The sequence below is a fragment of the Streptomyces sp. NPDC092045 genome, from assembly GCF_044756005.1.
GTDB lineage: Bacteria > Actinomycetota > Actinomycetes > Streptomycetales > Streptomycetaceae > Streptomyces.
On record NZ_JBIVSC010000003.1, the window covers coordinates 71742 to 127299 of the forward strand.

Consider the following 55558-nt stretch of genomic DNA (forward strand, 5'->3'; position numbering starts at 1 on the left):
GATCCGCGACGGCGGCCGGCTGGTGGCCATGGCGGGCGAGCGGCTCCGGCCGCCGGGCTGGACCGAGATCAGCGCCGTCTGCACGGATCCCGAGGCGCGCGGACGGGGGCACGCCGCCCGTCTCGTGGGCGCGCTCGCCGACCGGGCCCTGGCCCGGGGCGAGCGCCCCTTCCTGCACGTCGCCGAGAAGAACACGGCGGCGATCGCGCTCTACGAGCGGCTCGGCTTCACCACCCGGAAGCACGTGACCTTCCGGGGCTTCCGCACACCGTGACCGCCCGCCCGGCGTGCGCGGTGTCCGCGGTCAGTTCGCGTCCACCAGGTCGTGCGCCGGGACCGTCACGGTCCGCTTCCCGGGCTTGCCGCCGAGGACGACCTTGCGCAAGGCGCTGTTGTTGTCGAGGTTGGTCTCCTTCAGCCGCTTGGCGGGGTTGGCCAGGACCTGGATGTAGTAGGTGCCGTTGGGCACGTCCGTGATGTCGAAGGACTGCCCCGGCAGGTCCTGGGTGTAGGTGTCGCCGGAGCCGACGTCGAGGACCTCGCGGACGGAGATCGAGTTCTCCTGGCCGCAGGCGGTGGCCAGGTCGGTGTTGAACGGGTGCCAGTTGGCGTTCTTCACCGTGTAGTCGACGGCGTCGGTGTTGGCCAGGCAGAAGGCCTCCTTGCCGCTGCGGACCGCCTCCTTCTTGTCGGCCTTCAGGAGCCGGTAGCTGGCGAAGTCGGTGAAGTGCCAGTGGACGTGGCCGGGGCGCGGGTCCCACTCCATGGTGCCGGTCGGGGTGTAGCCGACCTGCTTGCCCTTGGCGTCGTAGAAGTACTGGTAGGCGTCCATCTTCGCCTTGCCGGGCGAGCGGAAGCCGTCCACGACGAGCTGGGCCGGTCCGGCGTTCCACACGTTGGCGCTGAAGGCGAGGTAGTCCTTGCCGGGGATGTTCTCCGTGCCGTCGCTGATGGTGATGCCGTACGCCGGCAGGGACCGCAGGTCGGGCTTGGGGACGTCCGGGACGGAGGCCTTGCCGGTGGGCCGCCCGGCGGCCGGGGTGAGGGCGGGCGCCTTGCGCGAGCCGTCGGTCCGCCCGGCCGCGTCGCCGGTCCGCGCCCCGGCCGCGTCGGCGCCCTGCGCCCCGGCGAGGGCGGCCTGCTGCTTCTTCAGGGCCCAGGGCAGGGCCGGGGGCGCGGCCTTCAGCGGTCCGTGGCCCACGTTGTACGAGGGGGTGGCGCCGCTGGTCTCCGGCGCGCCGGCCTGGACGGGCTTCACCGGTCCGTGCGCGTGCCCGGCGGGAGCCCGGTGCGCGGCGCCGTGCCCGGCGTGCTCCCCGGCCGCGCCGTGTCCGGCGTGCTCGCCGGCGGCGGCCGAGCGGGCGGCGGCGAGTCCGTCGCCCTCCTCCCAGCTGCGCTCCTGGACGGTGACCTTCACCGTCGCGGGCTTGTCGGCGATGCCGAAGAGGTCCCGGTACTTCTTGGCGACCCCGACCCTGGCGGTGTACGTGCCGGCGGCGAGCTTCACCGGCTGGGTGTAGGAACCGGCGTAGGTGTTGGAGGCCCATCCCTTCTCGACGCCCCACACGGAGCCGAGGGTGAAGGGGTTGGTGGGGCAGCTCTCCGGATACTTCGAGGTGGAGGGCGCGTCGGGCCGGATCCGCCCGCTGGCGTTGTTCGGGCAGAAGCCCTCGGTGCGGCTGACGACCTTCTTGCCCGTCTTGTCGGTGAGGGTGATCTCGGCGAAGCCGGGCAGCCCGGAGAAGTCCTTCACGGTGCCCTGGGGCAGCACCTTGGCCTTGGTCTTGCCGCCCTCGTACACGGTCTGGGTGACGACGACCGGGTCCTTGTAGGACTTCCGGGTCACCTTGAGCTCCAGCGGCGTCCCCTCCGCGGTCAGGTAGGTGCCCAGGTCCAGGTAGACGCCCGGGTCCTCCTTCCAGGAGGTGAGCGTGACCGAGCCGGTCGCCGCGACGAGGCTCAGCTTCGGCCCGGTGGCGGCCGTCGCCCGCTCCGGCGAGGCGGCCATGAAGCCGGCCGTCACGGCCATGGCGGCGACGGCCGTGGTCCCGGCGAGCAGCGGCCGCCGCAGCCGGGTGGTGCGCGTAGTGGTCATCGGTCCCTCGTTCTCGACGCTGTGGGAAGGGCGGACGGCGGGCCCCGGTCCGGCGGGACGGAACGTCCGCCCGGCGCGGTGGAAGGCACTCGCCGCGTCCGTGCGGTGAGAGGAGGGGATCCGGCACCCGGTTGTCCGGGGCACCGAAATCGTCAGGATGTTGGCCGAATAGTGCCGTCGCGGGGGAAACGGAGGGATCAGCGGCGCGGGGCGGCCGGGCCGTGGGGAAGGGCCCGGCCACACGTGACGGTCCGGCCGCACGGGAAGGTGCGGTCCGGCCGTACGGAAGGGCCCGGCCGTACGTGACGGTCCGGCCGTACGGGAAGGTGCGGTCCGGCCGTACGTCTCAGCGGCGCGGGGCGGCCCCGTCGCGGGGCGCGGTCTCGTCGTGCGGGGCGGTCACGTCCCGCGCCGCGGCCCGGCGGCCCGCCACCACGTCGGCGACGGCGACGGCGAGCGCGGCCCCGACGAAGGCGATCGAGACGAGGAGGCCGTGGTCGTAGGCGGTGGCCCAGCCGTCCTGGGCGACCTGGCCGAAGAAGACGGAGCCGACCGCGGCGATGCCGACCGCCGAGCCGACCCGCTGGCCGGTCTGGAGGGTGCCGCCTGCGCTGCCCGCGCGGCGCACCGGCACCTCGGAGAGGGTGAGGGTCTGGTTCGGGGCGATCACCAGGCCGCTGCCGAGTCCGGCGAGGAGCAGCGGGGCGAGCATGGCCCAGCCCGCGCCCCTGCCGGGCACCTGGTGGACGGCGAACGCCGTTCCAGCGAGGCCGATCGCCACCATCGCCAGGCCCACCACCACCAGTGGCCGGCCGAAGCGGTCCACGAGCCGGCCGCCGATGCCGGCCGCGATCCCCGACCCCAGGGCGAAGGGGGTGATGGTGAGCCCGGCCTGGAGCGCGGTGTAGTGCAGCCCGCTCTGGAGGTAGAGCGTGCTGACGAAGAAGATCGAGGTGAAGCCCGCGAAGTAGAGCAGGATGAGGAGCGAGCCGAGCCAGTAGGAGCGGACCCGGAAGAGTTCCAGTTCGACGAGGGGCTCGTTGCCCGAGCGGGCGCAGCGGCGCTCCCACCCCACGAAGACCGCGAGGAGCGCGGCGGAGACGGGGACGAGGAGGTACTTGCCGTTCCCGGGCCACTGCTGGGACTGGACGAAGGGCAGCAGCAGGGCGAGCACGGCCGCGCCGAGGAGCAGCACGCCAACCGGGTCGAGGCGGCGGAGCCGCACCGGCTTGGCGTTCGGGGTGTCGGGCAGCAGGCGCCGGGCGAGCAGCAGGCACACGATCCCGATCGGGAGGTTGACGTAGAAGACCCAGCGCCAGCCCTCCTCGGGGCCCGCCGTCTGGATCAGGAGGCCGCCGAGGAGGGGGCCGACGGCGGTGGAGATGCCGACGACGGTGCCGAACATGCCGAAGGCCCGGCCGCGCTCGGAGCCCCGGAACATCTGCTGGATGAGCGCGGAGATCTGGGGCGAGACGAGGCCGCCGGCCACTCCCTGGGCCAGCCGCGAGACCACCAGCCAGGTGCTCGTCTGGGCGGCTCCGCAGGAGGCCGAGGCGAGCGTGAAGAGCGCGAGGCCGACGATGAAGACGCTGCGCCGGCCGCGCGCGTCGCCGAGGCGTCCGGCCGGGATGAGGAAGAGCCCGAAGGCGAGCGCGTACCCGGAGAGCACCCACTGGAGGTCGGACTCCGGGGTGTCGAGGCCGGAGCGGATCGAGGGGAGCGCGACGTTCACGATCGACACGTCGAGCAGGGTCATGAACCCCGCCACGAGGCAGACGCCGAGCGCCTTCCACCGGTTGGGGTCCGGTTCGTCCTGCTGCCCGTGCGGGGTCTGCGCCGCCTCTTGCCGGGTCACGTGTCCTCCTGGTTCCCTCGGGTGCGGCCCGGTGGACGGCGCGCGACACGGGTCGTGCGCGCCTCCCGGCCTGCGAAGACCCGGGTACCCGGAGCACGGCCTCCCGATTCCCCCTTTTCCCCTCGATCATCCGTTGATGTGGGCAAATGCCCGGGTGCCCGTGCGGGGCACCCGGGCCGGGGAGGCGGGCCGGGGCCGTCAGGCCGCCGTGTCGAAGGTGTAGTGGGGCGTGTGGTCCAGCATGTCCGCCGGGGTCACGTCGTTCCACGGGCGCATGGTGTCGTGGAGGTCCACGACGTTCCGGGTGCCCGCGGCCGGCAGGTACGGCGAGCCGGGGTGGCGGGCCTGCCAGTCGGCCCACAGCTTGTCGACGAAGGCGTGGTGCAGCCAGAAGACGGGGTCGTTGGGCGAGACGCCGGTGGCCATCTGTCCGCCGACCCAGACGTGGACGCGGTTGTGGAGGTTGACCCCGCGCCAGCCCTCCAGGTGGTTGCGGAAGCCGTCGGAGGCGCTGTTCCAGGGGGCGGTGTCGTAGGTCGGCACGGCGAGGACGGAGTCCGCCTCGGCGCGGGTGGGGAGCTGTCGGCCGCCGGCGCCGAGGTCGCGCCGGAGGAAGTCGCGCCCGTCGACGCGGACGGTGATCGGCCAGCGGCCGCCGGCCCGGGCGAAGGGGCCGTCGGTGACCTGGCCGTCGCGGGCGCGGCCGGTGCCGCCGAGGAAGTCGGGCGCCCACAGCGAGGAGCGGGGGGTGCGGTCGGCGGTCCAGTCCCAGTAGGGCAGGGTGACGGTCGCGTCGACGGACTTCAGGGCTGCCTCGAACTCCAGGAGGAAGCGGCGGTGCCAGGGCAGGAAGGACGGCGAGCGGTGGCCGACACGGTCGCCGTCGTCGGTGTCGCCCATGATGAAGGCGTTGTGCGTGGTGACGAAGGCGTCGTACCGCCCGGAGCGCTTGAGCTCCAGGAGGGCGTCGACGAGGCGCCGCTTCTCGTCGGCGGTGAGTGCGGCCTGGTTCTTGCGTACGGTCATGGTGGTGCCTGCTCCTGGATCGGTCAGCCGAGGGCGAGGGGGACGAGCGGGGCGCCGCGGAGTTCGCGGACGGCCGCGCGGGCCAGTTCCCTGGGCGTGGCGACGGGCTCGTAGTGGTGGATCACGCTGATCCAGGTGCCGTCGGCGTTGCGCATGACGTGCAGTTCCCGGCCGTCGACGGTGACGGTGTAGCCGCCGCCGTGGTGTCCCCCGTGGTGGCCGCCGTCGTGCGCGGGGCCGCCCCGTATGCGGCGGCCCTGGTAGACCTCGTCGAAGGAGGCCGGGTCGGTGGCGGCGGCGCGGGGCGCGGCGGCCCCGGCCGGGCCCGCCTGGGCGAGGACGGCGACGGCGCCCGCGGCGCCTGCCGCGACGCCGAGGGCGCGGCGGCGGGTGATGCTGGACATGGAACCCCCAAGTGGTCCGTGCGGACCGGAGTGGTCCGCTGCGACCGGGGGTCGGTCATATGCCCCTGGCAGGGGACATCAGTACCCGGGGGTGTCGGCACGGCGGAAATCGCCGCGGGCCGGTTGGCCGCGAAGTGGTCGACTCGCCACGCGAAGTACAGGCTTGAACGGAGTTGATCTTGCTGTTCGCGCCCACGGAAGCACCCCGGGGCGAAGATCTTGCGGAGAAAACACTCTTTCTCTGAATGATCTTTCGCCCCGGGGTGCGATGTGTGACGGAGCCCACGCGCTCGGATTGTCCGGATCCGGCCTCGGTCGCGGCCCGCCTCAGCCGCGGCCCGCCTTGCGCCGGGCCCGCAGCCACTCCCGGTTCATCGCCGAGATCGACGGCAGCGGGATCCCCTTCGGGCAGGCCGTCGCGCACTCGCCCGTCAGGGTGCAGCCGCCGAAGCCCTCCGCGTCCATCTGGGCCACCATGTCGAGGACCCGGGTCTCGCGCTCCGGGGAGCCCTGCGGCAGCACGTTGAGGTGGTTGACCTTGGCCGAGGTGAAGAGCATGGCCGAGCCGTTGGGGCAGGCCGCCACGCACGCGCCGCAGCCGATGCACTCGGCGTGCTCGAAGGCGGAGTCCGCGTCGGCCTTGGGGACCGGCGTGGCGTGGGCCTCGGGCGCCGAGCCCGTGGGGACGGTGATGTAGCCGCCGGCCTGGATGACGCGGTCGAAGGCGGAGCGGTCGACCACCAGGTCCTTGACGACGGGGAAGGCGGAGGCGCGCCAGGGCTCGACGTCGATGGTGTCGCCGTCGCGGAAGGAGCGCATGTGGAGCTGGCAGGTCGTGGTGCGCTCGGGACCGTGGGCGTCGCCGTTGATGACGAGGCTGCACGCGCCGCAGATGCCCTCGCGGCAGTCGTGGTCGAAGGCCACGGGGTCCTCGCCGCGCAGGGTGAGTTCCTCGTTGAGGGTGTCGAGCATCTCCAGGAACGACATGTCGGGGGAGACGCCGTCCACCTCGTAGGTGGCCATGGCGCCGTCGGCGTCGGCGTTCCGCTGGCGCCAGACGCGCAGGTTGAGCTTCATGCGTAGCTCCGCTGGGTGGGGTGGACGTACTCGAAGGCCAGTTCCTCCTTGTGGAGGACGGGGGCGCGGTCCGGGGCGGTGAACTCCCAGGCCGCCGCGTAGGCGAACTCCTCGTCGCGGCGGGCGGCCTCGCCGTCGGGGGTCTGGGACTCCGCGCGGAAGTGGCCGCCGCAGGACTCGGCGCGGTGGAGCGCGTCGAGGCACATCAGCTCGGCGAGCTCCAGGTAGTCGACGATCCGGTTGGCCCGCTCCAGGGACTGGTTGAACTCCTCGCCGGTGCCGGGGACCTTGATCCGGCGCCAGAACTCCTCGCGGATCTCGGGGATGCGGGCGAGGGCCTTGCGCAGCCCCTCGTCGGTGCGGGCCATGCCGCAGTGCTCCCACATGAGTTCGCCGAGTTCGCGGTGGAAGGAGTCGGGGGTGCGGTCGCCGTCGACGGAGAGCAGCAGGTTCAGCCGGTCGCCGGTCTCGGCGAGTACCTCGCGGACGGCCGGGTGGTCGTCGGTGACCTGCTCGGCGTGCGGGTGGCGGGCGAGGTAGTCGTTGATGGTGGCGGGCAGGACGAAGTAGCCGTCGGCCAGGCCCTGCATGAGGGCGGAGGCGCCGAGCCGGTTGGCCCCGTGGTCGGAGAAGTTGGCCTCGCCGATCGCGAAGAGGCCGGGGACGGTGGTCTGGAGGTCGTAGTCGACCCAGAGCCCGCCCATCGTGTAGTGCACGGCGGGGTAGATCCGCATGGGGACCTCGTACGGGTTCTCCGCGGTGATCCGCTCGTACATGTCGAAGAGGTTGCCGTACTTCTCCTCGACGGCCTTGCGGCCCATGCGGCTGACGGCGTCGGCGAAGTCCAGGTAGACGCCCTGGCCGCCGGGGCCGACGCCGCGTCCCTCGTCGCAGACGTTCTTGGCGGCGCGGGAGGCGATGTCGCGGGGGACGAGGTTGCCGAAGGAGGGGTAGAGGCGCTCCAGGTAGTAGTCGCGTTCGTCCTCGGGGATCTCGGCGGCCGGGCGGGTGTCGCCCTGGGCCTTGGGCACCCAGATGCGTCCGTCGTTGCGCAGCGACTCGCTCATCAGGGTCAGCTTCGACTGGTGGTCGCCGGTGCGCGGGATGCAGGTGGGGTGGATCTGGGTGAAGCAGGGGTTGGCGAAGTACGCGCCGCGCCGGTGGGCCCGCCAGACGGCGGTGGCGTTGGAGTTCATCGCGTTCGTCGACAGGTAGAAGACGTTCCCGTAGCCGCCGGAGGCCAGGACGACGGCGTCGGCGTAGTGGGTGGAGATCTCGCCGGTGATCAGGTCGCGGGCGACGATGCCCCGGGCCCGCCCGTCGACGACGATCAGGTCGAGCATCTCCGTACGGGCGTGCATCTCGACGTGCCCGGCGGCGATCTGCCGGGAGAGCGCCTGGTAGGCGCCGAGCAGGAGTTGCTGTCCGGTCTGGCCGCGGGCGTAGAAGGTGCGGGAGACCTGGACGCCGCCGAAGGAGCGGGTGTCGAGGAGGCCGCCGTACTCGCGGGCGAAGGGGACGCCCTGGGCGACGCACTGGTCGATGATCTCGACGGAGATCTGGGCGAGGCGGTGGACGTTGGACTCGCGGGCCCGGAAGTCGCCGCCCTTGACGGTGTCGTAGAAGAGGCGGTGCACCGAGTCGCCGTCGTTGCGGTAGTTCTTGGCGGCGTTGATGCCGCCCTGGGCGGCGATGGAGTGGGCGCGGCGCGGGGAGTCCTGGTAGCAGAACTGGACGACGTGGTAGCCCTGCTCGGCCAGGGTGGCGCCGGCGGAGCCGCCGGCCAGGCCGGTGCCGACGACGATGATCCGGTGCTTGCGGCGGTTGGCGGGGTTGACCAGCTTCGCCTCGAAGCGCCGGGTGTCCCAGCGTTCGGCGACGGGTCCGGCGGGGGCCTTGGTGTCGGCGATCGGCTCGCCGACGGCGTAATCGACAAAGCTCATGGTCAGCTCACGACTCCGGTCATGACGGCGACGGGGATGGAGACGAAGGCCGCGGTCAGGACGAGCGCGAGGCCGTTGGCCAGGGTCCTGAGGAGGCGTTCGCGGCGGGCGTTGCCGACGCCCAGGGTCTGGGCGGCGCTCCAGAAGCCGTGGCGGACGTGGAGTCCGACGGCGAGCATGGCGACGATGTAGATGACGTTGCCGTACCAGGTGGAGAAGGTGTCGACGACGTTCTGGTAGGGCTTGCCCTCCTCGAAGCCGCCGGTGTGGACGGTGCCGGTGGTCAGGTCGAGGACGTGCCAGACGATGAAGAGGGCGAGGATGATCCCGCCCCAGCGCATGGTGCGGGTGGCGTACGAGGTCCGCCTGCGGCGGTGGACGTAGCCGACGGGGCGCGCCCCGATGTCGCGGCGGCTGAGCTGGTACGCGGAGACGGCGTGGGCGACGACGGCGGCGACGAGGACGATCCGGACGGCCCAGAGGGCCCACTCGTGGTGCAGGAGGGGGGCGCCCATGACGCGCAGCCAGTGGGCGTACTCGTTGAACTCCTCGGGGCCGAAGAAGACCTTGAGGTTTCCGGCGACGTGGGCGACGAGGTAGCCGAGCATGATCAGCCCGCTGACGGCCATGACCGTCTTCTTGCCGAGGGTCGAGGAGAGGAATCCGCGGGACGGTGTGGGGGACGGCGGGCGGTCCTTCGTCCGGTTCCCCGTGGGTGCCAGAGCCATGTTCATGACGCTAGGGCCGAAGGACCCGAGAGGTCCAAGACATGGTCCGGCTGATCTCGATAGGCTTTCCCTATTCGTATCGCCTACGCTGGGCCCATGCAGTTCCAGCAGCTCCTCTACTTCGTCGCCGTGGCCGAGACCCGGCACTTCACCCGGGCCGCCGAGCGGGTCCACGTCTCGCAGCCCTCGCTCTCCCAGCAGATCAAGGCCCTGGAGCAGGAGCTGGGCGCGGAGCTGTTCAGCCGGGCCCGGGGGAACATCACGCTCACCGACGCCGGGGAGGCCCTGCTGCCGCTGGCCCGCCGGATCCTCGCCGACACGGAGACGGCCCGTCTGGAGGTGCAGGAGCTGGCCCGGCTCAAGCGGGGCCGGGTGCGGCTCGGCGCGACCCCGAGCCTGTGCACGGGGCTCCTGCCGGACGTGCTGAGGACCTTCCACGACCTGCACCCGGGGATCGAGCTCCTGATCGAGGAGGGCGGCTCGCACGACCTCGTGCGGGAGCTGGCGCGCGGGGCGCTCGACCTGGCCCTCGTGGTGCTGCCGCTGCCGACCCCGTCACCCGCCCTGACCACGGTCGAGCTGCTCCGGGAGGACCTGGTGGTGGTCTCGGCCGCCTCGGAGCCGGCGCCCCGGCGACCGGTGCGGATCACGGACCTGCGCGACCAGCCGCTCGTGATGTTCCGGCACGGCTACGACCTGCGGGAGCTGACGGTGGCGGCCTGCCGGGCGGAGGGCTTCGAGCCCTCGTTCACCGTCGAGGGCGGGGAGCTGGACGCGGTGCTCGGTTTCGTACGGGCCGGACTGGGGCTCGCGGTGGTCCCGGCGATGGTCGCCGCGCGGGCCGGCCGCGACCTGCGGGTGACGGCCCTCGCCCGGCCGGGCCTGCGCCGCACCATCGCGCTGGCCCACCGCAGCGACGTGGCGCCGCCGAGGGCCGCGCGGGAGCTCCAGCGGATCCTGCTGACCTCCCGGAAGGTGCGGCCGGGAGCCGGGCCGGGGCGCGCGCCCGCCTGACCCCACGCCCCCGTCACACCGCGTCCGCCAGGAGCAGGGAATGGATGCGGTCCGGGGCGCCGGGGCGGGCGTAGTACCAGCCCTGCGCCGTGTCGCAGCCGAGCTCCCGGAGCTGGCGCGCCTGCGCGCCCGTCTCCACGCCCTCGACGGTGACCGCCAGCTCCAGGCTGTGGGCGAGCGAGACGATCCCCTCGACGATCTTCAGGTCGACCGGGTCCACCGGGTGCTGCTGCATGCCCCGGGTGAAGGAGCGGTCCAGCTTGAGGACGCTCACCGGGAGCCGCCGCAGGTTGGCCAGGTTCGAATAGCCGGTGCCGAAGTCGTCGAGCGCTATGTCGACGCCCATCTCGGCGAGCTGCCGCAGCGGCTTCAGGAGGCCCTCGTCGGCGCCGATCAGGGCCGACTCGGTCACCTCCAGGCAGAGCGCGCCCGGTTCGAGCCCGGACCGCTCCAGGACGTCGACGGTGTCGGCGACCAGGCGCGGGTGGTGGAGCTGCGTCGGGGAGAGGTTGACGTTGATGCGCAGCGGGCCGCCGTCGGCGTGCCGGATCTGCCAGAAGCGGGCCTGGCGCACGGCCTCCTGGAGCACCCAGCGGCCGAGCGGCACGATGAGGCCGGTGTCCTCGGCGAGCGGGATGAAGCGGTCGGGGCCGAGCACCCCGTGCTGCGGGTGGCACCAGCGGACGAGCGCCTCCGCGCCGTGCACGCTGCCGTCGCCGAGGTGGACGAGCGGCTGGTACTCGATGAAGAACTCGCCGCGCTCCAGGGCCGCCGGCAGGGCCGTGGTGAGCCCGTGGCGGGTGATGGCGCGGGCGTCGGCCTCGGGGTCGGCGAGCTCGAAGCGGTTGCCGCCCGCCGACTTGGCCCGGTACATGGTGATGTCGGCGCTGCGCAGCACCTCGGCCGGGGTCCGCTCCCCCGACGGCCCCTCGACGACGCCGAGGCTGCCGCGCACGGTCAGCTCGCGGCCGTCGATGCGGAGCGGGGTGGCGAGCGCGGCGAGGATGCGGTCGGCGAGGTCGGTGACGTCCCGCTCGCCGCCGGAGCCGGTGGTGAGGGCGACGAACTCGTCCCCGCCGAGCCGGGCCACCATCTCGTTGGCCCCGGTGACGCAGCTCTGGAGCCGGTCCGCGACCTCGACGAGGAGCCGGTCGCCGGTGGAGTGGCCGAGGCTGTCGTTGATGACCTTGAAGCCGTCGAGGTCGAGGTAGCAGAGGCCGAAGCGGGCGTTGTCGCCGGGGGCGAGCGCCTTCTCCAGGCGCTCGAAGAACAGGGTCCGGTTGGGCAGTCCGGTGAGGGCGTCGTGGGTGGCCTCGTACCGCAGGCGCAGATGGAGCAGGCGCCGTTCGGTGGTGTCCTCCAGGAGGGCCAGCTGGTACTGGGGGCGGCCGTCGGCGTCCCGGAGGAGCGAGACGGTGAGGTTGGTCCACAGAACCGTTCCGTCGCCCCGGTAGTACGGCTTCTCGACCCGGTAGTGCTCCCGCTCGCCGCGGACCAGCTCCTCGTACAGCCTCCAGACGTGCGGCCCGTCCTCCGGGTGGACCCACTCGCTGACCTTGCGGCTGCGCAGCCTGCCCTCCATCCCGCCGAACATGCGGGTGAGGGTCTCGTTGACCTCCAGGAGGTTGCCGTCGAGGTCGGCGATGCCGATGCCGATGGCCGCGCCGTCGAAGACCGCGCGGAAGCGGCTCTCGGTGGCGTGCAGGGCGATCTCGGCGGCGGTGCGGGCGGCGAGCGCGGAGCGGGCGATCGCCTCCTGCTCGGCGAGGGTCCGCTCGCGCAGGGCCTGGGCGTAGCCGGCGGCCATGGCGTGCTGGAGCCGGGCGCAGCGGGCCCGGAGCTCCTCGGTCGGCAGGTCCGACTCCGTGCCGCAGTAGAGCACCAGGTACGAGTCGACGACGCCGAGGCTGCGGCCGAGCGCGTCCGGGTCGGTGCAGTGGGCGGCGACCAGGGCCGCGCCGGCGCGCTGGGCCGGTGCCGTGTCGAAGGGCCGGGCGTGCAGGGCGTCGCACAGGGTGCGGGCCAGCGGCAGCAGGTGCCCCTCGAACTCGGTCCGGGTGAGCGACGTGGCGGTCACCGGGAAGATCGTCCGGCTCCATATGGTGACGAACCGCCTGAGTCTGTCCTCCGGGCCGTCGGCCTCGGCGCCGGAACCGGCCGGCTGGGACGGGACCTTCACGCCTTGCGCCCCACCCCTGCGAGGCCGGAGAAGGTGTGGGGATCCTCCTCCTCGACCGGACTCTCCGGTCGCCAGACGGGCAGCGGCACGAGGCCGGGCTCGATCAGCTCGGTGCCCTCGAAGAAGCGGGCGACCTCCGCGCCCGACCGCATCACCAGGGGGTTGCGGATGTTCCGGTAGACCCCGACGGTTCCGCCGGCCTGCTCCTCCAGGAACGGGATGCCCTCGTACGAGGCGTGGGTGAGGATCATCAGGCTGCCGGGCGCGAGCGCGTCGACCAGCTCGGCGACGGCCTCGTACGGGCGGTCGTGGTCCTCCAGGAAGTGGAGGACGGCGACGAGGAGGAGGGCCACCGGCCGCTCCAGGTCGAGGAGCCGGGCCACCTCGGGGCTGCGCAGGATGTCGGCCGGCTTGCGCAGGTCGGCGGAGACGACGGCGGTGTTCTCGACGCCCTCCAGGACGGCGCGGCTGTGGGCGACGGCGACCGGGTCGTGGTCGACGTAGACGATCCGCGCGGCCGGGTCGGCGGCGCGGGCGACCTCGTGGACGTTGCCGAAGGTGGGTATGCCGGAGCCTATGTCCAGGAACTGGGTGACGTCGTTGTCAACGGCGTGGCGGACGGCGCGCCGCATGAACGCCCGGTTCGCCTGCATGATCTTGGGCAGGCCGGGCATGAAGTCCATCGCCTTGCGGGCCGCTTCCCGGTCGACCTCGAAATTGTGCGAGCCGCCCAGGTAGAAGTCGTACATTCGGGACACGCTCGGCACCGAAATGTCGATACCCGGCGGAGCCCAGGCGGGACGCTCCATCAATGTCTCCAACAAGTCGCCGTGGGATGCGGCCATGTGTTCGCGGCCGGTGTTCGAGGTGAGGCTACTGATCGCCCGCCAAGAGGGCGAGTGGAAACGGAAATTCGCGGTCCGTTCTTGGTCACACCCCATTGGCACGTGCGTGCGGAACGCCGACTTCACGCCTTCGGCCCGTGCACATTCACGTGCAGATGATCGTGCGCCGACTCCGGCCGCGGTCACCGTTTCGCCCGGTGCGGGACCCAGGGCCCTTTTCTGGCTGGGGTGTTGTCGCGATCGGGGTCCTGTGGCCGGTGCAGGATGCCCCGTCGAACGCGCCGTCCGACAGGGCGACAACCGGACAGTTCTTCTTCCGTCGGCCGGAACGGTTCCCTTCGTGAATCGCGGTGGGCGGAGATACCCGGGCATCGCGCCGAATCCGCCTACTGTCCGATAGAACGTCAAGTCCGCGCCTCCGGAGATCCCCTCCATCCGGCGAATCCGCCGGGATTCCGCCCCGGCGCGCGCCGCCCCCGATCAAGCTCGACGGCGTGTCTCTGTACGGATCACTCCTCGCGCGGCCATTGGCGGCCCTGGCGCTGGTGTGGCTGCTCGCCGCCCCCGCGCCCGCCTCCGCCGACGCCTGCGCCCACGCCGTGACCGGTCCGGGCGGTGCGCACACCGCGGTCACGTCCGCCGGGTCGGGCACGTGCCCGCACCCGCACCCGCACCCGCACGAACCGACGCCGCCACCGCCCGCACCCACGCCGACGCACTCGCACACACCGCCGCCCGCGTGCCCGTCCCCCACACCCACCCCTACACCCACACCCACACCCACACCCACCCCGAGTCCGACGCCGACCCCCACGCCGCCGCCCACCACGAAGCCTCCGAAGCCCGTCCCGACGGTGCCGCCGCCCGTGACGACACCGCCTCCCGCACGGCCCGCCCCGCCGCCACCTCCTCCCGCACGGACGCCGGCGCCGCGCACCACCCCGCCGGCGCCGCGTCCCGCTCCGCCCGCGACGGAGACGCCGGAGCCCGAACCGGCGCCCGAGCCGACGTCCGCCGCCGCTCCCCCGCCCTCCGTACGGCCGGAACCCCCGTCCGCCGCCCCCGTCGCGCTCCCCCACTACCGGCCCGCCACGCGGCCCCGGCCGAAGAGCGGCACGTCCGTCCTCACCACGACGCTGGTGATCATCGCCCCGGCGGTCCTGGCGACCGCGATCCTGCGCTCCCGCTCCCGCTGAACCCGCCCCGCGTCCCGCCCGGCGAACCGCCGATCCCACTGATCCCACTGATCCCACCGGAGGAATCCGTGTCCGAATGGCTTGTCCTGTCCCTCGCGATGGCGGCGGCCTGCGCCGTCGTGCTCACCATCGTCGTCATCAACCACCGCCGGATCCCCGACGACGACGACCCCAGCGAGACCCCGGACGTCATCGAGTACATGACGATGATGATCGGCGTGATCTACGCGATCGTCCTCGGCCTGGCCATCGCCGGCGTCTGGGAGGCGCGGGGCGCCGCCCAGGAGACCGTGCGGCAGGAGGCCCAGGCGCTGCACGAGATCTCGGCCCGCGCCGAGGTGTATCCGCAGGAGGTCCGCGACCGCATCCGCGCCGACGTCGACGCGTACGTCTCCCACGTGGTCGACGACGAGTGGAAGCACATGTCCGAGACCGGGGAGCTGAGCGACGAGGGGACCGCGCTCCTGGAGAAGGTGCGGCGGAGCGTCACCGACTACCGGCCGGCGAACGACTTCGAGGGGCAGGCGTACCAGCCGCTGGCGGACCAGGTGGCCGCCGCCGACGACGCCCGGAACGCGCGCGGGCAGAACGCGGGCGAGACCATGCCCGGGGTCGTGTGGTTCGGTCTGATCGTCGGCGCCCTGGTGACCGTCGGTCTGATCTTCACCCTCCAGATCCGCAGGACCGGCCGGGAGCTGCTGCTGGCCGGGCTCTTCAGCGTCCTCATCGCCTTCCTGCTGTTCCTCATCTGGGACTTCGACGCGCCGTACGGCCGGGGCATGTCGGCCACCGCCACGCCGTTCACCGACCTGTTCCCGGGGCTCGGCGGATGAGGAGCGCCACCCGGGTGGGCCGCACGGGGGACACCCGTGACCCGTTCGCACCTCTGGGATCGCGGGCCCGGTGACGCGCTCCTAGCGTTTCGGGCATCGAGGTGCACGCAGGCCCTTCGCGGGAACCCCCTCCCGCGGCTGCCCCTCGGGACCCGGAGGATTCACCATGCGCGCGATACGTGCCGCATCCACTGCCCTGCTGGGGGTGGCCGCCCTCGCCCTGGCCGCCCCCTTCGCCGTCGCGACGGAGGGTGCCCCGGCACCCCACCCGCGGGCGCGGGGCGCCAAGGCCCCGGGCGACTTCGTCGTTTCGCCCTCGGTCGTCTCCCCCGGCGGCCGGGTGACCCTGAGCGCCCCCGGCTGCGCCAGCACGGCGACGGCCGCGGCCGGCGTCTTCGACACCGCCGTCATCGCCCCCGGGGCGACGGCGACCGCCACCGTGGACCTGGACGTGCGGCCCGGCAGCGTCTACACGGTCGCGTTCAACTGCACGGGCGGCGTCCAGGACAGCGTCGACCTGACGATCGCCGGCGGTGCCACGGCCACCGCCACCCCCACGATCCGCTCCACGATCCTCACCACCCCGCGGGGTGTCCAGGGCGGTCTGGGCGGTTCGGTGGACGACGGGGTCGGCCCCGTCGAACTGGCCGCGGGCGGGGCCCTCGTCCTGGCCGCCGCGGGCGGTGTCCTCTACGTGGTGCGCCGCCGCACCGCCGGGTCCCGGCGCCACTGAGGCGGCGGCGTGGCGCGGCACGCGGCGGCACGCGGACGTCGCCTTCTCCGCCTTCCCGGACGCCCGTCGCCCCCGGGTCCTGACGAGGACCCGGGGGCGACGGGCACGGTGGGCCGACCGGGAGGTTCGACCGGTCAGATCCCCGCGCCGGTCACACGGCGACGGCGGGCGACGAAGAGGCCGCCGCCGAGTGCGGCCGCGGCGACGAGGCTGCCGCCGATGGCCATCTCGGTGGAGCTGGGGGCCAGCGAGCCGCCGAGGCCGCCCTGCGCGCCGCGGCCCGGGAGGACCCGGAACGACTGCGTGACGACGGAGGAGTTGCCGTTGCAGCGGACGGCCAGGTTGTAGTTGCCCGGGGTGGCGTGGTTGTAGACGCGGGCGACGGCGGTGGAGACGCCGTTGTTGTTGCCCGAGAGGTTGGTCTCCGGGAAGGCGTTGGACGTGACGGTGCCGCCGCGGTTGCAGCCCCGGGCGGTGATCGTGAGCGTCGAACCGGGGTGGACGTCGTAGGGGTTGACGGTGACGTCGGTCGGACCGCCGTTCCCACCGCCGTTCCCACCACCGTTCCCACCGCTGTTGCCACCGCTGAGGACGGTGGCCGGCCCGTTGGTGGCGGCGGCGAGGGGGGCCGCGAGCCCGACCGCCGCGATCGCGGTGGCGGTCACCGCCAGAGTGCGTGCAGCACGCATGGTTGAACCTCCAGTGGAAGACGCCCCAAAGCGGTGCTCCGGGAGTTTCGACGAGTACGCCTTCCATGACGAACCATCACCATTCGTGACGGAGCACGCATGTCGGCACTGGTCCACTTCGGTGAGGCGACACGCCGGGGCGGAGGGGGTCGAACCCCTCGTACGCACAGGTCAGAGGCTTCCGGGTCGCTTATCTGACGATTACTCGGATGGGTCAGCCCGGCGTCACCCGCCGGGTGGCCGTCCCTCACCCGCCCGGCGGCCCCGCCCTCCGTCCGCCCGGCGGCCCTGCGCCCTGCGTCGCCGCGGGGCCGCGGACCTCGGAAAGCCCGCCGCACCGCACCCCGGGAGGGGGGTCGGCGGAGCCCTGGAAGGGTCCGTCCCCGCCCCCGGAAGAGGTCCGCCCCGGGCCCCGGCACCCGTCCGGAGGCGCGCCCCACCCGTTCGGACCGTCCGGCGCGACGGACCGCGGGAGCACCCTTACCGTTCTGACGACGCCACGAAGGGAGAACCATGCCCCCGAAGGACTTCCGCGTCTCCGAGCGCAGGAGACTCCAACCCTGGGGTGTCCTGGCCCTCGCCATGCTGTCCGGGCTCGCGATGATGCGCAACGGCGTGGACGTCGCCGCCGGGCCGCCGCAACCCGCCGCGGCGGCCCGGCCGGCGGCGCTCCCGACCGCCCCGGCGGCCCCCTCGTCGGCCACCGGTCCGGAGCCGCTGCCCTTCGCCCCGGCCTCCCGGATCAAGATCCCGGCGATCCGGGTCGCGGCCCCGATCATGGACGTGGGCCTGGACGCGGACGGCTGGGTGGCGGCGCCCCCGCCGCAGGACGCCAATCTCGCCGGCTGGTACCAGAACGGCATCTCCCCCGGCCAGCGGGGCACCGCCGTCGTCGTCGGCCACGTCGACAACACCCAGGGCCCGGCGGTCTTCTACGGCCTCGGCTCCCTGGAGAAGGGCCAGCACGTCGAGGTCGAGCGGTACGACGGCCGGGTGGCGGTCTTCGAGATCTACGGCGTCGAGGTGTACGCGAAGGACGACTTCCCCGGCGTGCAGGTCTACGCCGACACGGGCGCGCCGGAGCTGCGGGTCATCACCTGCGGCGGCGGGTACACGCGCGCGCGGGGGTACGACGGGAACGTCGTCGTCTACGCCCGGATGGTCGGCTCCCGCTGACCCGGCGTCACCGGAGGAGGGCCCGGCACCCCGGGTGCCGGGCCCTCCTCCTCGCGCGGGCGGTCAGCGCCGGGGGACGGTGATGCGGTAGCCGGCGTCGAGGAGTTCGGGCAGGTAGCGGCGGAGCGCGGCGACGCTCTGGGAGCGGTCGCCGCCCGCGTCGTGGTTGAGGACGACGACACCGGGGGCCGCGCCGTCGAGGACGCGGCGGACGATGGAGTCGGTGCCGGGCTCCTTCCAGTCCAGGGTGTCGACGGTCCAGGCGAGCGGCTCCATGCCGAGTTCGGCGCCGATCTCGAAGGAGTGCCGGTTCCAGGCCCCGTAGGGGGCGCGGTACCAGAGCGGGGCCGTGCCGAGGGCCCGTTCGACGACCTCGCTGGTGGAGCCCAGCTCGTCGCGGATGAGGGAGGGCCGCAGCTCGGGGATCAGGGGGTGGGACCAGGAGTGGTTGCCGACGACGTGTCCCTCCGCCGCCATCCGCCGCAGCAGGTCCTGGTTCTCGACGGCCATCTCGCCGCAGACGAAGAACATCGCGCGGCAGTCGTGGCGGCGCAGGGTGTCGAGGATGGCGGGGGTGTGACGGGGGTCGGGGCCGTCGTCGAAGGTCAGCACCATCGAGCGGCCGGCGCCGGCCACGCTGAGGAAGGGCCGCTGCCGCACGGGCGGCAGCGCGCGCCGGTACGTCGGGGGCGCGTAGGCGGTCATCGGCCGGAGGCGGTACGCGTTCGGGTTCAGCCGGGCGGTCTCCGCCCCCGGCCCGGCGGCCGGGCCCGCGGCCCCCGGGGCGGTCCCGGGCCCCGGGGCGTGCCGGGGCGCGGCGCCGGTGGCCCGGTCGGGCGCGGCGAGCCGGTCCGCGGCGAAGGCTCCGACGGTGGCGGTGGCGCCGAGCGCGGCGGCGAGGCGCAGCACTGTTCGGCGCCCGCTGGGCATCTGATCCTTTTTCATGACCAATGGTTCGTACGGATGAGGGTCCGCACGGCCCACCGACACCGGCCGCCCGCCCGAAAACACCCGTTGGGCGGATGGCTCCGAAGGGTGGCCGAAGCCCCCTCTGCGTCCTACTCGCCCATCGCGAGGCCGTCCCCGGCGGCGCCCCGGCCGAGGACCACCCGCCGGATCGTGTCGCGGATCGCGGCCAGGCGCGGGTCCCCGCCGGTGTCGGCGCCGAGGTTGACCACCCGGCCGCGCCCGGTGTCGAACCACTGGGGAACGAACTCGGCCCTGGTGACCTCCCAGCGCCCGCCGGAGGTCCGGGGCGGGGCGAAGGTGAAGCGGCCGATGCTGCCCTGGTTGCCGCGCGGGTCGTGGACGCCCTGGTGGTTGATCATGTCGCCGGCGATCTGGTCGCCCATCCCGTAGACCACCCAGGTGCCGTTGACCTTCTCGTAGGCCTGCGGGACGTGGGCGTGGGTGCCGAGGATCAGGTCGATGTCCGGGCGGCCGCCGGTCCGCGAGGCGGTCAGCGTCCGGGCGAGGGAGAGCTGCCGTTCGTCCGGCTCGGTCTGCCACTCGGTGCCCCAGTGGACGCTGACCACGACCACGTCGGCGCCGGCCGCGCGGGCCGCGCGCGCGTCGGCGACCACCTTCCGCTCGTCGAGCAGGTCGACCGCCCAGGGCCGCCCCTCGGGGAGCGGGTAGCCGTTGGTGTCGTAGGTGTAGGCGAGTTGGGCGACGGTGGCGCCGCCCGCCTTCATCAGGGTGGGCCGGGCGGCCTCCTCGGCGGTGCGGGCCGATCCGGCGTGGCGGACGCCGGCCGCGTCGAGGGCGTCGAGGGTCCGGCCGAGGCCCGCGGCGCCGTCGTCGAGGGTGTGGTTGGAGGCGGTGGAGCAGGAGTCGTACCCGGTCTCCCCGAGTCCGGCGGCGACCTCGGGCGGGGACTTGAAGGCGGGGTAGCCGGTGTAGGGCCCGCCCTTCTTCCCGTACACGGTCTCCATGTGACAGATGGCGAGGTCGGCGCCGGAGACGACGGACTTCACCCCGGCGAGCATGGGGCGGAAGTCGTAGCCGCCGCCGGCGGAGTCCTCGGCCGCCTGGCGGATGACGGAGTCGTGCGGGAGGACGTCCCCGGAGGCCACGAGGGTGAAGCCGGCGGGCGCGGAGGCCGCGCCGGGGGCGGCGGAGGGTCCGGCGGTGCCCGGGGCGGTGGCTCTCGGGGTGGCGCCGCCCGCGGCCGGACCGCTCCCGCCGCTTCCGCCGGTGCAGCCGGTCGCCGCCGCGAGCAGGACGGCGGCGAGCGCCGCCACCCCCGCGGGCCTGGTGCGTGAGGTCATGTGCGGCACTCCACCCGATTCGTATGACGAGCATCTGTTCCGATGAACAGATCTCGCGTGGGAGCCGCAGTCAAGGGTCGGGGCCGTACGAAGTCACGAACCCCACCGAAACGGACGCGGTGACTCCGTACGACCGTTCGCCGTACCATTCGCCGCTCGGTGCGACCGTTCGTCGCAGACCGCTGTCCGTTCCCTGTCCCCCGCCGTCCGGATGCGTTCGTATACGGGCCGACGACGAGCCGCGGGAGAGGTGGGCAGCATGACGACGGCGACGACCGACGAACGGACCCTGGAGGAGTTGCAGCGGGACCACGGCCCCGCGCTGCTCTCCTTCCTGCTCGGCCTCACCCACGGGGACCGGCAGCGGGCCGAGGACCTCGCGCAGGAGACCCTCGTACGGGCCTGGCAGCACCCGGAGGCCTTCGGCGGCCCCTACGCCTCCATGCGCCCCTGGCTCTTCACCGTGGCCCGCCGCCTGGCCATCGACGCGCGCCGCTCGCGCCTCGCCCGGCCCGCCGAGGTCGGCGACGGCGTCCTCGCCGTGACGCCCGACCCCGCCGACGCCACCGCGTCCGCCGACGCCGCCCTCGACGTGCGGGCGGCCGTCCGGGAGCTGAGCCCCGAGCACCGGGCGGTGCTCGTCCGGCTCTACTTCCACGGCCTCACCGTCAACGAGGCCGCCGTGGACCTCGGCATCCCCGCCGGAACCGTCAAGTCCCGGTCCCACTACGCCCTGCGGCAGCTCGGCCGGTCGCTGCCCGGCTACCGCCCGCGCCAGGGCCCCGCACCGGCGCCGGGGCGCTGATCCCGGCCCCGGCCCGCCCCCGGCGCCCCCCGCGTCACCTCCGGTGACCGGAATCCCACCCGTACCGATCCGGCCGGAAAACGTGTCCGAAACCGCTCCGGCGAGTTGAGCAAAGCGGGACCCGCGGGCGCCCCGTACGGAGGAGGCTCTCCCCGGGCCCCGTTGTCCGGGCCCCTCACACGGCCCCGCACGCGCGGTCATGTCCGGGAGAAGGTGGGAGCGTTGCTGCCCGAGAGCACGAACGGCGCCGGCGGCACGAGCGGCGGCGGCCTCGCCGTCCCGATGTCCTGGCTGTGCGCCGAGTACCTGGCGGACGAGGTGCTGCGGGCCGCCGCGCTCGTGGCGCCCGGCTCGCTGGAGTACCGGGCCGGCCTCCAGGCCCTGGCCCTCACCGTCCACCTCACGGAGGACCCGGACCGGCCGCCCGCCGGCCGGGTCGACGAGTGGCTGCGGCACACGGCGTACGACCGCCCCTGGCCGCCCTGGGTCGAGGAGCGGCTCGCCGGGCGGCGGGCGGGCGGCGGCGAGGGACCCGACCTGGCGTTCGCGGAGACCGCGTGGCGGCGGCTGCGGGACACCTGGATCCGGGCCGACGACCTCGACGGCCGGACGGACGCGGACCCCGGGTGCCCGGCCGACGGCACCGAGCAGACCTGGCTGCCTGCCTGGAAGCTGGGCCTGCCGCTCGCCCACCTCTCGCTCCACCTGCGCTGACCGGGACGCACGGCCGGGGCTCACGGGGCCGAGGGGTGCACTCCCGGCCGGTACTTGGGGACCCGCACCGTCACCTTCATCCCGGCGCCGACGCCCGTCTCGATGACGAGGCCGTACTCCGCGCCGTACACCTGGCGCAGCCGCTCGTCCACGTTGGAGAGGCCGATGCCGGCGCCCGTCGGGTGCTCCCCGCGCAGGACGGCGCGCAGCAGCTCCGGGTCCATGCCGATGCCGTCGTCCTCGACGGTCACCACGGCCTCGGCGCCCGCGTCCCGGGCGGCGATGACGACCCGGCAGCCCTTCTCGCGGTCCTGGAGGCCGTGCTTGACCGCGTTCTCCACCAGCGGCTGGAGGCAGAGGAACGGCAGGGTCACCGGCAGCACCTCGGGCGCGATCCGGAGGGTCACCTTCAGCCGGTCGCCGAAACGCGCCCCGGCGAGCGCGAGGTACTGCTCGACGGAGCGCAGTTCGTCGGCGAGCTGGGTGAACTCGCCGTGCCTGCGGAAGGAGTAGCGGGTGAAGTCCGCGAACTCCAGGAGGAGTTCCCTGGCCCGCTCGGGGTCGGTGCGGACGAACGAGGCGATGGCGGCGAGGGAGTTGAAGATGAAGTGCGGGGAGATCTGGGCGCGCAGGGCCTTGATCTCGGCCTCCACGATCCGGGTGCGCGAGCGGTCGAGCTCGGCCAGTTCGAGCTGGACGGAGACCCAGCGGGCCACCTCGGTCGCGGCCCGCACCAGGACGGCCGACTCCCGCGAACCGTAGGCGACGAGCGCGCCGAGGACCCCGTCCTCGCCGGTGAGCGGGGCGATCACCGCCCAGCGCAGCGGGCAGGCCGGGTCGGCGCAGCCGGAGTCGGCGGAGCGGCTGCGGCCGGTCTCCAGGGTCTCGGCGGCCTGGGCGGGGACGTGGGCGCGGTGGTGGTCCTCGCCGGGCCCGTCCCAGGCGAGGACCGCGCCCCGGTCGGTGAGGCAGAGCGCCTCGGTGCCGAGCAGCGAGCGGAGCGTGCGGGCGGCCCGGCGGGCGGTCTCCTCGGTGAGCCCGGCGCGCAGCGGGGGCGCGGCGAGCGAGGCGGTGTGCAGGGTGTGGAAGGTGGCCCGCTCGACGGGCGTGCCGAGGTCGGGGTCGGCGTCCCGGCCCCCGCGCCGGGCGGCGAACCGGCCCAGGACGAAGCCCGCGGCGAGCAGCACGGCCCCGACGGCGGCCGCGGCGGCGAGGGCGATGCCGCTCATCGGCGCGCTCCCGGACGGGAGCGGGGGCGGACGCCCGGACGGGCCCCCGGAAGGAGGTCCGGGCGGGTCTCGGCCCGGGGATCCGGGCGGCCGTCCTGGGCGGGCACGGCCCCGGTGATCTCCTCCGGGAGGTGCAGGCGGGCGAGGAGCGCCGGGGTGCCGGGCGGGATCCGGCGGGGGGTGGCGAGGGAGACCAGGACCATGGTGAGGAAGCCGAGCGGGACCGACCAGACGGCGGGCCAGGCCATCAGGGTGTGCGGCCAGCCGCCGGGCGCGAGTCCGGCGCGGGTGGCCATGACGGCGGCGAGGGCGGAGCCGCCGCCGAGCAGGAGCCCGGCCATCGCGCCGGGCGGGGTGAGCCGCCGCCACCAGATCCCGAGGACGAGCAGCGGGCAGAAGGAGGAGGCGGAGACCGCGAAGGCGAGGCCGACGGCGTCGGCGACCGGCACCTTGGAGGCGACCACCCCGGCGCCGAGCGGGACGGCGGTGGCGAGCAGGGTCGCGAGCCGGAAGTGCCGGACGCCCCGGGAGGGCAGCACGTCCTGGGTGAGGACCCCGGCGACGGACATGGTGAGCCCGGAGGCGGTGGAGAGGAAGGCGGCGAAGGCGCCGCCCGCGAGGAGCGCCCCGAGCAGGTCGCCGGGGAGCCCGCCGAGCATCCGGTCGGGCAGGACGAGGACGGCGGCGTCGGCGGAGCCGGTGAGGGCGAGTTCGGGGGCGTAGATCCGGCCGAGGAAGCCGTAGAGCGGCGGCAGGAGGTAGAAGGCGCCGACGAGCCCGAGGACGACGAGGGTGGTGCGGCGGGCGGCGCGGCCGTGCGGGCTGGTGTAGAAGCGGACGGCGACGTGCGGCAGGCCCATCGTGCCGAGGAAGGTCGCGAGGATCAGTCCGTACGTGGCGTAGAGCTGGTGCCCGTCGCGTCCTCCGGCCAGCGGCTGGGACCAGCCGAGGGGGTCGGCGCCGCCGGCCACCCGCTCGGGGAGGTCCGCGCCCGGCGCGAAGGCGAGCGTGGTGCCGCCGAGGACGTGGTGGGTGCCGGGCCCGAGGGTGACGGTCCGTCCGGTGTGCGGGACGGAGTCGACGCTGCCGGTGACGGTGACGGTCAGCGGGGCGTCGAGCCCGATCCGTACCGTGTCGGCGACCCGGACGACCGTGTGGCCGCGCAGCACGGCGGGGGCGTCGAAGCGGGCGCGGGGCGCCCCGTCCCCGTACCAGGCGGCGAGCAGGAAGAGGGCGGGGACGAGCAGGGCGGTCAGCTTCAGCCAGTACTGGAAGGCCTGGACGAAGGTGATGCTGCGCATGCCGCCCGCCGCGACGGTGCCGGTGACGACGAGGGCGACGAGCAGGCCGCCGACCCAGTCGGGGGCGCCGGTGAGGATCTCCAGGGTGAGTCCGGCGCCCTGGAGCTGCGGCAGCAGGTACAGCCAGCCGATGCCGACGACGAAGAGGCTGGCGAGCCGCCGGGCCCGCCGGGATTCGAGGCGGGCCTCGGCGAAGTCGGAGAGGGTGTACGCGCCGGAGCGGCGCAGCGGGGCGGCGACGAGGACGAGCAGGACGAGGTGGCCGGCGGTGTAGCCGACCGGGTACCAGAGCATGGCGGGGCCCTGGACGAGGACGAGTCCGGCGATGCCGAGGAAGGAGGCGGCGGAGAGGTACTCGCCGCTGATGGCGGCGGCGTTGAGGCCCGGCCGGACGGTCCGCGAGGCGACGTAGAAGTCGGAGGTGGTGCGGGAGATCCGCAGGCCGAGGGCGCCGATGAGGACGGTGGCGAGGACGACGGCGGTGACGGCGACGACCGCGTGGGTCTGGTTCATGCGGGCGTCCGCGCGGAGGGGCTCATCGTTCGACGAGGCCGGTGAAGTCGCGTTCGTTGCGCTCGGCGCGGCGGACGTACCAGTGGGCGATGCCCCAGACGACCGGGTACACCCCGACGCCGAGGGCGATCCAGACCAGGGCCTCGGGGGCGGGCAGCGCGAGGACGAGCGGGAGGGAGCCGACGAGCAGGGCGAGCGCGCCGAGGGCGGTGAGGGCGGCGCGGAGCTGGCTGCGCATCAGGGAGCGGACGTAGGTGTGCCCGAGGGTGGTCTGCTCGTCGATCTCGGAGCGGGCCGGCGGATGGGCGGGGCGCCGTCCGGCGGGTCCGGGGGCGCCCGCGGCGCCGTGGGCGGAGGCGTGGGTGACGGTCTCGCGCCGGGGTCTGCGCGGCGGGTGGTGCTCGGACATCGGCGTCCGCTCCGGCATCTCTGGGCTTCGGGGGAGGGTGCGGGCGGCGCGGCCCGGGACGCGTGGAGTCTACGCAGCGGGGTCGGAAGGCGGTAGACCTGCGGCGACGGAGGTGCGGGGGTACGGGACACGGAGGTACGGGATACGGGGATACGGGGTCAGCCGCCGGCCCGGCGCATCAGGAGGTCCCGGAGCGGGCGGGCGTGGCGGCGGCTGACGGCGAGGTCGGTGTCGCCGACCCGCACCGAGGTGGCGCCGCCGTCGAGCCGCAGTTCGTCGATCCGGGCGAGGGCCACGAGGTGGCTGCGGTGGATGCGGACGAAGCCCCGGTCCGCCCAGCGCTCCTCCAGGGCGGAGAGCGGGATGCGGACGAGGTGGCTGCCCTGGTCGGTGTGGAGGCGGGCGTAGTCGCCGTGGGCCTCGACGTAGGCGATGTCGTCGACGGGGACGAACCGGGTGACGCCGCCGAGTTCCACGGGGATCTGCTCGGACGCGGCGGCCGGGGCGGGCGCGGCGGTGGCGTGGACCAGCTCGTGGACGCGGCGGACGGCCTCGGCGAGGCGCTCGCGGCGCACCGGCTTGAGGACGTAGTCGACGGCCTTCAGGTCGAAGGCCTGGAGGGCGAAGCCCTCGTGCGCGGTGACGAAGACGACGAGCGGGGGCCGGGCGAAGCCGGCGAGCAGCCGGGCGACGTCGAGGCCGGTGAGTCCGGGCATGTGGATGTCGAGGAAGACGACGTCGACGGCGTCCCCGCCGTCGGGCCCCGACTCCAGGGCGCGGCCGATCCTGCGCAGCGCCGCGGTCGCGTCGCCCGCCCCCTCGGCGGTGCGGACGCGCGGGTCGGCGCGCAGCAGGTAGAGCAGCTCCCCGAGGGCGGGTTCCTCGTCGTCGACGGCCAGTACGCGCAGCATGCGGCGGAGTCTAGGGGGTGCCTGCCGCATGAGCGCGGGAGAAGGAGCGGCGTCCGGTGCGTGCGATCGCAAGGCGCCGGAGTGCCCTCGTGGCGGAGCCACGTGGGTGCTTCGGCAACGCGGCGAGGGCGCGTGCCGGACGCCGCGACGCCGCGGGCATGCGGCAGACACCCCCCGTCCCGCGGGGGGCGTCAGGCCCTCGTGTCGTCCCCCGGCGGGTCCAGGAGGTCGAGTTCGGTGGTGAGGGCGGCGGCGAGGGCGTCGAGGTCGGGGACCGCTGCGCCGTCGGCGACGAGGCCGATGTGGACCCGGCCGTCGTAGGGGGACATGGCGACGGCGAGGGACTGGCCCCGGGCGAGCGGCGCCATGGGGAAGAGCGCGCGCAGCGGGGCGCCGCCGAGGGAGAGCGCGGAGCGGGGCAGCGGGACCTGGGTGACCAGGAGGTCGAAGAGGAGGCGGGCGGCGCCGGAGGCGAAGGGGGCGCCGAAGCGGTGGGCGAGCGGGGGCAGCCGGTCGGCGAGGAGGGCGACGGCCCCGGCGCCGCGGAAGGGACCCGCCGCCTTGTTGCGGTCCATGGCGCGCCGGACGGCGGCGAGCCGGGCGGCCGGGTCGGGCTCGGTGACGGGCAGGTCGAGGAGGTAGCCGGAGAGGCTGTTGCCGGGGCCGGGCGGGGCTCCGGGGCGGCGGCGCGAGACGGGCACGAGGGCCCGGGGGTCGGCTCCGGGCAGTGGCAGGCCGCGCTCGTCGAACCAGCGGCGCAGGGCTCCGGCGACGACGGCCAGGAGGACGTCGTTGGCGGTGCCCCCGGTGGCGCGGCGCACGCGGTGGACGCGGTCGAGGCAGAGGGTCGCGGTGGCGATCCGGCGGGTGCCGCTGGAGTGGGCGGCGAGGGCGGCGGTGGGGCGTCCGTCGAGGCGGCTGGCGCGGACGACGGAGGCGCCGACCTCGACGGCCCGGCCGAGGTCGCCGAGGCGGTCCCGGGCGATGCCGAGGAGGCGTCCGGGGCCGGGGAGCCCGGCGAACGGGGGGCGCGGGGGCACGGGGCGGGAGCGGCGCGCGGGGCGGTGTCCGGCGGCGATCTCGTCGAAGATGCCGGCGCCGATGGCGACGGCCCGCATGCCGTCGGCGAGGGCGTGGTGGAGCTTGACGAGGACGGCGAAGGAGCCGTCGGGGGCGCCGCTGAGCAGGTACATCTCCCAGGGCGGCAGACCTCGCTCGACGGGGCGCTCCATGAGTTCGGCGGCGAGCCGGGCGGTCTCGGCGGGGAAGTCGGCGCCGGGGAGGGCGACCTCGCGGACGTGGCGGCGCACGTCGAAGTCGGGATCGGCGCTCCAGGCGGAGCCGCCGACGGGGAGCAGGACGTCGCGGACGCGCATCCGGAGCCGGGGCACGGCGGCGGCGCGGCGGGCGAGCAGGTCCAGGACGTCGGCCGGTTCGCCGCCGGGGGGCGCGGGCACGGGGCCGAAGTGGGCGAGGGCACCGAGGTGCAGGGGGTGGGCGGTGGATTCCAGGTGCCAGAAGGCCAGGTCCAGCGGGGCCAGGAGCTCGGTGGTCACGGGTGTCCTCACGTCCTGCGCGGAGGGGTGGAAGACCGCAGTCAATCGCGCACGAACAGTTACGGTCAAGCACGGTCGGTTAACGCTCCGTAAATACCCTCGGCCGTGTGCGCTCTCGGGTGTCCGGAGAACGTCCTCAGGTCTCCGGCTCCCTCTCCGTCTTCGTATCCCTCTGCGTCTGCGTATCCGTCCCCGTGTCCGGGACGACGCTCTCCACCACGAACTCGCACCACACGCACTTGCCGCCGCCCCGCGACTCCACCCCCCACGCGTCGGAGAGCTGGTCGACCAGGAGCAGGCCCCGGCCGGACACGCCCGCCTCGCCGGCCTCGCGGCGCCGGGGCAGGGCGCTGGAGCGGTCCTCGACCTCCACCCGCAGCCGCCGCGTGGGCCCGGGCAGGACCCGCAGGGTCACGATCGCCCCGCCGTCGGTGTGCATCAGGGCGTTGGTCATCAGTTCGTCGGCGACCAGCTCGATCTCGTCCGCGCGCTCCCCCGCGCCCCAGGCGCGGACCGCGGCCCTGATCATGTGGCGCGCCGAGCTGAGCGCCTCCGGGTCGCTCTGGGCCACGTGCTGCTGGAACCGGCCGGCGCCGGGGGCGGCGTACGTGCCGTGGCGGCGCAGCAGCAGGATCGCGACGTCGTCCTCGCCGCCCCGCTCGGCGACCACGTCGCACAGGTGGTCGGCGAGCTCCTGGAGGTCGGCGGGGCCGCGCCGGACGAGGGAGGAGAGCCACTGGAGGCCCTCGTCGAGGTCGGCGCCCGGCTTCTCCACGAGGCCGTCGGTGTAGAGCAGCAGGGTCTGCCCGGGGTCGAGTTCGAGGGTGGTGACCGGGTAGTCGAGGCGGCCGAACTCCGCGGAGAGCCCGAGCGGCAGGCCGCCCTCCACCGGCAGCCTGCGGCAGCGGCCGTCGGACTCCCTGATCAGCGGGTCGACGTGCCCGGCGCGGACCAGTTGGACGACTCCGGTGCGGAGGTCGACCTCGGCGTACGTGCAGGTGGCGAAGCGTTCGGTGTCGAGCTCGTGCAGGAAGACGGAGGCCCGCGCCATCACCGTGGCCGGGGTGTGGCCCTCGGCGGCGTAGGCGCGCAGCACGATCCGGAGCTGGCCCATGACGGCGGCGGCGTGGGTGTCGTGGCCCTGGACGTCGCCGATGACGGCGCCGACCCGTCCGCCGGGCAGCGCGATGACGTCGTACCAGTCGCCGCCGATGTCCCGGCCGAGCCGGGCGGAGCGGTAGCGGACGGCCGTCCGGGCGCCGGGCACCTCGGGGATCCGGCGCGGCAGCATGGCCTGCTGGAGCCCCTCGGCGAGGTCGTGCTCCTGCTCGTACAGCATGGCCCGCTGGAGGCTCTGGGCGATGCTGCTGCCGAGGGCGACGAGCAGGGTCCGCTCGTCCTCGCTGAAGCCCCTCCGGTCGCGGTAGAGCAGTCCGAGCGCGCCGATCGGGCGGGCCTGGGCGATGAGCGGGAGGTAGGCGGCGGCGGTGACGCCGAGGCCGCTGATGTGCGGCCAGAGCACCGGGTAGGACTCGGAGAAGTCGCGCGGCGAGTCGATGAACCGGGGGCGCAGGGTGCGGATGACCTCGCTCATCGGGTACGGCTCGTCCACCCGGGTGAAGCGGGTGCCGGGCACGAAGGCGCCCTCGGGGCCCTCGGCGACCAGGTGGATGCGGCCCGCCTCCAGGAGGCCCATGACGAGGCTGGCGGCGCCGAAGTGTTCGAGGGCGTGGGAGTCGTTGAGGAGGTCGATGACGTCCTTGACGGTCCGGGCGTGGGCGAGGGCGGCGGTGGTGCCCTCGACGACGCCGGCGCGTTTGCGGCGCCCCTCGTCGAGGCCGAGCCGGGCGGCGGACTCGGTGAGTTCGTGGGTGGCGTCGCGCAGGACGCCGACGATCCGCACGGGCCGGCCGGTGTCGTCGCGGTGGACGATCCCCTGGGTGTGGGTCCACTGGTGGGCGCCGTCGCGGCGGCGGATGCGGAAGTACGCGCCGTACTGGTCGCTGCCGTCCTTGAGCGCCTGCGCCACCAGGGCGTCGAGGCGGCTGCCCTCGTCCGGGAGCACCCGCGGGCTCAGGGACACGGGGCGCCCGTCGTACTCCTCGCGGTCCATGTCGAAGACGGCGAGGGCGGCGTCGTCCATCTCCATCGTCCCGGCGAGCAGGTCCCAGTCGAAGCCGCCCATCCGGAAGGCGAAGCCGTACTCGGACAGGATCGGGGTTCCGTCCGGCGGCCCCTCCGGCGCACGGCGGACCGGGCCGCCCGCCCCCCCGCCCCCGTTGCCCGCGCTCATGGGGCCACGCTAGGCGCAGCCCCGGCCGTGCGCACCACGAAGATCCGGCCGGCCCGTCGGATCCGTCCCTCCGGGCTCACCCCTCGAAGGCCTCGTAGGTCTCGGGCTGGTCCGGCACCACCTCGGGCGGGAGGATCTCCTCGGGCGGCAGCTCCCCGTCCGGCGGGGCGGACGGCTCGTCGAACGGGTCGGGGAGGGGTTCGGTGCTGGGGTCCGGTCGCGTGGACGGGTCGGAGGCCTCGGGGGCGGGGTCCGTCGGGCCGTCGGGGGTCGGCGGGTCCTGCGGCGGCGGTACGGGCTCCGACGGGCCGGAGCGGTCGGGGGCGCTGGGCGTGGCCGGGCCGGAGGCGTCCGGGTCGGGCGTGCCGGCGCCGTCCAGGAGGCACGCGTCCGGGTCGCAGGAGGGCTCCACGGCGGGCTTCCGGTCCTCCTCGCCGTCGCTGCCCGTCCGGCGCTCGATCCAGGTGCGGTCGGTGGCGTTCACGATGACCAGGCCGGCGACGACGGTGCCGGTCGGGCGGACGACGACCACGTGGTCGGGGTCGAAGGCGTCCCAGGGGACGCCCACGTAGACGCCGCCCCGGTCGGAGGCGGGGGCGCGGAGCGGGTTGCCGGCGGCGCAGCGGACGCGCGGGGAGCCGTACTGGTCGACGAGGACGGCCGTGCCGGTCTGGAGGACGGCCTGGTGGGCGGTGGCCCGGCCGCCGCGGTAGCCGTGGCCGGTGACGCGGGCGTCCACGCGCAGGACGACCGGGGTGAGGCCGCGCAGCCAGTCGGCGACGCCGGTCTCGGGGACGCCGGCGGCCTCGGCGAAGGCGCGGGCCTTCCTGGCGTCCCCGGTGAGGAGGGAGGCCTGTCGTTCGACGTCGCAGCTGCCGACGGCGCGGGTGCCGCCGTAGAGGCCCGGGACGGAGCCGGTGACCTCGCGGGCCTGCCGTTCCCCGGCGGCCGGGGGCGGGGCGGAGGGGCGGACGGTGTTGCGGACGGTGGAGGCGGTGAAGGGGTCGGGTCCGGGGGCGGCGGCCGACTGGAGGAGGACGTCCTGGGCGGGGGCCGCGACGGGCAGCCCCGCTCCCCCGGCGCCGGTCCCCCCGGAGGAACAGCCGGCGAGCAGCAGGGCCGAGGCGAGGGCGGTCCCGGCGAGGCGCGCGCCGTCGCGGGGGCCGGTCGCGGCGTCGCGCGGCGGGGTCGCGCCGTCGCGGGAGGCGGCCCCGGCGTCGCGGGGGGCGAGGGGGGTCCGCCGCGTCCGGCGAAGGGGTGAGCGCACCTGGGTTCTCCCGACTTTCTCTCCCCCGGGCCCGGGGCCCGGTTCCGGCCAGTCCCTCATGTCTGTCGCAGCGGGCGGGCCCCCGCAAGCCGAGGGGGACCGACCGGGTCACCCGGCCGGGGAGAGGCACTTGAACACGTTCAAGAAAAGCCATAGGCTCACTCCATCGATTGAACGCGTTCAAATAGGGGTGAAGGCATGACCGCTCTGTCGATCCTGGTGGCCCCGGTCGTGATGATCGGGATGTTCTGGGTGGTGCCGACGGGTCTCGCGCTCCTCGACGGCCCGAGACCGCCCGGATGGGACCGGCTCCGGCGTGCCTGGCCGCTGCTCGCCGCCCCCGGGGCGCTCTCCCTCTGGCTGCCCCGCTCCGGCCTCTCGGCCGGCCTCGCCGCCGTCTACGCCCTCGCCACCCTGGCCCTCGCGTGCCAGGCACCGGCCCGGCTGATGCTGACCCGCTCGCTCCGGCCGAGGGAGGTCGCCGTCCTCACCGCCCTGCTCGCGCCCTCGGTCGCCGGCCTCGCGCTCGTCGCGGAACGGGCCTCGTACCCGCTCTTCGGCTTCGACCCGGACATCCTCGCGCTCACCGTCCCGCACTTCCACTTCGCGGGCTTCGCCGCCGCCCTGGTCGCCGGACTCGTCTGCCGCGCCCCCGAGGACGGCCCCACCGCCCGCTTCGCCGCGCTCAGCGTCCCCGCCGGCACCCTGCTCGTCCTGATCGGCTACTTCGTCGACGACTGGGCCGAGCTGGCCGGCGCCGTCGTCCTCACCGCCGGCATGACGGCGGTCTCCGTCCTGACCCTGCGCGAGCGCCGCGCCCTCGCGGCCGACGGCCCCACCCGCGCCCTGCTCGCCGTCTCGGCCCTGGTCCTCGCCGCCACCATGCTGCTCGCCCTGAACTGGGCGCTCGGCGAGGCCACCGGCCTCCCGCACCTCGACCTGACCTGGATGGCCGCGACCCACGGCCTGGGCAACGCCCTCGGCTTCGCCGTCTGCGCCCTGCTCGCCCGCCGGCGCCTGCACGCCGGCCACGCCCCCGCCGTACCGGCCGCCCCCGCCCACCCGCGAACGGAGTCCCCGGCATGACCCGCCTCCTGAAGGACCTCTCCCGGACCGACCGCCACCGCCCCGGCCCGACCTACCGCGAGGTCGGCGCCACCCGCACCCCCGACGCGCTCCCCGACGGCTACCACCACCTGCGGTACGGCGCGGTCGTCGGCCACGGCCCGGCCGCCTTCGCGGCGGCGGGCACCGCCGTCACCGCCTGGCGGATGCACCGCCGCTCCGGCGCGCGCCTGCTGGCCGACGCCGACCGCGCGGGCCCCGGCGTCCGCGTGGAGGTCTCGGCGGGCGTCGGCCGCCTCCGGATCGCCGTCCCCTGCGCGGTGATCTGGACGGCGTACGAGAAGGACCGCACCGGCTTCGCGTACGGCACCCTCGCCGGCCATCCGGAGTGCGGCGAGGAGTCCTTCCTCGTGACGCTCGAACCCGACGGCGCCGTCCGGTTCACCGTCACCGCCTTCAGCCGCCCCGCCGCCTGGTACACCCGGCTCGCCGGGCCCCTGGTCCCCCTCCTCCAGCGCGCGTACGCCCGCCGGCTCGCCCGGACCCTGCGGCGCCTCGTCAGGACGTGACCCCGGGCCGATACTGGAGACGATGGAATGGTTCACGGCGCCCGGCCTCTGGCCGGCCCGGATCGTCTTCCAGCGCGGCCTGGCCGGGCTGTACTTCGTGGCGTTCCTGTCGGCCGCCCTCCAGTTCCGGGCGCTGATCGGGGAGCGCGGCATGCTCCCGGTGCCGGAGTACGTGCGCCGGACCCGTCCCCGCCACACGCCCTCGCTCTTCCACTGGCGCTACTCCGACCGCCTGTTCGCGGCGGTCTCCCTGACCGGCGCCGCGCTGGCGCTCGCCCTGGCGGCGGGCGCCGGGGACGCCGTGCCGCTGCCGGTGTCGATGCTCCTGTGGCTGGTGCCCTGGGCGCTCTACCTGTCGATCGTGAACGTCGGCCAGACCTGGTACGCCTTCGGGTGGGAGTCGCTGCTCCTGGAGGCCGGGTTCCTGGCGGTCTTCCTCGGCAACGACGACACGGCCCCGCCCCTCCTGGTGCTCCTGCTGCTGCGCTGGCTGCTCTTCCGGGTCGAGTTCGGAGCCGGGCTCATCAAGATCCGCGGCGACCGCTGCTGGCGGGACCTGACCTGCCTCTGCCACCACCACGAGACCCAGCCGATGCCCGGCCCGCTGAGCTGGTTCTTCCACCACCTCCCCCGCCCGCTGCACAAGGCGGAGGCGGCGGCCAACCACGTCGTCCAGCTCGTCGTGCCGTTCTTCCTCTTCGCCCCGCAGCCGGTGGCCACGGTGGCGGCCGGCCTGATGGTGGTCACCCAGCTCTGGCTGGTGCTCTCGGGCAACTTCGCCTGGCTGAACTGGATCACCATCGTGCTCGCCCTCGCGGCCGTGGACGCCTCCCCGCTCACCGGCGCCCGCCCGCGGCCGGACCCGCCGCTCTGGTACGCCGTCCTGGTCGTCGCCGTGACCGCCCTCGTCCTGGTCCGCAGCTACCGCCCGGTGCGCAACCTGCTCTCCCGGCACCAGGCGATGAACCGCTCGTACGACCCGTTCCACCTGGTCAACAGCTACGGCGCGTTCGGCACGGTGGGCCGGGTCCGGGACGAGATCGTGGTCGAGGGCACCGACGACCCGGCGCCGCACGAGGGCACCGTCTGGCGGGAGTACGGCTTCCGGGGCAAGCCGGGCGACCCGCGCCGGCTGCCGCGCCAGTTCGCCCCGTACCACCTGCGGCTCGACTGGCTGATGTGGTTCGCGGCGCTCTCCCCCGGGTACGCGCGCGCGTGGTTCGGGCCCTTCGTCGAGCGGCTGCTCGACGGCGACCGGGACACCCTGCGGCTGCTCGCCCACAATCCGTTCCCGGACGCGCCGCCGGTCCACGTCCGCGCCCGGCTGTACCGCTACCGCTACACGACCTGGCGCGAGCTGCGCGCGACCGGGGCGTGGTGGCACCGGACGCCGCTGCGGGAGTACCTGCCGCCGACCCGGCTGCGGAAGCCCGCGGGCGGGCCCTGAGGTTCCGGGACGTGCCGCCGCCCCGGCCGGGGGTCCGGCCGGGGCGGCGGGTGAAGCGTCCGGGGGCGCCGGCTCAGTCGATGCCCGGCAGGATGTGGGGCTCTGCGAGGTCTTCCTCGTAGCCCGCGAGCCGGATCGGGGCCGAGCGGGCCCAGACTTCCAGGCTGCCCAGCTCGCCCTTCCGGCGCGGCCGCTCGGTGGGTTCGTTCGGTCGCGGTTCCTGCTTGGTCAGTTCGGGTGTCACCGCGCACTCCTTCGTGTCGCGTACCTGTGGGACAAGTGCCGTGCGGTCGCGGTGGCGCCGTTCGTCGGGCGGGACCGCGGCCTTGGTGGCGGGCCAGTCCCGAGCCGGCCGTGGGGAAGGTGTGTCTCCTCGGTGGCCGACCGTGGACATCAGACTAACCAAATGAGCGCGTCCGCGCTCTACCGGGCTCGGAAGTGTGACGCGTTCGGGTGAAACAAGCCGAAAGAGCGCCCCACCCGGCCGGTGGGGCGCTCTTGCCGAAAAGCCCGGAGAAGGAGCGGCGGCTACCAGTTGGCGGGGGCGTAGTCCTTGAGGAACACGCCGTACAGGTCCTCGCCCGCCTCGCCGCGCACGATCGGGTCGTAGACCCGGGCCGCGCCGTCGACCAGGTCGAGCGGGGCGTGGAAGCCCTCCTCCGCGAGGCGCAGCTTGTCGAAGTGCGGACGCTCGTCGGTGATCCAGCCGGTGTCGACCGAGGTCATGAGGATGCCGTCGGTCTGGAACATCTCCTGGCCGCTGGTCCGCGTCACCATGTTCATCGCGGCCTTCGCCGCGTTGGTGTTCGGGTGCCCGGCGCCCTTGTAGCCGCGGCTGAAGACGCCCTCCATCGCGGAGACGTTGACGACGTGGGCGCGCCCGCTGGCCGCCTTGCGCGCGGCCTCGGCCATCACCGGCCGCAACTTGCTGATCAGGATGAACGGCGCCGTGTAGTTGCAGAGCTGCGTCTCCAGGAGCTCCACCGGGGAGATCTGCTCGATGCTCTGCACCCAGGTGTTGCTCTCGACGACGTCCGGCAGGAGGCCGCCCGCGTCGATGGCGGTGCCGTCGAGGTGCCGGGCGATGCTGGCGTTGCCCGCGACCAGGGCGAGGTCCGCGACCTTCTGGGCCTCCAGGCCGCTCGTGCCGAGGGGCAGCGCGGCCAGGCCGTCCACCGCGCCCGAGTTGAAGGCGCCGATGACGTCGTGGGCGGGCAGCTCGCCGGCGGGCAGCGGGGCGCTCTCGCCCTCGACCAGGGCGGCGTACGCGGAGGGCAGCCGGCGCACGGTCTGGGTCGCGTTGTTGATGAGGACGTCCAGTGGACCGGCCTCGGTCACCCGGTCGGCCAGGGCCACGACCTGGGCCGGGTCGCGCAGGTCGATGCCGACGACCTCCAGGCGGTGCAGCCAGTCCGCGGAGTCCTCCATCGCCTTGAAGCGGCGGATGGCGTCCTTGGGGAAGCGGGTGGTGATCGTGGTGTGGGCGCCGTCGCGCAGCAGCCGCAGCGCGATGTACATGCCGATCTTGGCCCGGCCGCCGGTGAGCAGCGCGCGCTTGCCGGTGAGGTCCGCGCGGGCCTCCCGCTTGGCGCGGTTCTCGGCGGCGCACGGCTGGCAGAGCTGGTGGTAGAAGTAGTCGACCTCGACGAACCGCGTCTTGCAGACGTAGCAGGAGCGGGGGCGCTGGAGGATGCCCGCGATCCGGCCCTCCTCGGTGACGGAGGTGGGCAGGATGCCCTCGGTCTCGTCGTCGATGCGCTGCGCGGAGCCGGTGGCCGTGGCCTCGGTGACCGCCTTGTCGTTGGCGGTCTTGGCGGCCCGGCGCTCCTGGCGGCGGCGCTGCTTCACGGTCCGGTAGATGCCGGCGGTGGCGCGCCGGACGCGGATCGCGTCCGGGTGGTCTATCTCCAGCTCGTCGAGCTCGTCGAGGACGCCGAGGCAGACGGCCAGGCGCTCGGGGTCGATGCCCGGGCCGTAGTCCTGGGTTTCTTCGGTCACCGTCATGGCCTTCGGGTTCCTCGTTCGCTCGTGCGTCGCCGCTCTCGGAGTTTCGCCGCGCTCAGGCTCTCGCCGTCGTCGGGCCTTCGAAAGGGCGAGTTTACGGAGCGGGGGGCCGCGCCTCCAAACCCGTTCGGGGGGCGTGGTCGAAGACACAGTCGCCGCACAGTCCGCCGCCGGGGCAGCGGTAGTAGAGGCAGCAGCTCGCGCGGCGCAGCCGGGGGCCGCGGACCGTGCCGGCGAGGTCGGGGTGGTCGAGGAGCTCCGCGACCAGGGCGGCGGCCCGGTCGGCCGCGTCGGGCCTGCCGTGCGCGCGGGCCCAGCGGGTCAGTTCGCGCAGGGCTCCGGCGAGGGCGGAGCCGGCGTTGCCCCAGAGCAGCCGGGGCGATGTGCGGCCGTCGCGGCGCAGGGCCGCGTGGAGCGGCACGAGGTGGGCCTCCTGGACGGCCGCGCGGAGGTCGGCGGCGGTGGCCGGGCGGGTCGCGGAGCCGGCCCACCACAGGTCGTCGGGCGAGGTCAGGGCCCCGTCCCAACGCAGCTCGGCCGGGTCGAGGTCCGGGAAGCGGCCGTACAGCGCGGCGGGGCCGAGGGCGGTGGACCAGAGCCGGGCCGCGAGCCCCAGGTGGGCCACGGAGGCGCCGACCCGTCGCTCGGGGGCCCCGAGCCGGGCGGCGACCCGGTCCACGCGCGCGGTGAGGGGGCCGCCCTCCCCCGCGTAGATCCGGGCGAGCGGCAGATGGGCGCCGCCGGTCTCCGGCGGGGCCGTCCGCAGGGCGAAGAACCCGCCCACCGATCCGCTCTCGACGAGGTCCATCCGGTCCCACGCTCCCGTCCCGCACCGTCGTCCGCCCCGGGCCCGGTTCCCGGGCCGGCGCCCACCGTAGCGCCCCGGGCGGGGGCCGGAAGACCGCTTCGCACCGGTTCCGACCTGCGTGGGCGTACAACCCGGGACGTACACGGGCCCTCCGTACTGCGGAAGGGGTACGCACGAAGAGGTCCTCCGGCACGACGACGCGAACGGTCCGGAAGGAGGATCGTGGAAGGCATGAGTCCACTCGTGCTGTCCGTCGTCCTGGCCCTGGTCTCCGCGGTGGCCTACGCGGCCGCGGCGATCGTCCAGGAGCGGGTCGCCGCCTCCGCCGCCGGCCCGCGCTACGCACCGCTGCGCCGTCCGGCCTGGTGGGGGGCCGTGGCGCTCAACGGCGTCGGGGCGGCACTGCACGTCGCCGCCCTCGCGTACGGGCCGCTCAGCCTGGTCCAGCCGCTGGGCGCGCTCACGATCGTGTTCGCGCTGCCCATGGCGGCCCTCTTCGTCGGCCGCGGGGCCGGGCGGCGGGCCTGGCACGGCGCCCTCATGGCCACGGCGGGCCTCGCGGGCCTGCTGAGCCTGACGACCGGCGCCGACGCGCGGTCCCTGGGCGACGGGGAGCGGTGGCTGCTCACGGGCGCCGCCTTCGGCGCGGTGGGTCTGCTCTTCGCGTGCGCGCACCTGGTGGGCCGGTCGCCGCTGCGGAGCGTCCTCCTGGCGACGGCGGCGGGCGTCTCCTTCGGCGCCGCGTCGGTGTTCACCAAGGCGGTGGCCGGGGAGTGGACGCCGGAGGCGCCGCTGGCCGAGTGGACGGCGCTCCTGGTCCTGTCGGCGTTCGCCGTGGGCGGGCTGCTGCTCTCCCAGGCGTCGTACCGGGGCGCGGGGCTCGCCGCCCCGCTCGCCACCCTCACGGTGGTCAATCCGGTGGTCGCCGCGGCGGTGGGCGTGACGCTGTTCGGCGAGGGCTTCCGTTACGGCGCGGCGGGCACCGTGGCCGCGCTGATCTGCGGCGCGGTCGCGGCGGGCGGACTGGTGGAGCTCACGCTCGACCGGATGGCGCCCGCGCCGGAGGCGCCGGCCCCTCCCCCGGCGGGGAAGGGGCCGAAGGGGTCAGACGGAGACGCCGCGGGCCCTGAGATAGGCCAGGGGGTCGATGTCGGAGCCGTATCCGGGGCCCGTGCGGACCTCGAAGTGCAGGTGCGGTCCCGAGCTGTTGCCGGTCGACCCTGAGCGGGCGATGCGCTGCCCGGCGGTCACCCGCTGGCCCTCGCGGACGGTGAGCGCCGAGAGGTGCGCGTACTGGCTGTAGCGGCCGTCGTCGTGGCGGAGGACGATCTGGTAGCCGTAGGCGCCCGCCCAGCCGGCCGAGACGATCCGGCCGCCGGCCACGGCCTTGACCGAGGTGCCGGTGGGGACGGGGAAGTCGACGCCGGTGTGGTAGCCGCTGGACCAGGAGGAGCCGGGCTTGCCGTAGCGGGTGCCGATGCCCGCGGAGACGGGGGCGGAGTAGTGGACCTCGACCGCGGGGGCCGGGCGCGGCTTGACGGCGGCGGGCTTGGTCGCGGGCTTCGCGACGGCGGGCTTGGCCGCCGGTTTCACGGCCGGCCGGGTGACCGGCTTGACGGCGGTCTTGGCCGCGGGCTTGGTGGCGGGCTTCGCGACGGGCGCGGTCGTGGGGCCGACGGCGGCCCGGGGCGGCGTCGCGGTCGGCGGGGCGGTCCTGGCGGGAGCGGGCGCCTTCCCGGCCGCGCCCGTCCTGCCGGCCTGCCCGGCCTTGCCCGGCTGCCCGGTGCCGCTCGGCCGCTCGGGCTGCTCGGGCTTCTTGGGCGCGGTGATGCGCAGGGTGAGGCGCTGGCCCGGGAGGATGAGGTCGGGGTCGTCGCCGACGACGGGCCGGTTCGCCTCGTACAGCCGCTGCCAGCCGCCCCGGACGTTCTTCGCGCCGGCGATCTTCGACAGGGAGTCGCCGGGCGTCACCGTGTACATCTCGCGCACGGTGGGCACGGAGGTCGGACCGGCGTTCCGTGCCGGACGCTCCGGTAAGGCGCGCTGTCCGGGCAGGGAGGCCGTGCGCACCTGGTTCCCGCCGGACGGCTTCGCCCCGGCGGCCCGGGTGGAGACCTCGGGCGCCGCGTCGCCCCGGGCGAGACCCGCGCGGGACCCGCAGGCCGGCCAGGCGCCGGGGCCCTGCCCCTTCAGGACGCGCTCGGCGATCAGGATCTGCTGGTCCTTGGAGGCGAGGTCGGCGCGCGGCGCGTAGTGCGTGCCGCCGTACTCCTCCCAGGTGGACTGGGTGAACTGGAGGCCGCCGAAGTAGCCGTTCCCCGTGTTGATGTGCCAGTTGGAGGAGGATTCGCAGGCCGCGACCTTCTCCCAGACGTTGAGCGAGGCGGCCTGGACCGTGCCCGCGCCCATCAGCGGCAGCGCCATGCCGGCGCCTCCGGCCGTGATGGTGAGCGAGGCGCGGTTGACGCGGCTCGGCTGGTGACGGCGGTGACGTCCGCGTACGGCCATGGGCCCCCCTAGAACACTGCGACAGCCGCCAAGTTAGGGGTGGCGCACGCTCCGTGACAAGCGGTTCACGGAATCCGGGCCCTCTTCCGTCACCTCCGCGCGGGCGTGAGACGTCCTCCGGCGGGGCCCGGCTGTGGCTGGGGCTCGGGTTCCGGTACGGGTCCGCCGGGCTGCGGGGCCGGGCTCGGACCGGGGTCCGGAGGGGCCGGGACCGGGCTGGGGCTCGGCGGGGGCACGGGGTTCGGGGCGGGCACGGGGGGCGGGATGGGCGACGGGGGCAGCGGGTCGGGGGCGGGGTGGGTCATCACAGACCTCTTCGCTCGTCGGGTCGGTCGCTTCGTCGCTTTCCAGGGTGGCGCGACGGGGCGCCCGGCGCCCGTCGGACCGGCCCTTCGGGTCGGCCCCGGCCGGCCGCCCCCGCCCCCGCCGCCTTCGCGGCCGCCGCGAGTCCGGGGCGCGGGCTGGACAGGACGGGCATGGGGGTGGAGGTGCGTCCGGCGGCGTCGGCCATGGACGCCTGGGCGAGGACGACGACGCCGCCCGCCGTGACGGGCACCCGGTCCACGGCCTCCGCCACGGCGTCGAGGTACCCCTCCCGGTCCCCCGCCTCGAACCGTTCCCAAGCGCCTTCCACGACCACCGTGGTCACGGGGGAAGGCTGCCACCGGGATTCCTCCGTGGGCGGGGATTCCTCCGCGAGGAGGGCGACGGTGGGCTCCAGGGTGGAGCGCAGGGCGGCCACGACGACGATCCGGCGGGCCCGGGCGGCCTCGGCGGCCATCGGCCGGTCCACCCGGAGCACGGGCACGCCGAGGGAGGCCGCCGCGTCCTCGGCCACCGCGCCGAGGGTGGAGCAGGTGCAGAGCACGGCGTCGGCGCCGTCCGCGACGGCGCCGGCGAGCACGGCGGCCACGGACCCGGCGACGGCCCCGGGGCCCGCCTCCCGGGCGCGTACGAGCAGTTCCTCGTCGACGAGGTGGCGCAGGACGAGCCCGGGGTGGTGCCGGTCGCGCAGGGCGTCGAAGACGGGGACGTGGACCGGCGAGGTGTGCAGCAGGGCCAGGGTGCCGGCGGGGGTCACCACAGTTCCGGGGTGGCCCTGAGCTGATCCTTCGCCGCGCGGACCGCTTCGTCCGGCGGCGCGGGGGCCTCGTCCGGGTGGCGCTCGGCCCACTTCGCGGCGTACGAGCAGAGGGGGACGACGGGCACGCCCTCGCGGGCGGCGCCCGCGTAGAGCTCGCGCACGAGCGCCCCGGCGATCCCCTTCCCCTCGTGCTCCTCCTCGACGACGGTGTGCACCGCGACCAGGGCGTGGGGCTCGGCGTCGAGGACGAAGTAGACGACGACGCCGACGGGGGCGTCCTCCTCGAACGCCTCCAGGCGTCCGTTGGCCCGGTCGTCGCGGATCAGCGGTTCGGTCATGCGCCGTCGCCCTTCCTCGGGTGGTCTCCGCCCCGGCGGGAGCCCGTGCTCAGCCGTGGGCGGGCACGGCGTGCGGGGGGCGCACCGTGTCGCTGCCGGGGACGGGCGCGGACGCGTCGTCCCCCAGCTCCACGATGCGGTTGCCCCCGTCGACGTGCACGACACGCGGCACGAAGGCCCGCGCCTCCGCGTCCTCCATCTGCGCGTAGCTGATGAGGATGACGAGGTCCCCGGGGTGCACGAGGTGCGCGGCGGCGCCGTTGATCCCGATGACGCCGGACCCCCGCTCACCCTCGATGACGTACGTCTCCAGACGGGCGCCGTTGTCGATGTCGACGATGTGCACCAGCTCACCGGGAAGCAGGTCGGCCGCCTCCATCAACTCCGCGTCGACGGTGACCGAACCGACGTAGTGCAGATCGGCCTGGGTGACGGTGGCGCGGTGGATCTTGGACTTGAACAGAGTGCGCAGCACTTGGGACTCCTCGAAGACGGCTCCCTGCCTGCTTCATACAGGTCAAGGGCGGTCTCGACTGTACACCGGGACGTGTCGAACGATGTTTGTGAGGAACATCGCTCCGGTCGGCCGAGACGGGCTCTCACCCGGGCCTTTCCCTTCGCTCGGGCGTCTGTTGGAACGATCGCCCCGGAGCGGGTGGGGACCCGTACCGGCCGGATGCCGACTTGCCTGACGAGCCATCAGGCGTGCGGGAGTCTCCTCCGCGCACGGACGACGCTCGTCCACGCCCCACCGAACCGCCGGGCACCGGCACCGCTCCGGTCCGCGGAACACGGCTCCTCCGACCATCAACCGGTCGACGTTCGACCGCTCCGGAAGTCGGCTCGCCGTCTGTCGCCCGTCCGAGGCCCCTGGACAGCGCGGAACTCGCGAACGACGGCTTCCCGCCCGGCGGGCCCGCGAGCCGTAGGCGCGGCAGGCAAGCCGACCCCGGCCGGCGGCGCGGGGGCCCCTTCGGCGCTGGGAGCGGGAGCGCCCATGGGCCCGGCCGCCGGCACTGCTGCAGGCGAGCAGGGCTGAGCGCCTAAAACGCGAACGTCCATTCCATGATCCGGTGGACGCTCTCGAGGACCTGCGGCCCGCGGTTCGCCCGACGGGCGGTCCGCGCTCCACGAGGCGGACATCCTGCTGGACGCCGTCGCTGTCCACCGGGGGCCCGCCCAGCCTTCACGGCGAGCCGCCTCGAACGGCGGGGGGCCGGGGCCGGAGCCGGCGTCGGCGAGCCGTGACCTTCGCGGCCGTCACCACGACCAGGAGTTCGCGGACCGGCGGGGCGGTCCCGGCGGCCGGGGTGCCGGCGACGACTGGGGCGGCACCGGCCGTCGTGCTCCGGCCACACCCGTCCGGCTCACCGCGATGGCGACGGTGACCGGGACGGACAACGGTGGGGTGGTGCCCGGCCGACGCGCGTGTCGGCCGGGCCCCGACCAGAAGGAGCACGATCATGTCCGAACGCAGCACGTTCATCCGCAGTCTGCACGACGTGGGTCTGGCCGCCTGGTTCGGCGGCTCGCTGATGGGCGCGGTCGGCCTCAACGGCGCAGCGAGGGACGAAGGCGGAACCGCGACGACCACGGACCGGATCGCTTCCGCGGGCTGGGCGAAGTGGACGCCGGTCAACGCCGCCGCCATCGCCGCGCACCTGTTCGGCAGTGGGGGGCTGCTGGCCGCCAACGCCCACCGCGTCGTCGCCCAGCAGGGTGTCGCCGCCTCCACCACGGCCAAGACCGTCGTCACCGCCGCGGCCCTGGCCGCCACCGCCTACGCCCGCGTCCTGGGCAAGAAGGTGGAGCTGGCCTCCTCCCCCGACCCCCAGGACGCCGAGAAGGCGGCCGAGCACCCCGTCGACCTCGACAAGGCCCGCCGCCAGCTGACCTGGGCACAGTGGGCGGTACCCGCGCTCACCGGCTGCCTGGTCGTGCTCAACGCCCTGCACGGCGAGCAGCAGCGTGCCGAGCAGCAGGCGGCGGGCATGTGGAAGCGGGCCCGGTCGGTGAGCCCCTTCATGTGATGCGGCACCGGACACAGCGAGTGCGGGAGGGGTTCGCACGGGTCGCTGTGGCATGTCCGCCGCCACCAGGGGCACCCGCAGGAAACCATGGCGGACCGGGCAGCCGGGACGGCCTTCGCTCCTGAACGACAAGAGACGCCGTGACGACGCACGGCCCTTCCTCCCGCAACGCCGGAACGCCCGTCCAGAAGGCGGCCCCGGCCGTGGGAGCCGTCTTCCTCCTCGTCGGCGTCCTCGGTTTCGTCCCGGGTGTCACCACGCACTACGACACCATGGAGTTCGCCGCCCACCACTCCGAGGCCAAGCTCCCGGGCGTCTTCCAGGTGTCCGTCCTGCACGACACCGTCCACCTCCTCTTCGGCGTCGTCGGCCTGGCGCTGGCCCGCAGCGCCGGCACCGCCCGCGACTACCTCGTCGTTGGCGGCGCCGTCTACCTGGTGCTGTGGCTGTACGGCATGTTCATCGATCACGACAGCGCCGCCAACTTCGTCCCCGTCGACACGGCCGACAACTGGCTGCACTTCTTCCTCGGCATCGGCGTGATCGCCCTCGGCCTCCTCCTCGGCCGCGACACCACCGGCCGCGCCCGACCGGCCGGGCAGCCGACTCCGCCCGTGTGCGCGCCCCGCTCCCGGTGACCGCGGCGGCGAATCATCGGCTCGTCCCGTCCCGTTGGGAGCCGCCTCGTCCCCCACGCGTCTCGCACGGCGTGACCGGGGGACGGGACCGCGCGACCTGGGGGACGACGGGGTCCTCCGTCCGCGAAGCCACGGGCAGGGAAGGCTGTCCGCGTCCCGTCTCGCGGCGAGAAGGCACGGGTGCCGGCGCCGCGGGAACCGTCACCGTCGGCACCCCGTCCTGCCCCGGTACGGACCACCGGCCCGGGCAGAACGGGCCCTGTCGGGCACCTCCTTCCGGTACGTCGTCCACGTCCTTCGTGCCGGAAGGCCCGTCGGTGCTCGTGCTGCGGGCGGGGCCGGCACGAACGGGCCTGCGGATCGCGTCGTTCCGCGTGCCGTGCCCCGACCCCTCACGCCGCTCGCCGGGGACGGTCCGGAAGGGGACCGGGCACGGACGGAGGCGGCGTTGGGCCGGGACGGGGCGTGCCGTGCCCGGAACTCCTGGAAGACAGCTCCCGGCTTGCTTCCCGCAGGTCGGGGACGGTCTCCGCGGCCTCCGACGGCCCGCATGTCCGCGACGCCCGCCTTCGGGTGTCGCGGGGTTCGCGCCGCCCCGTGGCCGGCTTTCCCGGCGCGGCGCAGGCGTCTCCTGCCGTACAACAGGTCGACCGCCCCGTTCCGGGGCACGGGGTGCGAGGTGCGCCGTCCGCCCATGGTCCCGCTGTGCCGTCCGCGGCAGAACGGCGACAGCCACTCCGCACGCGACCGCAGGGGCCCGCTCCCGTGGCCGGACCCGTCTCCGAGCCGATCGACAGTCCGGGCCGGGACGAGCCCTTCGGCGAGGCCCACCGGCCGATGGCCACGATCGTCGTCACCGCCACGGCGCCGACCTTCCCGCCCCCGACGGCCTCCGTCCGGCACCCCGTTGGCTGTTTCGTCCGGGGAAGGGCCGCTCCCACTGGCACCCGTCGCCGGCGATCCGGGCCGGATCGACCGGTGCTCGGCCGTACTGCGCGGCACGTCGACCGTCCTCGTGGGCGTTCTCGCGCTCAGCGCCGTCCGGTTCACCGTCCAGTTGATCGACGACACCCTCCGGGGAGGCGAGGAGACCGGCTCCGCCACCGGCCCGCCCAGTCGGGCGGCACCGTACGGGTCTGCACCGTCCTGGCGTTCTCCCCGCCGCCTTCGAACTCGACGGCGGCGGGGGCCGCCGCCCGCGCCCACCGACGCCACCGCCTTCAGCCCCGCCGGCGCGATGCCCCGGGCCAAGGCCGCCATGGGCGTCCTGTCCCCCGTCTCCCCGTCATCCTCGCTCTCCTGGTCTCCCGCGCCGTCGGCGTCCTGCCGTGCGGGCGTCGCCGCGGTCGCACCGGTCAGGAACGCCTCCGGTGCACGCGGAAGCGACATCGTCACTCCGTCGTCGCGCCGGGCCGTGCGGGCCGGGTCCGGCGCGCCCCTCCGGCTCCGTGCGGTCCTCCCCCGCGCGGTGGGCCCGGTGGGAGCCGCACGAGAGCGACCTGGCGGTACGGACGGCCGGAGAACGCCCTCTTCTCGCGCCGGGATCACTGCGGCGGGACTGGATCCCTCCTCCGACATGCGGCAGGGGGCGCGGGGGCTCAGATTGGAGGTATCCGGCCCGCCGGACGGGAAGTCACGGCGGGCAGCGACAGAAGGAGAGCCTGTCATGACGACCCACACGGGCACATCCGGTCGGCACGGGGAGACGCACAGCAGCGGCTGGCTGGTCTTCGCCTCCGCCATCATGGTCTTCAGCGGCATCATGACGCTGCTCGCGGGCATTTCGGCCATCGCCAAGGACGACGTCTTCCTGGCCACCCGCAACTACGTCTACGAGCTCGACCTCACGGGGTGGGGATGGATCCATCTCGTACTGGGCGTTCTCGTCGCGCTCACCGGTGCCGCCGTGTACAAGGGCGCCACGTGGGCCAGGGCGGTCGGCGTGGGGCTGGCCGGACTCAGCATGATCGCCAACTTCATGTGGCTCCCCCACACCCCGTGGTGGGCGTCGCTGCTCATCGTGATCGACGCCCTCGTCATCTGGGGTCTCTGCGTCGCTCCCCGACCGACGAGGCACTGACGCCCGGCCGGTCGCCCAGGAGCACCCGGGACGGCGGTGGGGAGGCAGCGTTCGTCACCCGTCGTCGCCCGGGTCCCGCAGGTCGGCCACCCGGAAACGCGAGCACCGCGGCCCCCTCCGCCGTCACCGGGGAGGTGCGGACCGCACACCCGCCGGGCCGGGAAACCCGTGCGGTCCCCGGGCAGGCCGTACGCCGGAGGCCGACCCCGACGCGTTTCCCGCGACGCCGAGCGATCGGCACCCGGACGACGGCATGCGGCCGGCCTCCGGTCGCGAGACACGACGGAAGCGCTTTTGCTGGACGGCAGGCGGGTGCTCCGCCGCGCACGGCGACCCGTGAAGCGTTCCGCAGGAGATCCGCATGGCAGTTCGGTCGAAGCCGGTGAAGTCGGCGTCCGCCGTGTCCGTCGGCACGACGGCGTCCGACGTGGGGCCGGGCGTTCCCCGCTGCGCGGTGGACGGACGGGCCGCGGGCAAGGAGTCACGGCCCACATGAGCGTGCCGCGAGGGGGCGAGCGGGACCGGCGGACGCGTCCCCCACGGGTCCGGCCCCTCCTCCCCCTCCTGCGTTCGGCGGCCGTCGTGGCGACGAGCACCACGGCCTATTTCCTGCTGCCCCTCGACAGCGCCCTCGACCAGCACACCGTCGTCGTACTCGTCCTGGGAATGCTGGGCATCGGCGCGCTCCTGGCCCTGCAGGCGGTCGGCATCGTCAGGTCTCCGTACCCGCGGCTCCGCGCCGTCGAGACCCTGAGCACCGCGGTTCCACTGTTCCTGCTGCTGTTCTCGGCCACCTACTTCCTGTACGCGCGGGAAGAGGGAGGGCACTCCTTCTCCGAACCGCTCAGCAGGAACGACGCCCTGTACTTCACGGTGACCGTCTTCGCCACCGTCGGCTTCGGCGACATCGTGCCCGTCTCGCAGGCGGCTCGCGCGTTGACCACGTGCCAGATGGTCGCGGACCTCGTCCTCGTGGGGGTCATCGCGAAGGCCGTCGTCGGGGCGGTCAGGATCGGGCTGGAACGACGCCGGTCCTCCTCGTCCGTCGAGGAACCCGAACCGTGACCCGGCGTCCACGCCCACGGGTCCGGAAGGGCGGAGGTCCACGACCGTGTCGAAAGCGGTTCCGGCGTCCTCCCCGGGGTCCGGGGAGGTCCCGGAGGCCGACCGGCCGCGGGTCCTCCTGCGGACGCCCGCGTACCTCAAGACCCTGGTCCTCAGGGCCCTGATCGGCGTCCCCGTCTCCCTGGGCGCGGGCCGAAGAGTGCCGTGCGCCTGCTGGGGTGCCGCCGCGGCCCGTTCGTCGTCCTGCTGGGCCCACGGCCGGTCCGGCGGCGTGACACCCGGTGGGGGACGGCGGGGGCGGTACCCGAGATGATCGCGGTGCGGGCCACACCGCGGAGCGGACCCGGCGTGTCGGGTTCCTCGTCGTCAGGCGGCCGTCGGCCGCTGGAAGCCGGACCCGGCCCGGCGGCTTCGAGGCCCGCCAAGAGGTCCTCGACCGGGATGCGTCCGCCGGCCCGCATGCGGGCCCCTCCACGGTCCGGGGTCGCCACCAGGGGCGGCCCCCAGGTCCTCGTCCACCGCGGGACCTGCTTCAAGTGACCAGCTGGTAGATGCTCCGGACCGTCAGCCACAGGCCGGCGGCCAGGGAGAGGGTGACGACGAGCCGTTCCTGATGTCCGCCCAGCCAGCTCCGCAGGGCGTTGAGCCGGGCGTCGGCGGCAGCGGGCGCACAGACCACGTACGACTCCATGGCGATGAGGCTGAGGGTCGCGAGAAGGCAGTAGCCGGCCAGTGCGAGCCAGTCGGAGAGGGTGGAGAGGTCCGCGTCGACGACGGTCGCGGCGCCGGCTGCGACAAGGCCCCAGGGCTGCAGCAGCCATGCCAGGCCCGCCGCCGTGACCGGGGACGCGTTGTCGACCCGGGCGGCCCAGCGGGGCGGGCCGTGCGGGCGGGGCGGCCTGCGGTGCCGATACGCGCCGTACAGCACCAGCGCCAGGCCGACGACGAGCTTCGCGACGATCGCGGCGGTCGAGGGCGCGCTGTGGCGCTCGGGGGGCCGACCACCGGTCAGCAGCACCACCACGGCGATCACCGTGACCAGGTTGGCCAGCCACGACAACAGGAACGCCAGGCCCTGACGGACACCTCGTCGCGAGAAGAGCAACAGGATGAAGGCGGTGTTGTGCAGGGGGCCCAGAGTGATGGCCGTTCCGATCACCACCAGGTCGAGGACCACCGGACCAGTCGCTCCTGGATGTCGGGGCCGTCCGCCGCGGGGACGGAGAGGGCCGGCAGAGGGACGCGGCGCCGTCCGCACGTAACAGGCCCACTGCGGACGACGTGGTGAACGACAGCAGGGCCTCTCCGAAAGTGCGTCCGGTCAGGTTCCCGGCGGCGGTGGTGTAGAACTCGTCACCCTCGAAGTCCAGCAGTTCCTGGTACAGGAGCGAGAGGCCCGGCTGGAGCGCGGTCTGGACGAGGAGCCTGGCGACGATGTGGTCGACGCACAGGACGTGTCCGCGCGGACCGGCGGCGAGTCGGGCGGTGAGCTGGTTGCGGGCGTCACGGACGGCGGCGACCACCACCGCCTTCCCGTCGTCGGAGACGGCCGCGCCGAGGGCGAGCAGCGTCTTCACCACGTGTGCGTCGCCGGTCTCGCCGTCGGGGGGCAGGACGAGCACGGACTTGGCGGTCCGCGGACCGACCCTGGACAGGACCGGGGGATCGGTGGTGTGGCCGGTGCGGCAGATGACCCGGGTCGTGCCGAGGTCCGTGACGCGGGTGGCGATCCCCTGCTCCATCTCCACCTTGTCCTTGGGGGCGGGGACGGCGACGGACGCTCGTCGCCGGTTGGCGTTGGCGCAGACCAACTCCCTGATGACGGGGAAGATCTGATCGGACCAGCCCAGGACGACGGTGTGCCCGGTTTCCAGAACGGTGGAGTGCCCGAGGCGGAGCGACCTGATGCGCCGGTCGATGCCCGTGGTGATCAGGCTGACCAGCGTCGACACGAACAACAGGGCCACCAGGGCGAGCGACACGGACGCCAGCACGTAGACGGGAGAGCCGACCGCTCCACCGATCTTGAGGGTCTGGCCGACGCTGACCCACACCGCCTGGAGCCGGCCGGACAGGGTGGTCGGAGCCTTCCGGTCGGCCCAGACCAGGACCATGCTCGCCGGGATCACCACGGCCAGACAGGCCGCCGCCAGCCACCCGACGAGCACGGTGGTCCCTCCGGCCACCAGGTTGTCGAACCGGTACCGAAGGCGCTGGTGGAGGGTTGTGCGCTGCTGCGCCACGCGAACTCCCGGAGATGGAACGTGCCGACCGGGCGGCCGCCAGCCGCCCGCACGCACACCCTGGGGATCACGCGGCGGTCCCCGATCCGAAGCCGGCTTCTCTCACTCAGAGGTATGAACCGGGGCGAGTACCCACGGAACGTCCGGAGGGCGCCCCGGGGCGTCGAGAGGTCGGCCGGAGCCCGTGAGCGGCCCGAAGGACGACTCCCTCCAGGCCCGGAAGGCCGCGCCACCCCCCGTCCCCGGTCCCCGGAGCGGCGTGGAGACGACCGCGGGCCGTGGCCCGGCGGGCCGCGGTCGGCTTCGGTCTCCCCCTAGCCGACCCGAGGGGCTTCGGCGGGCCGTGACGGGCGCGCCTCCGTCCCTCCGGCGCGGTGCGCCTCGTCCTGGACGAGCAGGGAGAGCAGGGAGGCCACGGTCAGGCCCGCTTCCGCGGGGTGGCGGAGCACCTTGCCCGCTTCGATGCGGTACGTGTTGGTGCGTCCGTCACGGGTGTGGGAGAGGTAACCGTCCTGTTCGAGGTCGGAGATGATCCGCTGGACGGCCCGCTCCGTGAGCCGGCAGTGGGCGGCGATGTCGCGGATCCGGGCGTTCGGGTCGTCGGCGATGGCTGCCAGTACACGCGCGTGGTTGGTGACGAACGTCCAGCCTCTGTGGGACTCGGGCACTCCGATCATGTACGGCATTCTAGGGACCGTCATTACCAGACACCTAATGCATGACATACTTTTCGCGTAACAGGTGGCGTGACTCTGCGCGGGAGCCACAGGAAGGGGCCGGCGACGTCTCCGGACGGGACCGTCACGACAAGACGCGGCACCGGCGCCGTCAGCGACGGACCGGTCGGCGGGCGGCTCCCGGACCGGGCCGCGACGGCGCGGCACGCGGCACCGGAGTCGTCGTCGCGCGCGGCTCCTACGACGTGCGGACCGTCGCTCCCCCGGCCACGGCCCCGGGCACAGCGGCGGAGAAGTACCGGAAGGTGGAAGTGGTGCGCGGAGTCGTGGGGGTTCCACGACGGCGCGGGGGGATCGAACGCCGTCTGAGAGGGTGGGGACATGGACATCGAACGCAGGAACAACGTCACCGTCACCGGAAACCCGCGTGGACGGACGGTGGTGCTGGCCCACGGGTTCGGTTGTGACCAGAACATGTGGCGGCTGACCGTGCCCGCCCTGGCGCGGGACCACCGGGTCGTCCTGTTCGACTACGTGGGTTCGGGGCGTTCGGACCCGTCCGCGTTCTCGGAGGAACGCTACGGCTCCCTGGAGGGCTACGCCAGGGACGTGGTCGAGGTGTGCGAGGCGCTCGACCTGCGTGACACGGTGTTCGTGGGCCATTCGGTCAGCGCGATGACCGGCGTGCTGGCGGCGGACGCGGCACCCGGGCGCATCGGCGCGCTGGTGATGGTCGCGCCGTCCCCGCGGTACGTCAACGACGAGGGCTACCGGGGCGGCTTCAGCCGCGAGGACATCGACGAGCTGCTCGGGTCCCTGGAGGCGAACTACCTCGGCTGGTCGTCGGCGATGGCTCCGGTGATCATGGGCAATCCGGAGCGGCCCGAACTCGGCGAGGAGCTGACGAACAGCTTCTGCGCCACGGACCCGGACATGGCGCGCGTCTTCGCCCGCACCACGTTCCTCTCCGACTCGCGCGACGACCTGAAGAAGGTGACGGTGCCGACGCTGGTCCTGGAGTGCGCCCAGGACGTCATCGCCCCACGGGAGGTGGGCGCCTTCGTCCACCGGGCGATCCCCGGCTCGACGCTGGTCACCCTCGACGCCACCGGACACTGTCCCCACCTGTCCGCCCCCGAGGCCACTCACCAGGCGATCACCGGCTTCCTGGCGGGACTGCGATGATGTGCCGCACCGGGCAGGAGTCCGGCCCGCACGACGCGGACCACGAGAACGGCGAGGAAGGACCGACCGCGGCGTTCGCCGCGCTGCTGGAGGACAGCGTCGAGGAACTGTACGAGAACGCCCCCTGCGGATACCTGTCCACCTTGATGGACGGCACCGTCGCGAAGGTCAACGCCACCCTGCTGGACTGGCTCGGCCTGGAACGGGGGGCGGTGGTGGGCCGGATGCGGTTCACCGACCTGCTCACCGTGGGCGGCAGGCTCTACCACGAGACGCACTTCGCGCCCCTGCTCAGGATGCGGGGGGAGATCGGCGGCATCGCCCTGGAGATGAAGCGGGCCGGCGGGGGACGGATGCCGGTGCTGGTCTCCTCCGCCGTCAAGCACGGCGACGGCGGCGATCCCCTGCTCATCCGCACCACCGTCTTCGACGCCCGTGACCGTCGCGCCTACGAGGAAGAGCTCCTGCTGGCCCGCAAGGCGGCGGAACGGGCGCGCAAGGACGCGGAGGCCGATCGCGCCCGCCTGCAGGAGGCCCTCGCCGTACTCCAGCAGTCGCTGCTGCCCGACGCCCTGCCCACGATCCCCGGCATGGAGACGGCCGCCCACTACCGGACCGCGTCCCCGGACCGGCTGGGCGGCGATTTCTACGACGTCTTCGCCCTCGACGGGAAGCGCTGGGCGTTCTTCCTCGGCGACGTGTGCGGCAAGGGACCCGAAGCGGCGGCGGTCACCTCGCTGACCCGCTACACCCTGCGCGCCGCGGCCCTGCACGACCCCGACCCCACCGCCGTCCTGACCACCCTCAACAAGGTCCTCCACGAGCGCTACACCGCCGGGGACCCGCGCTACTGCACCGTCGTCTTCGGCATCGTCGAACCCGACGGGGAGACCGGACGGGCGGACGTCCGCCTCGCCTCGGGCGGCCATCCCCCCGCCCTCGTCCTGCGTGCCGACGGCCACGCCGGCCACCTCCCCACTCCCGGGGGCCTCCTCGTCGGCATCCTGCCCACCGCGCCCTTCGCCACCGCCACCACCACCCTGGGCCCCGGTGACACGCTCCTGCTCCACACCGACGGCCTCACCGAAGCCCGCACCGGCGGAGACCGCACCACCCTCTACGGCGACGAAGCGCTCCTCGCCTTCGCCGCCGACCACGCCGGGGAGCCCCCGGAAGCCGTCATCGAGGCACTGACCCGCCTCCTGGACGGCTTCGGCGACGGCCTGGACGACGACACCGCCCTGCTCGCCCTGGGTGTCCCACCCATCCGGCACCCGGGGCGGTGACGAAGGACACGACATGAGCCCGTTGAAGATCACCGCCCGAGACGCCGCGACCGGTCCCGTCCTGGAGGTCCTCGGCCCACTCGACTACGACACCGCCCCCGAACTGCGCGACCTGCTCGTCACCGTCGTCCTCCGGCCGGGACAGCGCCTCGTGATCGACCTGGCCGGCCTGGAGTTCTGCGACTCCAGCGGTCTCACCGCCCTGATCGTCGCCCGCAACCACGCACACGCCGCTCGGGCCGACATCGCGCTCGCCGCCGTCCCCGGCCACACCCTCCGCCTCATGAACACCACCGGTCTCGACCGGATCTTCCCCCTCCTTCCCGACGGCGAAGCCGCCACCCGGCCCTGATCCGCGGTCGCGGCACACGTCCGGCGGCACCCGAACGGCGAACGCGTCGAGCAGCTCGTCCGGTCATCACGCCCGCGAGATCCGTCCCCTCGACAGGGCGGGACCGACCGGGACACGACGGCCGCGGCTCCGCCCCGGCCGTCGAGGCGCCCACCCGTGGAGCGGTGCGTCGTCCCGCGCTGCCGGGGCGCCACCGCTTCGCGTGCTCCTCGACCGCAGGCCGGTCCGGCCCGGGCCGGCGTCACCCCCGCCGGCGGGTGGCGGTCAGGACCAGGGCCGCCTGGTCGTCGTCGATGCCGTGGTCGCCGGTGAAGGCCCGTACGGCCCGGGTGAGGGTCTCGACGATGCGGTGGGAGCCGGAGCCGCCCGGGAGGCCGGCCAGGGCCTCGGCGAGGCGGTGTTCGCCGAACTGCTCGCCGTCGGCGTCACGGGCCTCGGTGATGCCGTCGGTGTACAGCAGCAGGCTCTCGTCCGGCCGCAGGCGGAGGCGGTGGGCGGTGAGGTGGGTCTCGGGCCCGATGCCGAGGAGGGCGCCGGGCACGTCGACGGTGCGGACGGTCCCCCGGGCGTCCAGGTGGAGGGGCATGGTGTGGCCGGCGCGGACGAGTTCGACGTCCAGGCCGTCCCCGGCGGGGGTGAGCAGGCCGTAGACGAGGGTGACGAAGCCGGTGCCGTGTCCGGCGGGCCGGTTGACCAGGGCCCGGTTGACCGCTTCGACGACGGCCTCGGGGCCGGACAGGAGGGGGGCCACGGCGCGGGCCGTGTGCCGGACCAGGGCGGTGGTGGTGGCGGCGATGGCGCCGCGTCCGCAGACGTCGCCGAGCAGGAACGCCCACCGGCCCCCCTCCAGGGGGAAGACGTCGTAGAAGTCGCCGCCGATGTCGAGCCCCTCGCCGGAGGGGTGGTAGTAGGTGGCCACGTCGGCCCCGGGGACCCGGGGCAGGTCGGGCAGGAGGAGTCCGGCCTGGAGATCGCGGGCGAGGGCGGCGCGGTGGGTGTACTGGCGGGCGTTGCGCGCGGCCAGGGCGGCGCGTCGGGTGAGCTCCTCGGCCAGGGCTACGGTGTGCCCGTCAAAGGCGTGCTCGCCGGTGGACAGCAGGGTCACGGCGCCGAACGCCGTGCCCCGGTCGAGGAGCGGGAGGCACACGTAACCGGTGACCCCCAGCTCCTGCCAGGGGCCGGGCCCGGAGGGGGCGCGGCGGGCCACTTCGGTCACGCCCGAGGCGAGGACCCGGGCGACGGCGTCGTCGTCGGCGTCGTACACGGGGATGTGGGAGGCCAGCAGGTCCTGCTGGTGCCGGGTGGGGGCGGCGGCGGTGACGCGGCGCACCCGGCCGCCCTCGACGACGTCGACCGCGCCCAGCGGGGCCAGGCGCGGGACGCAGGACGCGGCCAGCCGGTTGAGGGTCTGGAGGGCGTCCAGGTCGGAGGAGAGGGCGGTGCTGGCGTTCAGGAGGAAGGCCAGGTCGCCGCGGGCGGCCTCCTCGCGGGCCTCCGCCGCCCGGCGCGCCTGTTCGGCGTGGTGGCGTTCGATGGCCAGGGCGGCGGTGTCGGCGAAGACCCGGGCGAGCGCGAGGTCGGCCTCCCCCGGGGTCCGCGGAGTGCGGTGGTACATCGCGAAGGTGCCTAGGAGCGAGCCGTCGCGGGCCAGGATCGGGGTGGACCAGCAGGCGGCCACGCCCGCCTTGTCGGCCAGGTCGCGGAAGTCGTCCCAGAACGGGTCGGTGGCGATGTCGGTGACGGTCACCGGCCGGCGGCGGTGCGCGGCGGTGCCGCAGGAGCCCACGCCCTCGCCCGTGGCGATGCCGTCGATGGCCCGGTTGTAGAAGTCGGGCAGGCTGGGGGCCGCGCCGTGGCGCAGGTGGCTCCCGTCGGCGTCGGCGAGCAGGACGGACACCAGGACCTCTTCGGGGGCGAGGTCCTCGATGACGCGGGCCATGCCCTCCAGGACCTCGGACAGGGGCGCCTGCCGGGCGATCTGCTCCAGGAGGGCCCGGTGCTCGGCCGTCAGCCGCTGCGCGTGCTGGACCTGGGTGGTCTCCACCCCGATCACCCGTACGCCCATGACGTTGCCGCCGGCGTCCAGGCGGGGTTCGTACGTGAAGTCGAAGAACGCCTCGCGGGCGTCCGCGCCCTCGCCGAGGAGCACCCGGGCGTTCCGGCCGACGTGGGCCCTTCCGGTGCGGTAGACCCGGTCGAGCAGCGCGATGAAGCCCTGGGCGGCCAGTTCCGGCATGAGCTGTCCCAGCGGCACTCCGGTGCGGGTGCGCTCCGGTCCGCCGATCGCCGCGAAGAAGGCCGGGTTCGCCGTCTCCAGCATGTGCGCCGGTCCGGCCAGGGAGGCGAAGACGGCCATCGACTGTCCGAACAGGGCCCGCAGGTCGTCCTCGGCGCCGCCCGCGGCGCGTGCCGCCGGGACCGTCGGGGCCTGGGCGGGCCGGGACGTCCGCCGTCCTGACGCGCCCGTCATCCGCCGTGTTCCTCGCTCGGACGCGCCGGGTCGTCGGTGCCCGCGGCGAGCGCGCCGCGGTCGGCCGCGTGGGCGGCGAGGGCCTCGTCGGTGTCGGCGTACAGGGAGAAGATCTGGTTCAGTCCCGTCAGGGTGAACAGGCGGTCCAGGAAGGCGGGCACCGCCGCCAGGCGCAGGACCTCGCCCCGCGCGGAGAGCTGGTTGTACAGCTTCAGCAGGGCGGTGATGCCGGTGGAGTCGCAGTACGTGAGGTGGGTGCAGTCGACCACCACCGCGCCCGTCTCCCGGTCCGGGGCCAGTTCCTCGTCCCCGGCCTCGTACAGCTGCACCGCGCTGTGGAAGTCGAGGTCCCCGCGCAGGGCGAACACCACTCCTCGCGTGTCCCGTCTGACGTCTACCGCGAACACCCTCAGTTCCCTCCGCATACGGTTTCCAGCGGGAATCCCCGGTGAAGACCGGGAGAATACTACTTTCGGCTCGGTTTGCCCGGAATCCCACTTTCCGGGCGGTGAGCCGCGGTCCTCGTCACGCCGTGTTCCGCCCGGACCGAAGCGGACCCCTACCCCCTCGTCGGCGCGCCACACCGGGACCTTCGGCCCGTCCTCCCGGTGCGTGTCCGGCGGGTCGGGGGCGCTGCTCCGGCCGTGA

At 74.4% G+C, this 55558-nt stretch carries 49 protein-coding genes and 1 pseudogene (1 of these 50 running past the window's edge); 19 read left to right on the forward strand and 31 right to left on the reverse strand.

Annotation, left to right across the window (positions count from 1 at the left end; genetic code table 11):
• Positions 1-274: the final stretch of a GNAT family N-acetyltransferase gene (locus ACIQKA_RS10615; RefSeq protein ID WP_402540670.1), read on the forward strand. It extends 428 nt beyond the left edge of the window; the window shows 274 of its 702 coding nt (coding positions 429-702); the start codon falls outside the window, past its left edge; it ends in the stop codon at positions 272-274.
• 30 nt (positions 275-304) lie between these two features.
• Here ACIQKA_RS10615 and ACIQKA_RS10620 read toward each other — a convergent pair whose 3' ends face one another.
• From ACIQKA_RS10620 to ACIQKA_RS10650, 7 genes are all read right to left on the reverse strand, one after another.
• A complete protein-coding gene (locus ACIQKA_RS10620) occupies positions 305-2095 on the reverse strand; it encodes a lysyl oxidase family protein (protein WP_391095410.1) in 1791 nt (596 codons plus the stop codon).
• A gap of 346 nt (positions 2096-2441) precedes the next feature.
• Positions 2442-3950, reverse strand: a complete 1509-nt coding sequence (locus tag ACIQKA_RS10625) for a DHA2 family efflux MFS transporter permease subunit (RefSeq protein WP_391095409.1) — start codon at positions 3948-3950, stop codon at positions 2442-2444.
• A 198-nt stretch (positions 3951-4148) separates the two neighbouring features.
• Positions 4149-4976, reverse strand: a complete 828-nt coding sequence (locus ACIQKA_RS10630) for a tyrosinase family protein (protein ID WP_390108474.1) — start codon at positions 4974-4976, stop codon at positions 4149-4151.
• A 23-nt stretch (positions 4977-4999) separates the two neighbouring features.
• Positions 5000-5380 carry a tyrosinase cofactor gene (locus tag ACIQKA_RS10635; RefSeq protein WP_383158694.1) on the reverse strand — a complete coding sequence of 127 codons (381 nt, stop codon included), beginning with the start codon at positions 5378-5380 and terminating at the stop codon, positions 5000-5002.
• Positions 5381-5707: 327 nt separating this feature from the next.
• Positions 5708-6457, reverse strand: a complete 750-nt coding sequence (locus ACIQKA_RS10640) for a succinate dehydrogenase/fumarate reductase iron-sulfur subunit (RefSeq protein ID WP_383437983.1) — start codon at positions 6455-6457, stop codon at positions 5708-5710.
• Entirely contained in the window at positions 6454-8400 is a 1947-nt protein-coding gene (locus ACIQKA_RS10645; RefSeq protein WP_383158689.1) for a fumarate reductase/succinate dehydrogenase flavoprotein subunit, read from the reverse strand. Before ACIQKA_RS10645 ends, ACIQKA_RS10640 begins: the two co-directional genes overlap by 4 nt.
• 2 nt (positions 8401-8402) lie before the next feature.
• On the reverse strand, positions 8403-9029 hold the full coding sequence (locus ACIQKA_RS10650) for a succinate dehydrogenase (protein WP_383158714.1): 627 nt from the start codon (positions 9027-9029) through the stop codon (positions 8403-8405).
• Between the two features lie 195 nt (positions 9030-9224).
• Between ACIQKA_RS10650 and ACIQKA_RS10655 the strand changes: the two genes are divergently transcribed.
• Entirely contained in the window at positions 9225-10142 is a 918-nt protein-coding gene (locus ACIQKA_RS10655) for a LysR family transcriptional regulator (protein ID WP_383158687.1), read from the forward strand.
• A 13-nt stretch (positions 10143-10155) separates the two neighbouring features.
• Here ACIQKA_RS10655 and ACIQKA_RS10660 read toward each other — a convergent pair whose 3' ends face one another.
• A complete protein-coding gene (locus ACIQKA_RS10660) occupies positions 10156-12321 on the reverse strand; it encodes a putative bifunctional diguanylate cyclase/phosphodiesterase (protein WP_383437985.1) in 2166 nt (721 codons plus the stop codon).
• Complete coding sequence (locus tag ACIQKA_RS10665) at positions 12318-13130, reverse strand: SAM-dependent methyltransferase (protein ID WP_383158682.1); 813 nt, start codon at positions 13128-13130, stop codon at positions 12318-12320. The genes ACIQKA_RS10660 and ACIQKA_RS10665 overlap by 4 nt, the downstream gene beginning before the upstream one ends.
• Positions 13131-14032: 902 nt before the next feature.
• On the opposite strand from ACIQKA_RS10665, the gene ACIQKA_RS10670 reads away from it, so the two are divergent.
• The 3 genes from ACIQKA_RS10670 (at position 14033) to ACIQKA_RS10680 (ending at position 15928) form a co-directional block, all read left to right on the forward strand.
• Positions 14033-14362 (forward strand): hypothetical protein, encoded by a 330-nt coding sequence (locus tag ACIQKA_RS10670; RefSeq protein ID WP_402540673.1) that lies wholly within the window; start codon positions 14033-14035, stop codon positions 14360-14362.
• A 68-nt stretch (positions 14363-14430) separates the two neighbouring features.
• A complete protein-coding gene (locus ACIQKA_RS10675; protein ID WP_402540674.1) occupies positions 14431-15195 on the forward strand; it encodes a hypothetical protein in 765 nt (254 codons plus the stop codon).
• A gap of 166 nt (positions 15196-15361) precedes the next feature.
• The gene (locus ACIQKA_RS10680; RefSeq protein WP_383158675.1) at positions 15362-15928 is read left to right on the forward strand and encodes a hypothetical protein; all 567 of its coding nucleotides are present in this window, start codon (positions 15362-15364) and stop codon (positions 15926-15928) included.
• A gap of 134 nt (positions 15929-16062) precedes the next feature.
• Here ACIQKA_RS10680 and ACIQKA_RS10685 read toward each other — a convergent pair whose 3' ends face one another.
• Positions 16063-16617 carry a hypothetical protein gene (locus ACIQKA_RS10685; RefSeq protein ID WP_383154477.1) on the reverse strand — a complete coding sequence of 185 codons (555 nt, stop codon included), beginning with the start codon at positions 16615-16617 and terminating at the stop codon, positions 16063-16065.
• 513 nt (positions 16618-17130) lie between these two features.
• Between ACIQKA_RS10685 and ACIQKA_RS10690 the strand changes: the two genes are divergently transcribed.
• Entirely contained in the window at positions 17131-17793 is a 663-nt protein-coding gene (locus ACIQKA_RS10690; RefSeq protein WP_402540675.1) for a class F sortase, read from the forward strand.
• A gap of 63 nt (positions 17794-17856) precedes the next feature.
• On the opposite strand, the gene ACIQKA_RS10695 is transcribed toward ACIQKA_RS10690, so the two are convergent.
• Together ACIQKA_RS10695 and ACIQKA_RS10700 are read right to left on the reverse strand one after the other, a co-directional pair.
• Positions 17857-18723 (reverse strand): polysaccharide deacetylase family protein, encoded by an 867-nt coding sequence (locus ACIQKA_RS10695; protein WP_402540677.1) that lies wholly within the window; start codon positions 18721-18723, stop codon positions 17857-17859.
• A gap of 128 nt (positions 18724-18851) precedes the next feature.
• A complete protein-coding gene (locus ACIQKA_RS10700) occupies positions 18852-20063 on the reverse strand; it encodes a CapA family protein (protein ID WP_402540679.1) in 1212 nt (403 codons plus the stop codon).
• A gap of 259 nt (positions 20064-20322) precedes the next feature.
• Here ACIQKA_RS10700 and ACIQKA_RS10705 point away from each other — a divergent pair, with 259 nt between their 5' ends.
• On the forward strand, positions 20323-20868 hold the full coding sequence (locus ACIQKA_RS10705; RefSeq protein ID WP_402540680.1) for a sigma-70 family RNA polymerase sigma factor: 546 nt from the start codon (positions 20323-20325) through the stop codon (positions 20866-20868).
• 222 nt (positions 20869-21090) lie between these two features.
• Positions 21091-21582, forward strand: a complete 492-nt coding sequence (locus ACIQKA_RS10710; RefSeq protein WP_402540681.1) for a hypothetical protein — start codon at positions 21091-21093, stop codon at positions 21580-21582.
• A gap of 20 nt (positions 21583-21602) precedes the next feature.
• Here ACIQKA_RS10710 and ACIQKA_RS10715 read toward each other — a convergent pair whose 3' ends face one another.
• From ACIQKA_RS10715 to ACIQKA_RS10745, 7 genes are all read right to left on the reverse strand, one after another.
• On the reverse strand, positions 21603-22811 hold the full coding sequence (locus ACIQKA_RS10715) for a histidine kinase (RefSeq protein WP_383154491.1): 1209 nt from the start codon (positions 22809-22811) through the stop codon (positions 21603-21605).
• Entirely contained in the window at positions 22808-24625 is a 1818-nt protein-coding gene (locus ACIQKA_RS10720; protein ID WP_383446069.1) for a cation acetate symporter, read from the reverse strand. Before ACIQKA_RS10720 ends, ACIQKA_RS10715 begins: the two co-directional genes overlap by 4 nt.
• A gap of 22 nt (positions 24626-24647) precedes the next feature.
• The gene (locus ACIQKA_RS10725; protein WP_383154496.1) at positions 24648-25034 is read right to left on the reverse strand and encodes a hypothetical protein; all 387 of its coding nucleotides are present in this window, start codon (positions 25032-25034) and stop codon (positions 24648-24650) included.
• 158 nt (positions 25035-25192) lie between these two features.
• On the reverse strand, positions 25193-25945 hold the full coding sequence (locus ACIQKA_RS10730; protein ID WP_383154498.1) for a LytR/AlgR family response regulator transcription factor: 753 nt from the start codon (positions 25943-25945) through the stop codon (positions 25193-25195).
• Positions 25946-26136: 191 nt separating this feature from the next.
• Positions 26137-27501, reverse strand: coding sequence for a wax ester/triacylglycerol synthase family O-acyltransferase (locus ACIQKA_RS10735; RefSeq protein WP_402540682.1), 1365 nt, complete (start codon positions 27499-27501; stop codon positions 26137-26139).
• A gap of 136 nt (positions 27502-27637) precedes the next feature.
• Complete coding sequence (locus tag ACIQKA_RS10740; RefSeq protein ID WP_390108451.1) at positions 27638-29794, reverse strand: SpoIIE family protein phosphatase; 2157 nt, start codon at positions 29792-29794, stop codon at positions 27638-27640.
• A gap of 76 nt (positions 29795-29870) precedes the next feature.
• Positions 29871-31061 carry a DUF6777 domain-containing protein gene (locus tag ACIQKA_RS10745; protein ID WP_402540683.1) on the reverse strand — a complete coding sequence of 397 codons (1191 nt, stop codon included), beginning with the start codon at positions 31059-31061 and terminating at the stop codon, positions 29871-29873.
• Between the two features lie 198 nt (positions 31062-31259).
• Here ACIQKA_RS10745 and ACIQKA_RS10750 point away from each other — a divergent pair, with 198 nt between their 5' ends.
• From ACIQKA_RS10750 to ACIQKA_RS10760, 3 genes are read left to right on the forward strand one after another with little or no spacing between them, the layout of a single operon-like run.
• Positions 31260-32147: a YndJ family protein gene (locus ACIQKA_RS10750; protein WP_402540684.1), complete on the forward strand. Its 888-nt coding sequence runs from the start codon at positions 31260-31262 to the stop codon at positions 32145-32147.
• Positions 32144-32695, forward strand: coding sequence for a DUF1990 family protein (locus ACIQKA_RS10755; RefSeq protein WP_402540685.1), 552 nt, complete (start codon positions 32144-32146; stop codon positions 32693-32695). Before ACIQKA_RS10750 ends, ACIQKA_RS10755 begins: the two co-directional genes overlap by 4 nt.
• Before the next feature lie 22 nt (positions 32696-32717).
• Complete coding sequence (locus ACIQKA_RS10760) at positions 32718-34142, forward strand: lipase maturation factor family protein (RefSeq protein ID WP_402540686.1); 1425 nt, start codon at positions 32718-32720, stop codon at positions 34140-34142.
• 73 nt (positions 34143-34215) lie between these two features.
• Here the strand turns inward: ACIQKA_RS10760 and ACIQKA_RS10765 are convergent, their stop codons facing one another.
• The 3 genes from ACIQKA_RS10765 to ACIQKA_RS10775 all read right to left on the reverse strand — a co-directional run bounded on the left by ACIQKA_RS10765 (position 34216) and on the right by ACIQKA_RS10775 (position 36954).
• The gene (locus ACIQKA_RS10765) at positions 34216-34386 is read right to left on the reverse strand and encodes a hypothetical protein (RefSeq protein WP_366378545.1); all 171 of its coding nucleotides are present in this window, start codon (positions 34384-34386) and stop codon (positions 34216-34218) included.
• 284 nt (positions 34387-34670) lie between these two features.
• On the reverse strand, positions 34671-36146 hold the full coding sequence (locus tag ACIQKA_RS10770; RefSeq protein ID WP_383154516.1) for an SDR family NAD(P)-dependent oxidoreductase: 1476 nt from the start codon (positions 36144-36146) through the stop codon (positions 34671-34673).
• 94 nt (positions 36147-36240) lie between these two features.
• On the reverse strand, positions 36241-36954 hold the full coding sequence (locus ACIQKA_RS10775) for a (2Fe-2S)-binding protein (RefSeq protein ID WP_383435530.1): 714 nt from the start codon (positions 36952-36954) through the stop codon (positions 36241-36243).
• 231 nt (positions 36955-37185) lie between these two features.
• Between ACIQKA_RS10775 and ACIQKA_RS10780 the strand changes: the two genes are divergently transcribed.
• Positions 37186-38178 carry a DMT family transporter gene (locus tag ACIQKA_RS10780; RefSeq protein ID WP_402540687.1) on the forward strand — a complete coding sequence of 331 codons (993 nt, stop codon included), beginning with the start codon at positions 37186-37188 and terminating at the stop codon, positions 38176-38178.
• Here ACIQKA_RS10780 and ACIQKA_RS10785 read toward each other — a convergent pair.
• From ACIQKA_RS10785 to panD, 4 genes are all read right to left on the reverse strand, one after another.
• Positions 38059-39462 (reverse strand): transglycosylase family protein, encoded by a 1404-nt coding sequence (locus tag ACIQKA_RS10785; protein WP_402540689.1) that lies wholly within the window; start codon positions 39460-39462, stop codon positions 38059-38061. The two genes, ACIQKA_RS10780 and ACIQKA_RS10785, sit on opposite strands and share 120 nt — an antisense overlap.
• 304 nt (positions 39463-39766) lie before the next feature.
• A complete protein-coding gene (locus ACIQKA_RS10790; RefSeq protein WP_402540952.1) occupies positions 39767-40543 on the reverse strand; it encodes an aspartate/glutamate racemase family protein in 777 nt (258 codons plus the stop codon).
• Positions 40540-40884 carry a GNAT family N-acetyltransferase gene (locus ACIQKA_RS10795; RefSeq protein ID WP_383154528.1) on the reverse strand — a complete coding sequence of 115 codons (345 nt, stop codon included), beginning with the start codon at positions 40882-40884 and terminating at the stop codon, positions 40540-40542. The genes ACIQKA_RS10790 and ACIQKA_RS10795 overlap by 4 nt, the downstream gene beginning before the upstream one ends.
• 49 nt (positions 40885-40933) lie before the next feature.
• A complete protein-coding gene (gene panD / locus ACIQKA_RS10800) occupies positions 40934-41359 on the reverse strand; it encodes an aspartate 1-decarboxylase (protein ID WP_383154531.1) in 426 nt (141 codons plus the stop codon).
• A 988-nt stretch (positions 41360-42347) separates the two neighbouring features.
• Between panD and ACIQKA_RS10805 the strand changes: the two genes are divergently transcribed.
• From ACIQKA_RS10805 to ACIQKA_RS10820, 4 genes are all read left to right on the forward strand, one after another.
• Positions 42348-42914, forward strand: coding sequence for a hypothetical protein (locus tag ACIQKA_RS10805; protein WP_402540691.1), 567 nt, complete (start codon positions 42348-42350; stop codon positions 42912-42914).
• Positions 42915-43054: 140 nt separating this feature from the next.
• Positions 43055-43552 (forward strand): DUF4383 domain-containing protein, encoded by a 498-nt coding sequence (locus ACIQKA_RS10810; RefSeq protein WP_402540692.1) that lies wholly within the window; start codon positions 43055-43057, stop codon positions 43550-43552.
• A 1666-nt stretch (positions 43553-45218) separates the two neighbouring features.
• Positions 45219-45632 carry a hypothetical protein gene (locus ACIQKA_RS10815; protein ID WP_383154538.1) on the forward strand — a complete coding sequence of 138 codons (414 nt, stop codon included), beginning with the start codon at positions 45219-45221 and terminating at the stop codon, positions 45630-45632.
• A gap of 492 nt (positions 45633-46124) precedes the next feature.
• Positions 46125-46697, forward strand: a complete 573-nt coding sequence (locus tag ACIQKA_RS10820; RefSeq protein WP_402540693.1) for a potassium channel family protein — start codon at positions 46125-46127, stop codon at positions 46695-46697.
• Between the two features lie 532 nt (positions 46698-47229).
• On the opposite strand, the gene ACIQKA_RS10825 is transcribed toward ACIQKA_RS10820, so the two are convergent.
• From ACIQKA_RS10825 to ACIQKA_RS10835, 3 genes and pseudogenes are all read right to left on the reverse strand, one after another.
• The gene (locus ACIQKA_RS10825) at positions 47230-47874 is read right to left on the reverse strand and encodes a GAP family protein (protein ID WP_383154544.1); all 645 of its coding nucleotides are present in this window, start codon (positions 47872-47874) and stop codon (positions 47230-47232) included.
• An 82-nt stretch (positions 47875-47956) separates the two neighbouring features.
• Positions 47957-48439 (reverse strand): annotated as a pseudogene (locus ACIQKA_RS10830) (NAD-binding lipoprotein); the annotation flags it as partial.
• An 815-nt stretch (positions 48440-49254) separates the two neighbouring features.
• Positions 49255-49617 (reverse strand): MarR family transcriptional regulator, encoded by a 363-nt coding sequence (locus ACIQKA_RS10835; RefSeq protein ID WP_391095385.1) that lies wholly within the window; start codon positions 49615-49617, stop codon positions 49255-49257.
• Between the two features lie 381 nt (positions 49618-49998).
• Here ACIQKA_RS10835 and ACIQKA_RS10840 point away from each other — a divergent pair, with 381 nt between their 5' ends.
• Genes ACIQKA_RS10840 through ACIQKA_RS10850 form a run of 3 tightly spaced genes read left to right on the forward strand, consistent with a single transcriptional unit; the run spans position 49999 to position 52440 of the window.
• Positions 49999-50802, forward strand: coding sequence for an alpha/beta fold hydrolase (locus ACIQKA_RS10840; RefSeq protein WP_402540695.1), 804 nt, complete (start codon positions 49999-50001; stop codon positions 50800-50802).
• Positions 50802-52088, forward strand: a complete 1287-nt coding sequence (locus ACIQKA_RS10845; RefSeq protein WP_383435566.1) for a PP2C family protein-serine/threonine phosphatase — start codon at positions 50802-50804, stop codon at positions 52086-52088. The genes ACIQKA_RS10840 and ACIQKA_RS10845 overlap by 1 nt, the downstream gene beginning before the upstream one ends.
• A gap of 13 nt (positions 52089-52101) precedes the next feature.
• Positions 52102-52440 (forward strand): STAS domain-containing protein, encoded by a 339-nt coding sequence (locus tag ACIQKA_RS10850; protein WP_383435513.1) that lies wholly within the window; start codon positions 52102-52104, stop codon positions 52438-52440.
• 241 nt (positions 52441-52681) lie between these two features.
• Here the strand turns inward: ACIQKA_RS10850 and ACIQKA_RS10855 are convergent, their stop codons facing one another.
• Both ACIQKA_RS10855 and ACIQKA_RS10860 read right to left on the reverse strand, forming a co-directional pair.
• Entirely contained in the window at positions 52682-54910 is a 2229-nt protein-coding gene (locus ACIQKA_RS10855) for a SpoIIE family protein phosphatase (RefSeq protein WP_402540696.1), read from the reverse strand.
• The gene (locus ACIQKA_RS10860) at positions 54907-55317 is read right to left on the reverse strand and encodes an STAS domain-containing protein (RefSeq protein WP_383154557.1); all 411 of its coding nucleotides are present in this window, start codon (positions 55315-55317) and stop codon (positions 54907-54909) included. Before ACIQKA_RS10860 ends, ACIQKA_RS10855 begins: the two co-directional genes overlap by 4 nt.
• Positions 55318-55558 lie beyond the last annotated feature (241 nt).

Excerpts from the sequence above, each read along its gene's own strand:
- ACIQKA_RS10620 (WP_391095410.1), bottom strand. The coding sequence starts at position 2,095 with ATGACCACTACGCGCACCACCCGGCTGCGGCGGCCGCTGCTCGCCGGG.
- ACIQKA_RS10630 (WP_390108474.1), bottom strand. The coding sequence starts at position 4,976 with ATGACCGTACGCAAGAACCAGGCCGCACTCACCGCCGACGAGAAGCGG.
- ACIQKA_RS10635 (WP_383158694.1), bottom strand. The coding sequence starts at position 5,380 with ATGTCCAGCATCACCCGCCGCCGCGCCCTCGGCGTCGCGGCAGGCGCC.
- ACIQKA_RS10640 (WP_383437983.1), bottom strand. The coding sequence starts at position 6,457 with ATGAAGCTCAACCTGCGCGTCTGGCGCCAGCGGAACGCCGACGCCGAC.
- ACIQKA_RS10645 (WP_383158689.1), bottom strand. The coding sequence starts at position 8,400 with ATGAGCTTTGTCGATTACGCCGTCGGCGAGCCGATCGCCGACACCAAG.
- ACIQKA_RS10650 (WP_383158714.1), bottom strand. The coding sequence starts at position 9,029 with ATGGCCGTCAGCGGGCTGATCATGCTCGGCTACCTCGTCGCCCACGTC.
- ACIQKA_RS10655 (WP_383158687.1), top strand. The coding sequence starts at position 9,225 with ATGCAGTTCCAGCAGCTCCTCTACTTCGTCGCCGTGGCCGAGACCCGG.
- ACIQKA_RS10665 (WP_383158682.1), bottom strand. The coding sequence starts at position 13,130 with ATGGAGCGTCCCGCCTGGGCTCCGCCGGGTATCGACATTTCGGTGCCG.
- ACIQKA_RS10680 (WP_383158675.1), top strand. The coding sequence starts at position 15,362 with ATGCGCGCGATACGTGCCGCATCCACTGCCCTGCTGGGGGTGGCCGCC.
- ACIQKA_RS10685 (WP_383154477.1), bottom strand. The coding sequence starts at position 16,617 with ATGCGTGCTGCACGCACTCTGGCGGTGACCGCCACCGCGATCGCGGCG.
- ACIQKA_RS10690 (WP_402540675.1), top strand. The coding sequence starts at position 17,131 with ATGCCCCCGAAGGACTTCCGCGTCTCCGAGCGCAGGAGACTCCAACCC.
- ACIQKA_RS10695 (WP_402540677.1), bottom strand. The coding sequence starts at position 18,723 with ATGCCCAGCGGGCGCCGAACAGTGCTGCGCCTCGCCGCCGCGCTCGGC.
- ACIQKA_RS10700 (WP_402540679.1), bottom strand. The coding sequence starts at position 20,063 with ATGACCTCACGCACCAGGCCCGCGGGGGTGGCGGCGCTCGCCGCCGTC.
- ACIQKA_RS10705 (WP_402540680.1), top strand. The coding sequence starts at position 20,323 with ATGACGACGGCGACGACCGACGAACGGACCCTGGAGGAGTTGCAGCGG.
- ACIQKA_RS10715 (WP_383154491.1), bottom strand. The coding sequence starts at position 22,811 with ATGAGCGGCATCGCCCTCGCCGCCGCGGCCGCCGTCGGGGCCGTGCTG.
- ACIQKA_RS10720 (WP_383446069.1), bottom strand. The coding sequence starts at position 24,625 with ATGAACCAGACCCACGCGGTCGTCGCCGTCACCGCCGTCGTCCTCGCC.
- ACIQKA_RS10725 (WP_383154496.1), bottom strand. The coding sequence starts at position 25,034 with ATGTCCGAGCACCACCCGCCGCGCAGACCCCGGCGCGAGACCGTCACC.
- ACIQKA_RS10730 (WP_383154498.1), bottom strand. The coding sequence starts at position 25,945 with ATGCTGCGCGTACTGGCCGTCGACGACGAGGAACCCGCCCTCGGGGAG.
- ACIQKA_RS10740 (WP_390108451.1), bottom strand. The coding sequence starts at position 29,794 with ATGAGCGCGGGCAACGGGGGCGGGGGGGCGGGCGGCCCGGTCCGCCGT.
- ACIQKA_RS10750 (WP_402540684.1), top strand. The coding sequence starts at position 31,260 with ATGACCGCTCTGTCGATCCTGGTGGCCCCGGTCGTGATGATCGGGATG.
- ACIQKA_RS10755 (WP_402540685.1), top strand. The coding sequence starts at position 32,144 with ATGACCCGCCTCCTGAAGGACCTCTCCCGGACCGACCGCCACCGCCCC.
- ACIQKA_RS10760 (WP_402540686.1), top strand. The coding sequence starts at position 32,718 with ATGGAATGGTTCACGGCGCCCGGCCTCTGGCCGGCCCGGATCGTCTTC.
- ACIQKA_RS10770 (WP_383154516.1), bottom strand. The coding sequence starts at position 36,146 with ATGACGGTGACCGAAGAAACCCAGGACTACGGCCCGGGCATCGACCCC.
- ACIQKA_RS10775 (WP_383435530.1), bottom strand. The coding sequence starts at position 36,954 with ATGGACCTCGTCGAGAGCGGATCGGTGGGCGGGTTCTTCGCCCTGCGG.
- ACIQKA_RS10780 (WP_402540687.1), top strand. The coding sequence starts at position 37,186 with ATGAGTCCACTCGTGCTGTCCGTCGTCCTGGCCCTGGTCTCCGCGGTG.
- ACIQKA_RS10785 (WP_402540689.1), bottom strand. The coding sequence starts at position 39,462 with ATGGCCGTACGCGGACGTCACCGCCGTCACCAGCCGAGCCGCGTCAAC.
- ACIQKA_RS10795 (WP_383154528.1), bottom strand. The coding sequence starts at position 40,884 with ATGACCGAACCGCTGATCCGCGACGACCGGGCCAACGGACGCCTGGAG.
- ACIQKA_RS10805 (WP_402540691.1), top strand. The coding sequence starts at position 42,348 with ATGTCCGAACGCAGCACGTTCATCCGCAGTCTGCACGACGTGGGTCTG.
- ACIQKA_RS10815 (WP_383154538.1), top strand. The coding sequence starts at position 45,219 with ATGACGACCCACACGGGCACATCCGGTCGGCACGGGGAGACGCACAGC.
- ACIQKA_RS10820 (WP_402540693.1), top strand. The coding sequence starts at position 46,125 with ATGAGCGTGCCGCGAGGGGGCGAGCGGGACCGGCGGACGCGTCCCCCA.
- ACIQKA_RS10835 (WP_391095385.1), bottom strand. The coding sequence starts at position 49,617 with ATGATCGGAGTGCCCGAGTCCCACAGAGGCTGGACGTTCGTCACCAAC.
- ACIQKA_RS10840 (WP_402540695.1), top strand. The coding sequence starts at position 49,999 with ATGGACATCGAACGCAGGAACAACGTCACCGTCACCGGAAACCCGCGT.
- ACIQKA_RS10845 (WP_383435566.1), top strand. The coding sequence starts at position 50,802 with ATGTGCCGCACCGGGCAGGAGTCCGGCCCGCACGACGCGGACCACGAG.
- ACIQKA_RS10850 (WP_383435513.1), top strand. The coding sequence starts at position 52,102 with ATGAGCCCGTTGAAGATCACCGCCCGAGACGCCGCGACCGGTCCCGTC.
- ACIQKA_RS10855 (WP_402540696.1), bottom strand. The coding sequence starts at position 54,910 with ATGACGGGCGCGTCAGGACGGCGGACGTCCCGGCCCGCCCAGGCCCCG.